This is a genomic window from Acinetobacter sp. ANC 5378 (assembly GCF_013004315.1).
GTDB lineage: Bacteria > Pseudomonadota > Gammaproteobacteria > Pseudomonadales > Moraxellaceae > Acinetobacter.
In genome coordinates this window covers 1-57,671 of the sequence record NZ_JABERK010000047.1, presented here as the reverse complement: position 1 = coordinate 57,671, position 57,671 = coordinate 1, and the positions used below count along the sequence as shown (strand labels likewise).

Genomic DNA, 57,671 nt, shown 5'->3' with positions numbered 1-57,671 from the left:
GTGAAGTTGGTCTACTTGACATGCAAGCCGTGGCTGAACTGGAAGATGCCTATTTATTCCTGCGCCGTGTTGAACACGCTATCCAAGCCTTGCATGATCAACAAACCCAGTCCTTGCCGAGTGAGCCTGATTTACGTCAGCGTATGATTGAAACTTTAGGCTTTGCTGATTGGGATACTTTCATCGCATTTCTAAATCAAAAACGCGCAAAAGTCATTTTTCAGTTTGAACACCTGATTAAAGAAAAAGAACCCGATCCTTTAATCGAGAGTTTTAGCTTGCTTGAAAAACAACTGAATGATGTTTTGGATGACAATGCAAAAAATCTGATCCATGAATTCTGGTATGGACATGCGCTAAAGAAATTACCAGCTAAAGCAGTGCAGCGTTTAAAAACCTTTTGGCCACATCTGATTGAAGCCATTTTGCAGTCGGATAAACCACAAGTGGCACTCTTGCGTTTAATGCCCTTGGTTGAATCGGTGATGCGTCGGACGGTGTATCTGGTGATGTTGATTGAAAGCAAAGGGGCGCTACAGCGCTTGGTTAAAATGTCTACCGTAAGCCCGTGGATTTGTGAGGAACTCACCCATTATCCAGTGTTGTTGGATGAATTTTTATCGATGGATTTTGAATTGCCGAAACGTCAGGATTTGGAAGATTCTTTACGTCAGCAACTACTTCGCATCGAGATTGATCAAGTAGAAGACCAAATGCGGGTTCTACGCTTATTCAAAAAATCCAATGTTTTGGCAGTGGCAGCCAGTGATGTTTTAGCTGAAAGTCCACTCATGAAAGTATCCGATGCACTGACGGATATCGCAGAAGTTTCGGTCAATGCCACTTTACAGTTGGCGTATCAAATAACGGCGAAAAAACACGGCTATCCGCTAGATGCAGAGGGTCAGCGTTGTTCACTCGATCACATGGCATTTGTCGTGGCAGGCTATGGAAAGCTGGGGGGAATCGAGATGGGTTATGGCTCGGATCTGGATCTAGTGTTTATTCATTATATGAGTGAACAGGGCGATACTGATGGTCAGAAGCCGATTAGTGGGTTCGAATTTGCCATGCGGGTTGCTCAAAAGTTGATGTCATTGATGACCACGCAAACGTTGGATGGTCGGGTCTATGAAATTGATACCCGTTTGCGTCCATCGGGTGAGGCGGGTTTATTGGTGACCAGTCTAAAAGCCTTTGAGCAGTATCAGCTGAAAAGTGCCTGGGTGTGGGAACATCAGGCTTTGGTTCGTGCACGATCTATTGCTGGTGAAAAAAGTTTACGTGAAAAATTTGAAGCATTACGGTGCCTTATTTTGACTCAACCACGAGATGAAGCCAAAGTTCGGGAAGAAGTTTTGAAGATGCGTCAAAAAATGAAAGACCATTTAGGCTCATCGAAAGAACAGCAAAAAGATGGAATTTTTCATTTAAAACAGGACGCAGGTGGTATCGTTGATATCGAATTTATGGCACAGTATGCGGTGTTAGCCTGGAGTGGGTCGAATCCCGATCTCGCCCATTACTCCGACAATGTACGAATCCTTGAAGATGCCGCAAAAGCAGGTTGCTTATCCAGCGACGATGCGACAGCATTGATTCAAGCTTATCTCAGTGAACGAGCCGAGAGCCACCGTTTAGCCCTTGCGAATCAATCCATGCAAGTGAATGCTGCGGACTGGCACGATACCCGCGTGATCGTTTGCAAGTTATGGCAAAGATTAATTGATCCAACTGCAAATATTTGCATTGGATAAAGATGACTGTGTATAAAAATTTGGAGAGTGCGCCATGAACTTGGCTGATCGTGATGGTTTTATTTGGCAAGATGGACAAATGGTTGATTGGCGTGAGGCAAAAATCCACGTCTTAACACATACCTTACATTACAGTATGGGTGTGTTTGAAGGTGTCCGTGCTTATGAGACTCCTAACGGAACTGCGATTTTCCGTCTTCAGGATCATACAAAACGTTTGCTCAACTCTGCAAAAATTTATCAAATGAAAGTTCCATTTGATCAAAAAACTCTAGAGCAAGCTCAAATTGAGGTCGTACGTGAAAATAAATTAGCGTCTTGCTATTTGCGTCCAATTATCTTTATCGGTTCTGAAAAACTGGGTATTGCTGCAACTGACAATACTATTCATGCGACTGTTGCTGCATGGAGCTGGGGTGCTTACCTTGGTGATGAAGCGATGGCGAAAGGTATTCGTGTTAAAACTTCATCATTTACCCATCATCATCCTAACGTGACGATGTGTAAGGCAAAAGCATCGGGTAACTATACTTTGTCGATTCTTGCACATCAAGAAGTTGCACATTCTGGTTATGATGAAGCAATGTTAATGGACCCACAAGGCTATGTATGTCAGGGTTCAGGTGAAAACGTATTCTTGGTTAAAGATGGCGTGCTTCATACCCCAGATATTGCGGGTGGCGCATTGGACGGTATTACCCGTCAGACCATTATTACCATTGCCAAAGACTTGGGCTATGAAGTGGTTGAACGCCGTATCACCCGTGATGAATTCTACATTGGTGATGAAGCATTCTTTACCGGTACTGCTGCTGAAGTAACCCCAATTCGTGAATATGATGATCGCGAAATTGGTTCAGGTTCACGTGGCCCAATTACCACACAAATTCAAAAAGCATTCTTTGATGCAGTTCAGGGTAAAGACCCTAAATATGCACATTGGTTGACTTACGTAAAATAAATTGATCGGTTAAGATGAAGAGGCGAAACGAAAGTTTCGCCTTTTTTGTATTTAATAGATATTTTGCAGGTGTTTAATGACATTTGAGTCAGCTATGCGTAGATTTAAACTGCGCATGAAAAAAAGAGTATATAAACTCGATAAAAATCGCTGGCTTTTGAAAAATCAGCCAGATTTACAATATTTTGAAGACAAATTATTGTATTCCATGCCGGAAACTTTGCAGCAGGTAGCACAAGGTAAATCACTGGCGCGTTTTGGTGATGGTGAAATCATCTTAATGGATGGTGATGATATTGATTTCCAGAAAAGTGATCCTGCACTCGCAATGGAACTGGAAAATATTTTAAAAAACCAAGATGAAAAATTGTTGGTGTGTTTGCCGACTATGCTGACAGCTTGCGACGATTATGAAGTCAATTGGTGGCTAAAATTTTGGTATGTACGCTGGAAAGACTTAAAACACAAACTGAGCCTTGAGCATGCGTATGGGCATTCTATGGTGACACGTCCAGATTTTTTCATCATGTATCCAGAACAAGCAGTGCAGGCATGGAAATCAATCTGGCAGAACCGTAAAGCTGTTTTAATTACAGGTGAGGGTTCTAAACTAAATCTAGAACACATGCTATTTGATAATGTTTCAGCGCGCCAAATAATTTATTCGAAAGCGACGAATGCTTATGCTGAGGTAGACCGGATTATTACAGAGGTGCGAAATACTGCTGAGCAAAACAGTTTGATTTTGATTGCTTTAGGCCCTACTGGAACGGTTTTAGCTAAACGTTTTTCCGATATTGGTTATCAAGCATTGGATATTGGTCACATTACTAGTTCATATGATGCGGCTTTTCAGCAACAATCTGTTTGATTAATAGTCAGTTGAATTCGTACCTATGAGAATTTGTCCCTATGCATATTATTTATATTAGTGATGGTAAAGCAGGACACCGTTCGCAAGCAGTCGGTTTATATAAGGCCATGCAGCGCACAAGTAATATTGAAGTGACTTTCCAAGAAATCTCCATTCAGCAATTGCCAATTTTCACACTCTTAAAAGGTATTTTGAGTCATCAATTGGCCTTGTTTGAAAAAAAGCCAGATTATATTTTTGGCGTAGGAAGTCATACACAGTTACGTGTTTTATTGTTGGAGAAAGTTTTTCCATTCGCCAAGACCTTGATTTTGATGAAGCCAAATTTTCCATTTACTTGGTTTGATCATGTCATTATTCCGGAGCATGATGGTGTGCCAGAACAAGGCAATGTGATTTTGACCCAAGGGGCCTTGAATCCGATTGTCAATGAAGGACGGCATCAATTTAACCGAATGCTAATCGCCCTTGGAGGTTCTTCAAAACGTCATCAGTGGAATGAAGAAAAAGTTTTAGATTCAATTCAGCAAATAGTTGATCTTCACCCTAAAGCTGAGATTATTCTGACCACTTCACGACGTACACCGAAAGAATTTTTAGATCATTTGAATGAAAAATCATTTGCATCAAGGCTAAAAATATTTCCGGTTGAAAAGACACCGCAAGGCTGGATTTTTGAAGAAATGCAGAAGGCAGAAGCCGTTTGGGTAACTGAAGATAGTGTTTCGATGATTTTTGAGGCATTAACAGCGGGATGTCGGGTGGGTATCATTGAAATAGACCGTTTGAAATCTGATAGAATTACCCAGCTGTTAGATCAGCTTTTAACCCATGCATTATTGGGTGAAAATAAAGTTAAATTGTTAAATCTACAATTGGATGAAGCGACTCGAGTCGCTCATATTTTATTGAAAACATAGAGTTGTTTTTTCATGAAAATTTTACATATTGCGAATTTTGGCTTTAATAAACAGGGCGCACATTTTTACTGTACAGACCGCAAAATTTCAGCAGGCTTAATTGAAAATGGTCATTTTGTTTATGATTTCAGTTTTCGCGATATGGCGCGCATGGGGACGGTGTTCAAAACCAAAAAACTTGGTGCCAGCTGGGCCAATAAAGAAATTCTAAAAATTGTGGATAATATTGAGCCGGATCTGGTTTTGGTGGGGCATAGTGACCTGATGAGTCCAAATGTGCTCAAAGAAATCAAGCAGCGTTATCCCCAAACCAAAATAGCTTTCTGGTACGTTGACCCTTTATATCTGGAGCAGAAACTCGGCTTTGTTCGTGAATTTTCACCCTATCTGGATGCCATTTTCTGCACCACGGGCGGCGAGTATCTGAAAAAACTCAAGCAGCCGCATTTAAAAGTGGCCTATATGCCGAATGTGGGACACCGAAATGTCGAGCAGTTAAAACAGTTTGAATCAAATAATATTGATAAAGAATTTATTTTCTGTGGCGTGGTGTATAAAGAGCCGGAGCGTGAAAAATTCCTCAAAGATTTGGCTGATACCTTAAAGAATAATCACATCCAATATCAGTATTATGGCTGTTTTGAACAACCCGGCGTGTATGGTAAAGGCTATTATAAAGTCTTGTCTGAATCGCGTATGGGACTGAATTATTCGCGTAAAAATGATGTCACGCTATATAGCTCTGACCGGATTGTGCAGCTTACAGGCAATGGCTTATTAACATTTAGTCCACGCATTCCGGGATTTGAAAAACTCTATACTGATCAGGAAGTGGTTTATTTTGATGACCAGTTTGATTTGGCGGAAAAAATTAAGTTTTACGCAGAGCATCCTGCTGAGGCCAAACGTATGGCAGAGGCGGGTTGGCAAAAAACACGCAATAGTTTTAATGCTCAACGAATTACCCAGTTTATGCTTGAAGTAACTTTTGATCAGCCTTTGTCTGAAGCTTATGAATGGTCACATGAGGTATATGCATAATGTGGTTATTGTATGTAGTGCTGGGTTTAGTCATCTTTGCGGCAGTGTTGTATCTGCTAGGAAATTATACTTTTTGGCTGCCATTTCGTAGCGCTAACCTGCCAAGAATAGTCATGCTGCACCAGGTGACGCCACATGCAGAAGCTTCAGGCATGAATATGCCACCGGCTAAGTTTGAGCAACTGCTGCAGTATTTAGTCAAAAAGCAATCTACCTTTTGTTTTGTCTCGGAACTGGAGCAGTTTCAAGGGCAAAAAAATATCGTGGCATTATCCTTTGATGATGGTTTTTTAGATAATTATCAATATGCCTATCCCTTGCTAAAAAAATACCAGGCTAAGGCGACCATTTTCCTGGCAACACAAATCGAAGGCATTGAAAAACTCAGCCCTGAACAGATTCGTGAAATGTCGGACTCGGGCGTGATTGAGTTTGGTGCGCATACACAGCACCATGTCAATTTGCTAAAACTGTCCGATGAGCAAGCTTTTGCAGAAATGCAGGCCTCTAAACAGGATGTTGAAGCACTAGTCGGACGCTGTTCAAGTTTTGCTTATCCCTTTGGCCGTTTTAATGAAAAGCATCAGCATATGGCCAAAGAAATCGGCTTTAAAAATGCCGTATCTACCCGCAAAAAAATCGAAGCCTATACCGCAGAAAATCAGTTTAATATTCCTCGCGTTAGCACCCACGGGGCAATGAATGCCTTACAAATGCGCATTGCCTTAGCCAAAGGACGTTATAAATTATGAGTATTCCATGTAGTGTTTATATCGTCACTTTAAATTGTGGTGCATGGCTGGAAGACACTTTAAACAGTGTGCGTGATTTTGCTGAAGTGATTATTCTGGATTCTGGCAGCATCGATAACACTTATGCGATTGCCCAGTCATTTCCAAACACGCGCATTTCGCATCAAAACTGGCAAGGTTATGCAGCACAAAAAAGTCTGGCTCTGGCACAGTGTCAACATGATTGGGTGCTGAACCTGGATGGCGATGAAGTATTGTCTCCCGAATTAAAAAATGAAATTGCACAGACTATTCAAACCAACCAAATTGATGCCTTAATCACGCCAATTAATGATGTCTTCTTGGGCGTGCCGAACAGTAAGCACACGAAAAAGCATGCTAAAGTGCGCTTTTTTCGAAAAAGCAAAGGCCAATACGATCTGGAAAATAAGGTTCATGAAAATGTGATTGTGAATGGACAAAGTATCCGTGCTGAAGGCGATATTTATCATTACGGCGAATCCAGTATCTTTGTCAAAATGGAAAAAAACAACCAGTATTCCAATTTGAAAGCCGCTGAAAAATTTCAAAAAGGCAAAAAGCCAAGCCTATTAAAATTGAGTTTGGTCATGCCTGTGACCTTCTTGAAATCCTACTTTATCCGCCGTAGTTGCTTGAATGGCTGGCGTGGTTTTGTGAACAGCATGATCAATGCATTTTATGCTTTTTTGAAAGAAGCCAAGCTGTTTGAACAATATCAAAATGCGTCCAAGAATAAACAGGACAAGACATGAAGATTGTTCAGGTTCTGGCGACCAGTGGTGGTATTGGTGGCCTAGAACAGCATACGTTTAATCTGGTCAATGAAATGTCATTGCAGCATGAGGTGCATATGATTGCGCATCCGTGTTATGCAGAAAAGTTTAATGAACACGTGCATTTTTATCCTGTAGATTTTGCCCGTAGTCGCTGGAATATCTTTTTATTGTGGCAACTGAAATCACACATCCAGCAGATTCAGCCTGATATTGTACATGCTCAAGCAGGTAAGGCAGCTGAACTGGTTTCCCGGATTCGACCATTTTTAGCCCATGTCAAAGTGGTGACGACTGTTCACGGTACGAAAAAGAATAAATCTGCTTATCTGGTTGGAGATGCTGTTATTGCCGTAAGTCAGGCATTAACACAAGGGATTCCTGAGTCTAAAGCACATGTTGTTTATAACGGCGTATATGCGCAGCCCAGCCTGACAGATGCACAAAAGCAGGTTTTGAAAGTAGAAATTGATAAGCAATTTCCTGCTTTGGAGGCAGGGAAAAAAAATGTGATGTGCATTGGCCGTTTAGAGCCCGTCAAAAATATTGCATTATTGATTCAAGCTATGCAGGGTATTGATGCCAATCTTTGGATTGTGGGTGATGGTTCATTGCGTCCAGCACTTGAACAGCAAGTCACTGAACTCAAAATGCAAAACCAGATTGCATTTTTAGGATTTCGAACAGATGCACGTGATCTGGTGCAGTTAGCCGATGTAGTCGTGCTTTCATCCGACCGGGAAGGTTTTCCATTGGTGATGGTGGAGGCGTTGCAGGCCGACAAAGTCATGGCTGCAACGAAGGTCAATGGGGTGGTTGAATGGTTGCCTGAAGCCTATTTGGCTGAGATTGGCGATGTACAAGGATTACAGCATGCCATTCAAAATGCGTTAAATGTACCTGCCCAACAGGATTTTCAACCCTTATTTGCTAAAGCCAAAGCAGAATTAACGGTGGCTGCAATGACCCGGCAAACGCTCAAGATTTATGAACGTTTGCTCAAGGTTTAATTATTGTTTAGCGGATAGACGAATTGCATCCAGTACTACAAAATTATTTTCGGCATTAATGGTGTGGCAGCCATCATCTTCACTATTCCAGTCCGGCAATACCACTTCTAAAAGCTGCTCTTGATAAACTGTTGGGCTAAGTTGAATAATTTCTTTTAGCTCAATATTGCCGCCATAGCGTTTGAGTGAATCTTGGCTTGGCCGAACCAGTTTGTCGTTGTAAATAAAAGGTTTGCCTGCCATACGAAACTGTTGCTGACCTTTACATACCGGGTTTTTCGGATGTTCTTGCCAGTTTGGATTAAGAATATCCTCAGTAAAGAACAGGTCCAAACGGTCACCAAACTTTTTACAGTTTCGACGTGTCGAGGTAAACAGATACCACATGCCTTCATGGTAAAAAGGTGTGCTATCGACGGCTTCAATACCTTCTAAAATATTGGAATGTTTTTCCCATTTTAGTGGAAATTCAACACATTTCCAAAGTTCAACGGTTTTATTGGCACTGGTTTCAGGAACCATATACCAGTCATTTTCGATCTTAAACACGCATGGATAAGACAGGTGATAATCCAGTTTTAAAATGGTCTGGGGTTCTGTATATGACCCGTCTTTAAATACTTCTAAAACTGAGAGAAAACCAATGGGATGAATATCATCGACTTCTTCAAAGAAAATGAAATGACAATCATTTTCCTGTACATAAAAGCAGTCTGCAAAGGTGAATTTTCTAGGGGAATGAATTTCAAATAAATCATGTAATTGCTCTTGGCTTTTTAAGGGCTGATCAAGCCAGCCAAAACGCATATACCAGTGGGAATCAAATTTTTTGGCATGCTGGTTTTGTTGAAATTTATACCATTTTTTTAATATTGTGCGCATCATCAAAGCAAGGAGTATATAAGACTATCTATCCAATTCTACATTAGATATCATTCAATGAGTGTGAAAAGGTATGCTGTAATGAAAATTTTTGTCATAAGTATTGAAGATGAAAAATCCCCCCGGTTAAAGAAATTCTTAGCTCAAGCTTTTTTTGAAAAAGGTCAATTGGACGTGACTAAAATTGGGATTAAAGGGGGCGACCTTTCTGCAAAAGAATATTTTGAATTAGGTGTTAAGGGCCGATCTAAACCACTTTCACCTAGTATGGTGGGCTGTACCCTTTCACATTTAGCCGCATTAAGAGAATTTTTAACCACGGATGAGCAATATGCTTTAGTCATGGAAGATGATGCAATTCTTCCAGATGATTTAACGATTGAAAAATTATCAGCAGAATTAACTTCGCTTAAGTTACCTAGAAATACCTTGTTCAGTATAGGAGGTATTCGTATGAAAGAATGTCAAAAAGTTCGCGGAGATATTTTAGATCAAGAGTTTTTGTCTCAGAAAATTTTAAAGGTATCACCAGATTTTTATCAGCGAATCTGTTATGCAGTTGCCTATATTGTCGATCGGGAAATTGCGCAGACATTAATTGATTATCATCGTCCTTTGCGAGCAGCAGATGACTGGCGATATTTAACTGATTTCAATGAAGCAGCCTCGATTTTAATGACAGCAATTGTTGATCATCCAATAATTGCTGCAGGGGAGCAGAACTCACAGCTTAGTTCAATTGAACAGGAAAGAGTTGAAAGTTCAGATGTACCTATGAGCCGTTTTGGTACAGCTTTACGATATAATATTGCGAAGTTTTTGTACAAAAAATATCCAAAATGAAAAATATTTTTTATCAAGGAGACAATTTTGAAGAAAAATTAGCACTGTTAAAAAAATATAAAAATGCTTTAGTAAATATGGAAGCTAAAGTAATAAGGTTTTTTATATTTAAAAATCTATAAGAGAATCTTTTTTAAATTTTTGTTTAAGTAAATAAGGAGAAATAAGTGCTCGATCTGATCCTATAAGCTTGATAAGCTTTGGCATAATATCTGGTCTTTGCATTAATATAAGTGATTCAATAAAGTAGGTATGAGATTTAGCACCTATATTCTGATAAAGAAAAGCATTTTTATCACAATTGATTAATGAAATACTTGCTTTAGTTTCTCTTAGAACTTTTTGACATGCAACATATGCGATTAAGTATTCAAGTATTCCTATTTTCTGAAAATAGTCAGGATAGTTGGGGATAGTGTTTTTTATTTCCAAGATATAATTTTTTGCTCCTAAATTTAATGCATAAATTAATTCATCTAACCATTTTTTGAAGAAAATATTTCCTTTTTCTGAGGCCAAAAGCCAGTTTTCAATGACTGGATATTCGCGTACAGTAATATTTTCTGCTCTATAATATCCAAATGCAGATGTTTTATTTTTATTACAAATATAAATAATCCAATTTAAATTAGAATAAGTGATGATACTACCATCTAACCATATACCACCATAATGATACAATAGATAGAATCTTATTAAGTCTGAATTTTGCTGAGGAGTGAGATTTTTAAATTCAGTAAAATTCAGATCACAAAAAGATGCAATATTTTGTGAATTTAAGATATTAATCTGATAGGTTGGATTTAATTTTTTTATTTGGTCAAAACATTTTTGAACAATAGGGGGTATTTCTGAGTCCCAATACATCCATATTATTTTAGGTATATTAGTTTCATGTGAATCATTTAGTGGATTTAAAATGATAGGGTCGGCAAAATTGTCTGGATTTAAGTTTTTGAATCTAATATCTTTATAATATCGAAAATTTAATGCCAATAATCGGAATATTTTTTTTGTAGACTTTCTTAAACCCATTCTAGAACCTTTTTGAATCTATATGACATGAAGTTTTTAAGATTAAATATTTTCAAAAACTTAAAAATATTTATTTCTTTTAATTTTAAAATTTCTTTATAAATAAAATATTTAATACCTATCCGGATTACCTTTCAAAACCATATAAATCAAGCCGACAAAAATAAGTAAGGCTCCACCTAAACTACTTACACAAAAATAAAGAATGCGTTCATTGGTATCCATGTTAAATAAGCCATTGGCCAAAATGTAACGCATGAAAAGCCATTGTGCGATAGAGAACACAATCAACATGATGCCACGATTACGAACAGCAGGACGCATAGCCATAGCTTGCTTAACTCAATAATGGAAAAATAGGGCTATTATGCCATTAGCAACCATCAATCTCAATTCATTCCATTTGAGTGTTCTGCTGACCTAATTCAAGATGTGAAGGTAAATACACGCTTAAACGCTATAAGGGTTAACGTTTCCGTAACAATTTCTAAAACGTTTATAAGACCAAATATACTGCTCCGGCATTTTTGTAATCATGAGCTCCATTTCCTGATTTAAGCATTCCACACTTTTTTGCAGATCTTTTGATAAAATCTCAGTGGATAGGGGAACACATTGAACAGCAAAACTGGAGGTATCAGGATTTCTTATACAGCTTAAACCAATTACATTGCACTGAGTTTTATATGCCAATTTAGAAACAATGGTGGCGGATAAGGTATTTTGCTGAAAAAAATGAGCATAAATTCCTCCCGAAGGTTTAGGTAAATGATCGGGAAGAATGACGGTAAGGCCACCTTGCTTTAAGTGTTTGAAGATAGCACGTACACCAGTTTCATCGGCTGGCACCAATACTGCATTGGTCTTTTGACGCGATTCTAAAATATAGCGGTTAATGCCTTTTATCTTATTCGGCTTATACATAATCATTGGCTGAGTATGAGTGCAGAGCCAGGCATTCAAGAGTTCCCAGTTACCAAAATGAGGAACCACCACAATCACACCTTTTTTATTTGCTAGCGCCTCAGTTAAGACATCTTCACCATTGATATTTTTCAGTAAGTTTAAGCTATAACTGGGCGACATACCCCAGCATTTAATGCATTCTACATAGCTTAAGCATTGGCTTCGAATACTGTCATGGAGCAGTTTTGATCTTTGTGCCGCTGTCAATTCTGGATAAGCAAGCTTTAAATTAATACAAGTTATGCGTTTAAAGGATGAATTTCTTATACACAGTAACCATGCTACAAAGCAGGCCAGATTTTGCAAAATGGGTAAAGGTAGCAAGGCTAAAACTTTTAGAATGAAATACATGATTTGTTAGAATAGACTCTTAAGATATGAGGCTGGATTAGAATTTTGGCAAGAGTCTAAAAATCTAAGATAGAACTGATCAAAAAAGAAGAGAGTCTTAACAACAAAATATAAGTAATTAAATCAATTTAATATTGTACACATGGATTCAATTGTTAAACAGGATAGCATATAGCGTTTAAGAAACTATTATCAAAAATCATCAAAATTTTAATCATTGTTTATTCTATTTTTGAAGCAATAAAAAACCCTGCATAAAGCAGGGTTTTTTATTGCTCGCTAAAGAAGAATTAAGCTTCTGCTTTAGTTTCAGCTTTAGGTTTTTCGCGTAAACGAATACCCAAATCACGTAATTGATTGCCTTCAACTGGTGCAGGTGCTTGAGTTAATGGACATTCAGCAGTCTTGGTTTTCGGGAATGCAATCACGTCACGGATTGAAGATGAACCAGTCATCAACATTACAAGACGGTCAAGACCGAATGCCAAACCACCGTGTGGAGGCGCACCAAATTTCAAGGCATTTAACAAGAAGCTGAATTTCTCTTCTGCTTCTTCTTCACCAATGCCTAAAGCTTCAAAGATGGCTTTTTGCATTTCAAGGTTGAAGATACGAAGTGAACCACCACCAATTTCAGTACCGTTCAATACCATATCGTAAGCAACAGAAAGCGCAGCACCTGGATTGTTCTTCACTTCTTCAACGCTTGATTTAGGCAGCGTGAATGGGTGGTGAACAGAAGTCCATTTACCATCATCAGTTTCTTCGAACATAGGGAAGTCAACAACCCAAAGTGGAGCCCACTCGCAAGTCGCCAATTTCATGTCGTGACCGACTTTGATACGTAAAGCACCCATTGCATCATTTACAACTTTGGCTTTGTCCGCACCAAAGAATACGATATCGCCATTTTCAGCACCAACGCGTTTCAACAAATCAAGCACGATTGGCTCGATGAACTTCACGATTGGAGATTGAAGACCTTCGATACCTTTTTCAAGTTCGTTGACTTTGATATAAGCCAAACCTTTCGCGCCATAAATACCCACGAATTTCGTGTATTCATCAATTTGGCTACGTGGCAATGAACCTGCACCCGGTACGCGAAGCGCAACGATACGGCCTTTAGGATCTTTAGCAGGACCTGCGAATACTTTGAACTCAACGTCTTGCATCATGTCTGCAACGTCAACCAGTTTCAAAGGAATACGCATATCCGGTTTGTCAGATGCATAGTCACGCATTGCATCGGCATAAGTCATACGCGGGAATTTGTCGAATTCAACGTTCAGAAGTTCTTTGAACATCTTGATCGTTAATGTTTCCATCAAATCCATAATGTCATCGTCACTCATGAACGATGTTTCAACGTCGATCTGGGTGAATTCAGGCTGACGATCCGCACGTAAGTCTTCATCACGGAAACATTTTGCGATTTGGTAATAACGATCGATACCGCCCACCATCAACAACTGTTTGAACAGCTGTGGAGATTGTGGAAGCGCATAGAAGCTACCGTTAGAAACACGGCTTGGCACTAAATAGTCACGCGCGCCTTCTGGGGTTGCACGAGTCAAAATCGGTGTTTCAACGTCCAAGAAACCATTGTCTTCGAAGTAGTTACGAATAAGGTTAGTCAATTTAGAACGGAAACGTAAACGATCTAGCATCTCTGGACGACGGATGTCCAGGAAACGATATTTCAAACGAATTTCTTCAGAAATATTGGTGTTTTCGTCGTTCAATGGGAAGGGAGGTGTTTCAGAAGCAGCAAGAACTTCGATGTCTTTGGCTAGAACTTCGATTTGACCGCTCACCATGTTGGCATTTTCTGTGCCTTCATAACGACGACGTACACGACCTGTAATTTTTAATACGAATTCAGAACGTGCTTTGTCAGCAGTTGAGAAAGCTTCTGGAGTATCTGGGTCAATAACGACTTGAACAAGACCGTCACGGTCGCGCATGTCAAGGAAGATAACACCACCGTGGTCACGGCGACGGTGTACCCAACCGCATAATGTTACGGTTTGGTCAATTTGGGCTTCGGTTAAAGTACCGCAGTAATGAGTTCGCATCATAGCGTAAAAAATCCAACTATATGGGTTAAGGCAAGCGTATACGTAAACAGCGTACCGCCTTTGAATGTTGAATTATGCCTCTTTGGGCATAATTCAACAAGAACTACCAACCCTACCAGGTAAAAAACTCTCTTTTATTTGTATTCTGGTAGAGCAACATTAGATACCTTATTGAAGCTGAGCAGGGTTGTAATTAAGATGAAATATAGTAGACATGCGAACTTGGCAATAAATAGATAGTCTGTTAAGCCACATATCAAAGTATATATAATCAAGGTAATACCAGCTGTACGAACAGTAGAAGAATATTCATCTTTCTTAATGGTAAAATAATATAGAGGTATTAAGAAAATTAATAGTAATCCTGAAAAACCTAATATCCCATGTGCTGCCAATTCATGAATAAATAAATTATGTGCATGAGGGTGTTCAATATGATTTTTATTATATAAAGCAGTTTTCAGATTTGTATATCCAATCCCTAAGATGGGCTCATTTTTAAATTGAGCAATTGATTCAGTCCACATAGAAATTCTTAGGCCAGTACTAGTATGATAATTTGACTGACTCATCAGATTTGTATCTTGTTGAAAATTGTTGATCCGTTCAGAAATATTTGGGTTGACAATAGATCTCTTGCGAAAGTAAAAAATTGTTTATACTAGTCCCATGAAATATGAAAATTTAACTAGATTTAATGATGGGGAATTTAAACGACTTGTTGGCGTTCCTCGTCCATTATTCTTAAAAATGGTATCAGTGTTACAACACGCTGAACTTGCCAAGAAAAAACCTGGAAGACCTCATTCGTTGTGTTTAGAGGATCAATTGTTGTTAACTTTAAATTACTTACGCTGCTATAGAACTCAAATTGAGTTATCCGCCGACTATAACCTAGCTGAAAGTAATGTGAATCGTACGATTCAGAAAGTTGAAAATGCTCTGATTCAATCACGGATTTTCGCATTGCCTAAAAGGAATCAAAAGTTTAGTGAGGAGGATTATGTAATCGTTGATGTCACTGAGTCACAGATTGAGCGTCCCAAAAAAACAAAGAAAATTCTATAGCGGTAAAAAGAGGAAACATACGCTAAAAACACAGGTCATTTTTAACCCCAAATTAAAGCAAATTGTAAGTATACAGATTGAAGATGGCAGAAAACACGATCTGACGATTGCGCGTAAGTATTTGAAGGAGATGGTCATTTATCCTTGTATCATGGCAGATTTAGCCTATAAAGGATTTCATCAGATTAAGAGTAAGTTACTCATTCCAATCAAGAAACCTAAGAATTTATCATTACCCCAAATAGCAAAACAGATCAACCAAGAAATCAGTCGGCGTAGGATCACAATTGAACATATCAACGGCAAACTTAAACATTTTCGGATATTAACAGAACGCTATAGAAATAGACGGAAACGCTTTGGTCTAAGAATGAATTTAATTGCTGGAATGGTGAATTGGATGCTCTTAAATTAACTTTCGCAAGAGATCTAATAACTATAAGAAATGATATCTGTGTCAAAAAACTTAAAGGAGAAATTCTGATGGAAGAAAAATTCATTCAAAGTAATACATAAAAAAGGAAAGGTGATAAATAAATATTTCTTTATATCAATATCTATTTTTTTATAGAAAATTAATGTAAGAATAGATAAATAAAAAATAGTTTCAGGAAAAAAACTATTACTTCCCCCATGTTTAACTAAATTAAATAAGAATAAGCTATAAATAAAGATTAAAGTAAATAATAAGAATTTTGAAAAATTAAATCCGGAAAGGGAAAAGTGTTTCATAGAAGTAAAAACGTGGAGTTTGGCTTAGATAATTATTATATCGTTAATTGAATAAAAATGTTGATAGATTTTAGTGAAATGTTATATTATAACATTATTCAGAAATCGCAGCTTTGAGCCAGTTCCATGTCTTTTCATAAGAATTTAATTACACTCTCTATTTTTGCAGTCATTGCACCCGCTGTCTTTGCAGAAGAGCAGCGCACAAACCAACAATTAGAAACCATCAAATTACAGGCACATCCCTTAGTGCAGTCTGCTGCAGATTTTGCAGTTGCCGATCAGGTCATTGATCATAAAAAGCTTGCACAAGGTGGAGTGACGATTGGTGACGCTTTGGCGGGTGAACTGGGAGTATCTTCAAATCAGTATGGTTCTAGTTCAAGCCGTCCAGTAATTCGTGGGCAAGATGGGCCACGCGTTAAAATTTTACAACAGGCTTCTGAAACGGCCGATGTCTCAACACTTTCACCAGACCATGCGGTAACGGTTGATCCTATTTTAGCCAAGCAAGTTGAGATTATTCGCGGACCATCTACTTTACTCTATAGCGCAGGCACAGTCGGTGGATTGGTGAATGTTACCGATAATAAGATTCCCACCCAAATGCCTGAAAAAGGTTATGAAGGGCAAGTGGGTTTACGCTACAACTCTGGCAGTGATGAGAAATTAGCCAGTGCGGGGGCAACGGTTGCTTTAACTGATCATGTTGCATTAAGGGTTGAAGGTTCAAAACGTGATGCTAATAGCTATATTGCACCTGATTATTTTCATGATGGTGAAAAAGAGCGTCGTGTAGACAACACCTTTGCCGAAGGTGAAACGGTGAATGTCGGTTTATCCTGGATTCATGACCGTGGTTTTAGCGGTATTTCATATAGTAACCGTCAAGATCAATATGGTTTACCCGGACATAGCCATGAATATGAAGATTGTCATCCGCATGACAATGAACTTTTTTGTGGCGACCATACAGGTCATGTGCTAGACCATGATGGACATGATCATGATGAAGAACATGATCACGCTGCTGGACCTTGGGTCGATCTGAAGACAGAACGTTATGATTTCCGTACCGAACTCAACGATCCTTTTTCAGGTTTTCAAAAGCTTCGTGCCCATGCCAGTTATACCGACTATAAGCATGATGAAATTGAAGAAAATTCAGTCATGACCAATTTTAAAAGTCAGGGTTATGATGCACGCTTAGAACTGGTGCACAATCCTATTGCGAATTGGGAAGGAGTGATCGGCGGTCAATATAATCAGCAAAAGCTGAATATTACTGGCGAAGAGTCTTTATTGGATCCGACCAAAACTCAAAAGTGGAGTCTGTTTGCTTTAGAGCATAAACAGTTTAATGATGTTCACGTTGAACTGGGTGCACGTTTAGATCAGCAAAAAATTCAGATTGATTCAGATAAAAAAGATTTTGATGATTATGGCTTCTCTTATTCAGGTGCCGTGAACTGGGAATTTGCACCGAGCTATAAATTGTCTTTGGTCGGCTCTCATCAAGAACGCCTGCCTTTGGCGCAAGAACTGTATGCCAATGGCAAGCATTTTGCGACCAATACTTTCGAACGTGGCAATGAAAATTTAAGCGCAGAAAAATCCAATAATCTGGAGCTTGGTTTGCATTATGAGCAAGACAAGTTTGATTACCATGTGCATGTTTATCACAACTGGTTTGATAACTACATTTATGCGGCGACTACAGATAAATTTGAAAATTTCCGCCTGGTGGATTACACCCAAGATAAAGCCAAGTTTTATGGAACAGAAGCACAAGCATCTTATGCTTTAACCGATGCCTATAAATTGAGTGTATTTGGTGATTATGTCCGTGGCAAAATTGACAGTGAAAATGCACCACGTGTTCCAGCAGGTCGTCTCGGTACCAAAGTGGATGCAAATTTTGATGATCACTGGTCTGGTTTAGCCGAGTATTACCATGTGTTCAATCAGGACAAGATCACAAGTTATGACCAGGAAACCGATGGCTACAATATGCTGAATCTCGGTGTTTCTTATGCAGGTCAATATGCTAAAAATAACGATTATCGCGTGTATTTCAAAGCCAATAACTTGCTCGATCAGCAAGTCTATTCACATGCTTCATTCTTGTCGAATATTCCGCAAGTTGGACGTAACTTTAGCGTCGGTTTAGAATTTGGTTTCTAGGCAAAAGTTAGCGTAGATAAAATCATTCAAACAGGATTCACAGAAATCCTCTTGAAAAATAAAGCAATAAAACCTAGTCTGATGCCATTGGACTAGGTTTTTTGTTATGCGTATTTTTCAACGAATTCATCAGAAATTGAATTGGTCACGCCGTCGTTATGTCAGCGTGATGATCGGTTTGTTGGCTTTGGGATATCTCTCATCTGCAATTTATCACACCTATAAACCCTTGCCAGAGGGCTTGGATTTTACGGGTAAGTTGCGCCATGCCGAGGTGAAATTTTTAGCAGATCAAACCTATATTGATGCAAGTGGTAAACAACAACAAAATCAGGTCATTTTTAATGAAATGTTAAAAATGATTGATGAAGCGCAAACCACCATTGTGCTGGATATGTTTTTATTCAATAAAGAGGTCGGTGAATCAACGCTTGCGCATCGCACACTGGCGCAACAGTTAACTGATGTCTTAATTTCAAAACGTGGTATACAGCCAAATATTGAAATTAAAGTGATTACTGACCCGATTAATTCTGTTTATGGTGGTGTTGCACCAGAACATTATCGTCAGTTACGTGCAGCCGGTATTGATGTGATTGAAACGGATTTAAGACCGTTACGTGCATCCAATCCATTGTGGTCGGGCTTTTGGTATATCTGTTGTCAGGATGCGGGCAATAATCCTGAAAAAGGCTGGCTCGCCAATCCATTTGGTCCTGAAAAAATCACCTTGCGGAGTTATTTCAATTTATTCAATTTTAGAGCCAATCATCGCAAAACCGTGGTTGTAGATACAGCACAGGGCTGGAAAGCCTTGGTCACTTCTGCAAATCCGCATGATGGCAGTTCACGTCATTCCAACGTGGCTTTGGTGGTTTCAGGCAATACTGCAATTGATGTGTTAAAGACTGAGCAGGCGGTAGGGAGAATGTCCAAAGGTGACATTCCGATGGTGATTGTCGGTGAGTTTGAAGGCGAAAAATCATTGCCGCAAGTTCAAGTACTGACTGAAAAAGCGATTTTTGATGAAACGATCAAACTGATTGAAACAGCCAAGTCACAAGAGCGGATTGATCTGGCGATGTTCTATCTGTCTGAACGTCATATTGTGAAAGCTTTAATAGCAGCTCATGAACGTGGGGTAAAAATTCGTGTCTTACTCGATCCTAATAAAGATGCTTTTGGTCGCCAAAAAAATGGTATTCCCAACCGCCAAGTGGCCTCTGAATTGAATGATGCGGGTGTACCTGTGCGCTGGTGTAATACCCAAGGGGAGCAGTGTCATAGCAAGATGATTGTGAAACGTAATCCACAAAATTCAGAATTGATTTTAGGTTCTGCGAATTTCACCGCCCGTAATATTAAAAATTATAATTTGGAAACCAATTTACGTGTCGTGGGTGCATCTCAAGCGCAAGTCTTTAGTGATGCCAATCAATATTTTGATACCGCCTGGTCCAATCTGGATGGCAAAAATATGAGTGTCGATTACAGTCAATATGCAGATGAGTCGAAACTCAAATATGGCATTTACCGCTTTATGGAGTGGAGTGGGTTGTCTACCTTCTAATGCTCCTCCCTTTTTTAAAGGGAGGTTGGGAGGGATTCATCTCTCCCTATCGGAGCAGTGCTTCTCATCTCTTTGCGAGTTATGGATAAATAAAAAGAGCGCATAAGCGCTCTTTTTATATCAATATTCTATAAAGGATTCGGTGGAATTAATGCATCCAAATCAGCATCTTTCATTTTATCGAGTTCTTTTAAATCAGTTTTAATTTTCCACTGACTTTCGTCTTCAACCGGTTGTGGTAAACGCGCTTCTAACCAGTCACACACCACATCTGGTGGAAAGTCAGGATGATTACATTGAATCACCCACGCCAAAAATTCTTTTGCTTCACCATTCATATAAGGTGGTGGCGAAACAGGTAAGAACTGGGTTGGAAGACGTTCATTCTTTGAAATGTAATTCAGCACATGACCCAATTCCTGAACGGTTTGCCATGCAAGCGGGTGATCGATATTGATCTGAAATTTAAACCACCATGCATGTTGACCATCTGAACCATACGCATCAATCAATGCTTCTTGTACGCTCGGCACTTTGCAAAAGAATTGATGTAGGCGGTCAAAACTTAAATCAGCCACTCTATTTGATCCAGTAACAAAAAAGAATATCTTAGCATAAACATATTCAGCGCCTAGATGCACGAAAGCATGAAGTCACAGCAAAATTTAATTTACAAAACGTTGCATTTGCTGTTTTTTTATCCATTTTTTATCCTAAACTAGGGATTAAAATCAGTTTATAAACTATATGATGTGATCAACATCGTTCGGAGGCTCTGATGAAAGTAGCAATCGTTTATGCTCTTGCTGGCATGGTGCTCTTGGGGGCTTCTGCGACTACGCAAGCGGAAAATAAGTGGTCCAATTATCGCGGTGTGGATACCAGCAAGTATCAGCATCGGTCTAATTATCCCCAAAATAGCTATCCAAAAAATAACTATCCACAGCAGTATCCTGGCTATTCACAACCACAACGTTATCCACAGCAGAGTTATCCACGAAATAGCTATCCATATAATCACTATCCGCAAAATCACCCCAATAACCCACATTATCCATCACGTCCACCCCATGGTGGATATCCACCGATACAAAATGGCATTAGCATTCAATATAGTGCGCCAACGACCATCACTCATAATTCTCAAAGCTATAGCTGGGTAAATGGCGATCCGAATACGGCACGGATTGAAAGTTCAAACCATACCTTAATTACGGATTGGCAACGTTTAGGTTTACCTGCACCGCCGAAAGGGATGTACTGGATTTATGACCATGGGCGCTATGTGTTGGTGCCGAATCGATAAGAATCCCCCTGAATCCCCCTTTTTAAAGGGGGACTTTTTATAAGGAGCTTCTAAGCCAACTCATCATCTTGCGGACGTGGAGTTTTACCTTCGGGTAATGACTTTTCACTATGTTTGTCACGAATGACAGATGGATAAGTCCAAGACGCATAACGCACCACCAAGATTGCAAAAGCCAGAATCAGAATCGAACCGGTAATAATCACCAAGTCCATATCGGCTTTATGGTCGTGCTGGATATCCGAAATGAGGAGGCGAGTGAGTGCTGTAATCGCGATATAAATCAGAAAGCGTACTGGCATGTGATTGGTCTTGAAATAAATACCGACCATGGCGCCCAGTTCAAGATAGATAAATAACAGCAGAATATCGTCAATGGTGGCGAATTGCTTCACTGTAAGTATGTGAAATACGGTATGACCTGCAGACCAGATCACCATACAGCCAATAATAAATAGCGCAATATAATGAAAACTTTCTACAGCGATATTTCCAAAACGGTCGAGGAGGGTTTCAATTTTTTCAACTTTGGCATCAGGTTTTGGCATGTTTTTCCTCCTTTATATTAGATGAGTATTTGTATGAAACTGGTATTAAACAGCATGCAATTTTCATGCACATTAAAAGGCAATAAAATGAATGTTATAAATAATTCAATGGGCTGTATTTTTTTTATACGGAATTGATATATTGTATGAAGGGTTATTTCATTGATCAGGGAAAAGAAAATGTTAGAAACAATTCAAACAAAAATTAATAGTTTACAAAATGGTAAAAAACTCATTTTAGGTTCGGGTGTTAAGGGAGATGAAATGCAGAAGCTGATTGCCTTATGTGAAAATTTGCAATCCGAGGGCGTGATTAAAATTGTGAAAATTCATCAAGACGCACAAAGCAGCAAAAAAATCTCAGATTCCATTATGGTTGAAAAAATCTAATTCATTTTAGATATAAAAAAACGCCTGATAATGCAGGCGTTTTTTTATATCTGATTTAAATTAAGATTGATTAGTAAAGTAATCTTCACTGAAGTTCATAATTACTTCTGGACCTGCTTTTACTTTGGTAATGCGGAGTGCAAGTTCAGGCAAAATGCGTTGTACGAAGTATTGAGCAAGTGCTACCTTGTTTTGATAGAATTCGCCATCTTTTGCTTTCGCTGCATTGGCAATTTTTGCGAACATATACGAGAAGCTTAAAAGACCTACGACATGTAGGTAATCTACAGCAGCAGAGTTCGAGAATTCAACATTCTCACGGGCAGCTTCAATCACGTATTGCGTCACTGATTCAACTTCAGTTGCTGCATCTAAGGTGGCATCTTTAATGAAGTTCAGGTCAGCATCTAGGCTGTTAGCGAAGTCACGAATCTCCTGGATATATTCAGCAATGAATTCACCCTTACATTTAATGGTTTTACGACCAATTAAATCTTGAGACTGAACGCCGTTGGTACCTTCGTAAATTTGTGCAATACGTAAGTCACGTACGCATTGTTCCATACCCCATTCACGAATAAAACCATGCCCGCCAAACACCATTTGCGCATCAATCACTGCATCAAAAGCAGTATCGGTTAAATACGCTTTTGCAATTGGTGTAAGCAGGGCAACACGGTTATTGGCAGCTTCCACTGCTTCAGGATCGGTAGAGAACTTGGTGATATCCAGTTGTTGACCCACATAAACTGCAAAAGCACGCGATGCTTCATTGTTTGCACGGGCATTGAGCAACATGCGACGTACATCACCATGTACCAGAATGCTGTCTGCTGCTTTGGCTGGAGATTGAATACCAGAAGCGCTACGACCTTGAATACGGTCAGTCGCATATTGCGCTGCATTTTGGTAGGCAAATTCAGAGGCACCTAGGCCTTGAATACCCATCGACAGGCGTTCGTAGTTCATCATCACGAACATTGCTGCTAAGCCTTCGTTTTCTTTACCCACAAGGTAACCTTTGGCACCGTCAAAGTTCATTACACAAGTTGCAGAGGCTTTAATCCCCATTTTGTGTTCAATTGAACCCGGACCTGCCGCATTGCGTTCACCAAGTGAACCATCTTCATTGACCATGAATTTAGGCACGATGAACAATGAAATCCCGCGTGAACCTGCAGGTGCATCAGGAGTTTTCGCAAGGACTAGGTGAATGATGTTTTCTGCTAAGTCATGGTCACCGCCAGTAATAAAGATTTTAGTACCAGTGATGTTATAAGTGCCATCTTCGTTACGTTCAGCTTTGGTTTTAATAATGCCTAAATCTGTACCTGCATGGGGTTCAGTCAAGCACATGGTGCCTGACCATTCGCCAGAGTAAATTTTAGGTAAATAGGTTTCTTTTTGCTCTTGAGATGCGTAACTGTTTAACGCCATACCAGCACCCACAGAAAGAAGCGGGTAGAGCAGGAACGATGGATTAGTTGCGAATAGCATTTCATCTGCAAGTACAGTCAGCATTTTTGGCATGCCTTGACCGCCCCATTCTTCGTCTGCACCCAGACCAATCCAACCACCCTCAGCGTATTGTTTGAATGCTTCTTTAAAGCCTGCAGGCGTGGTCACCTTGCCATTTTCAATTTTAGCGCCTTCTTCATCACCGGTACGGTTAATCGGTAAAGTGACGTTTTGTGCAAATTTCGCCATTTCTTCAAGAATGGCTTCAGCCGTTGCAGCATCTACATGGGCAAGATTTTCATTGGCTTGCCAGAATTGCTCTGCATTAAAAACATCATTCAGGATGAATTTCATATCTGCAAGCGGTGCATTATAAATTGGCATAAGGTGTTACCTGTTTATTGTTTGAGTCAGTTCGGTTTTAGTTGAGTCTAAGCGATGAAGAATAGTGTTGTTAGACGACTAAAGATTAATTTTTGCATCTTTTATAAAGAAAAAGGACTGTCAAATCAATGACCGTCCTTCTCCTGTTCATCAAGTTAAAACTTTATGAAAATTAAAATGCGAAGTGTTCAGCATCTAAAGCAAGTAATGGTTCTACACCACCTGCAATCACGTCTACGTGTGAACGTACGCGTGGAAGGATTTTCTTGAAGTAGAAACGTGCTGTGGTTACTTTGGCGTTGTAGAAGTCAACTTCTGTCGTACCTGCAGCAAGTGTTTCTTGAGCGAGAAGCGCCATACGTGCCCATAAGTAAGCAAGGGTGACATAACCAGAGAAGTACAGGTAGTCAACCGCAGCTGCACCGACTTCATCCGGGTTTTGCATCGCACGCATACCAATCTGCATGGTCAAATCACCCCACTCTTTATTAAGCGCAGCAAGTGGTTCAACAAATTCTTTCATTGCAGCATTGTCTTTGTTGGCTTCAACAAATTTGTGGATGATCTTGGTGAAGTCTTTCAACATTGCACCTTGAGTGCCCAAAACTTTACGGCCTAACAAGTCAAGCGCTTGAATTTCAGTGGTACCTTCGTAAAGACACGCAATACGTGTATCACGAACAATCTGTTCCATGCCGTGTTCAGAAATAAAGCCATGACCGCCGAACACTTGAACACCGTGTTTCGCAGATTCAGAACCCGTTTCAGTCAAGAATGCTTTTGCGATCGGAGTAAGAAGAGACAACATGTTGTCCGCAGATTTGCGTTCTTCTTCAGTTGTACCGTGTTCAACCACGTCAGCATATTGAGCCAACAGGTAAACCAGCGCACGACCACTTTCTGCATATGCTTTTTGCGTTAAAAGCATGTTACGCACAGCAGGGTGAACAATAATCGGATCTGCTTCTTTTTCTGGCGCTTTAACACCTGAAAGTGAACGCATCGCTAAACGATCTTTGGCATAGGCAAGTGCACCTTGAAAAGACGCTTCAGAAGCGGCAAGACCTTGTACAGCAGTACCAATACGTGCAGTGTTCATAAATGTGAACATGCAGTTTAGACCACGGTTTTCAGGACCAATCAAGAAGCCTTGAGCTTTATCGAAGTTGATCACGCAAGTTGCGTTACCATGGATCCCCATTTTGTGTTCGATTGAACCACAACGTACTGCATTACGTTCACCCAGTGAACCGTCCGCATTTACATTGAATTTAGGGACGATGAACAACGAGATCCCTTTAGTGCCTTTAGGTGCGCCAGGAAGGCGAGCAAGAACGATATGGACGATGTTATCCGCCATGTCGTGTTCACCAGCAGAGATAAAGATTTTCTCGCCAGAGATTGCAAAGCTGCCATCAGCATTCGGTTCAGCTTTGGTACGGATGATACCCAAGTCAGAACCTGCATGAGATTCAGTCAAGCACATGGTACCTGTCCATTCACCTGAAACAAGTTTAGGCAGGTAAGTGTCTTTTTGTTCTTGAGAACCGTGGTGTTCCAAAGTACGCACCGCACCATGAGAAAGACCAGGGTACATGCCCCAAGACCAGTTTGCAGTACCGACCATTTCAGAAATGGTAATACCTAAAGAATTTGGTAAAGCTTGACCGCCATATTGTTCATCAGCAGATAACGATGGGAAGCCAAGTTCGATATATTTTTTGTATGCTTCTTTAAAACCGGTAGGCGTTGTTACAACACCGTCATTCCAAGTACAACCTTCACGGTCGCCCACTTGGTTAAGAGGAGAAAGTTCATTTTCACAGAAGTCAGCAGCCGCTTCTAAATATTGATCAACCAACTCACGGCTTACGGTTTCTTGAAATGCAGGAAGTTTTGCATAATGTTGTTCAGCATTTAATAGTTCATGTAGAACGAATTGCATCTCACGTAAGGGCGCTTTGTATTGTGGCATATCGTTTTCCTCAATACTGGTTTAACCAGCTTATAATCCTAATAAACATTGAAACGTGCCTTCTATGACACGTATTTCTATGGCTTAATCGTGCAACATCTTCCTACTTGGTACAAGCGTTTGCATGCGTTTTCTTGGTGACTGTAAAGTCAAAGATTTCTAGCTTGAAATTGCTAAGTATATTGAGTGTAAATGCTTTTATGATTTATTTAGTGGCATAAATAGTCAAATCGCCAATTTTTTAATCAGCAATAAAAAAGGCGCAGAGTTGCGCCTTTTTAACTTTGGTTAAATTTTTACGATGCAGGTTTTGCTGCTACAGGCGCCATCGGGGCTTTAGGTTGGAAGCGAACTTCACATTTACCATTCATGCTCTGGGTGCCGACTTTGACCTGTACCGCAGTACCATTGACTTTGCCTTGACAGGCTTTGAACATGGCTTGCTGATGCGCTTGATGTTGAGCCAAGCGCTGATCATATTGTTTGGTCAGTTCTGCGCGTTTTGCATCAGTCAGGGGTTCATGGTATTGCATCATAGGCATACCTTTCATTTCCCCCTGCATGGTACGATGTTCGCGCCACATTTTCTTCATCTCTGCACGATCAGGAGTGAAGATCATCACGCAAGTCCCATTAATGGTTTTTTCACCCGCCTTGATTTGTACCGCAGAACCAACGGCTTTACTCTCACAGGCTGTTTTCATGCTTCTCATCATTTGCTGGCGTTCGGCTCGGGCTTGCTGGAACTGCTCACGCTGTTCGGGTGTCATGTTGCGCTCATGCTTTTGATGATGATCGTGCATCATGCGAGCGTGGTGGCCGTCTTTGTCTTGAACTGTGTTGGTCGATTGGCAAGCTGTCAAAGCGCCTATGCTGAGAACACTTGCACTCACTAAAGCCATTTTTGTCATGGAATTCATTGTTTTTATCTCCGATGAAAAATAGTATCAATTTATTGAGTTAAGATTAAACAATAATGATGAAGAAACAATGAAGAGTTTTTTCAGACAGTGTTGGTTACAATAATAAATTGAGAAAAAAATATTGAGATTTTGCTTTTGAATATTCGCCGTGTTCCCATCGCCTTACGTCTGTTTTTGACCGTATTACTCACCACTTTAGTGATTACGACTGTCAGCCTAGGTGTATTGCATTGGACCATGCAAAAGAACTTCGCCAGATATGTGGCAGATGTTGAAATGCAGAAGCTGGATCATGTCATCAGCAATTTGGCGGGGGTGTATACGGTTTATCATGATTGGGGGAATGCCATTCAGGCTCAAATCCTGCAAATTGAAGGCACTGCAGCTCCCGACGATTATGACAGGTTGTCACGCTGGTGGTTACGTCGTCAATATGATATTGCCTTGCAGCAGCGTTATTTTCAGGAAAATAGCTTACTTAGTGTCTCCCCCAGTTTGAACCCGGCAGAACAAGGCAAACCGGTGGTTGATGCAGAAGAACTTCGCTTGATGGAACAGAACTTACCTTCTGAATATCAGCCTTTTGAAGGACTTAAATTTCCTTTAAGTGCCAATCAAAATATATTTCGTACGGATAAAAAAGCGGATGGTGCGCAAGCAGATTCAACCCAAAATCAAGGCAAAAAAAAGCAGTTTATTTCCATGCCTGACCGCTTGGGCTTAAGTTCACGACTTTCACTATATGATGCCAACAAACAGTTTGTGGTCGGTGAGCCATCCGACATTCCAGTGTCGTATCGCCCGATTATGGTGAATGATAAAATTGTCGGCTATTTAGGTTTAAAACCGGTACTGGATAAAGATGATGCATTAAGTATTAATTTCTTTAGTAACCAAAAACGCTATTTACTGCTGATTTATGGCTTAACTTTTTTAACCAGTTTAATTGCCGCTTTATTGTTGGCGACCTATTTCAAGAAGCCGATTCAACGCTTGTTAAATGCGACACGTGAACTGACCAAAGGACATTATCAGCATCAGGTGAAAATTAACCGTAACGATGAGTTGGGTGATTTATCCAATGAGATTAATCAATTGGCAGTGATTTTAGATCAACATGAACAATCACGCCGTCAGTGGGTGGCAGATACTTCACATGAATTAAAAACACCATTGGCAGTACTGCAAGCGCAAATTGAAGCGATGCAGGACGGCATTCGTAAACCGACGCCGGAACATTTTGAATCGATGCTTCGTCAAGTCACCAGCTTGAAAAAACTGACTCAGGATTTGGCAGATTTAGCCCAAGCTGAAGCACAGCAGCTAACCTGCTATTTAGCCGATGTAAATCCTTGGGATGTGGTATTACAGGAAGTTGAAAACTTCAAACCCAAGTTTGCCCAAGCGGATTTATCGATTTCAGTGCAAGGCAAAGGTGCGAATTTACAATTAGATATAGATCGTTTTAAACAAATTATGGTCAACTTGCTTGGCAACAGTATTCGCTATACTGAAGCGGGTGGAGAGGTTCGCATTCATACCGAGCAATCGGCTACGCATTGGAGTGTGATTGTTGATGATAGTCCACTCGGATTGAGTGATGAACAATTGGCACGGTTAGGCGAGCGTTTCTATCGTGTTGATGATTCACGAACACGCAGTACCGGTGGTACAGGTTTAGGTTTGGCATTATCTGGTAAAATTGCGCAGGCATTGGGTGGAAAATTGAGTTTTGAACATTCTCCATTAGGTGGTTTGCGTTGCAAACTGACTTTTCCAAAACAGTTAAACAAATAAAGGGATGAGATTCATGAAACATGTCATGCTGGTTGAAGATGAAGTGGAACTTGCACAATTGGTGCGAGACTATCTGGAAGCTGCGGGTTTTGAAGTCAGTATGTTTCATGATGGTCAAGAAGCCTATGACAGCTTTATTCAGCGTAAACCAAGTTTGATGATTTTGGACTTAATGGTTCCACGTATGGATGGTTTAACCATTTGCCGTAAAGTGCGTGAACAGTCTGATTTGCCTATTATTATGGTGACTGCACGTACTGAAGAAATTGACCGTGTCTTGGGTTTAAACATGGGTGCAGATGACTATATTTGTAAGCCTTTTAGCCCGAAAGAACTGGTGGCGCGTGTACAAGCAGTTTTACGTCGCTTGGACCGTCATGCAGAACCTGAACAGAACAGCTTGTTCCGTATGGATAAAGCACAGCAACGGATTTGGTATCAACAAAAAACCTTGAATTTGACGCCAACTGAATTCCGTTTATTAGAGTTGTTCCTGGAGCATGTGGGGCAAGTCTATTCACGTGCGCAATTACTGGATCATATTAACCCTGACAGTTTTGATGTGGCGGACCGTGTGATAGACAGCCATATTAAAAACCTGCGCCGTAAGATTTCGGATGCTGCTGAAACCGGCAACCGTCATGAGTGGATTCAGGCGGTGTATGGTGTCGGTTACCGTTTTGAATATCCTGAAGATTAAGCTTTATATTCTTAATCAAAAAAACTCCCAATTGGGAGTTTTTTATTGCAGAGTTAAAAGTTTAAGAAGAACAACTCACCATCACTTCAGGTACATCACTTGGTAATGGGGCTAAATCTTCAACTTGTTCTAAATCTGGCTGTTTGGTAAATGGTTGGCTGAGCAGTTTAAACAGCCGATCCACTTCGGAAAAATTATCCTGCTCAGCCAGCTCAATCGCTTTCTGAGCCATGTGATTACGTAAAATATACTGCGGATTGGCTTTGGTCATTTCAGCATCCAATTCATCGTTATCCTGATGTGCCCGAATATTTTCATATTGAGTCAAGAAACTTTCAAACTGGCGACGGTCCAGACAGTCATCTTTAATTACTTCAAACTGTTTGTTCTGAAGTCGAATAAAGCTTTGGGTATGGTCCAGTTGCTCGGTTTGCAGAATTCTTAAGAAAGCCATGCCGCAATCAAAACTGTCTTTATGGAAACTTGGCAAGCCCATTTTCTGGTTTAAACCATGTTTGTAGTGCTCTAAGAATGTTGGCTCATAGTGCTCTAAACATGCTACCAAATCCTGTTTCCATTGCTCTTTATCATAGTCTGTAGGGCAGAGTGGAACTAGGTTGTTTAACCATTGCCACAAATTCCAGTGCCCAATACTTGGCTGCTGCTGATAGGTATAACGACCCTGATAATCCGAGTGGTTGTTGAGCCAGTTCGGACGGAAGCGTTCCATAAAGCCATAAGGACCAAAGTCGAGGGTTGAACCGGTAATATTCAGGTTGTCGGTATTCATCACCCCGTGGGCAAAACCGACCAGCTGCCATTTGGCAATCATCACTGCGGTGCGCTGAATCACCTTTGTGGCAAAAGCCAAAACAGGCTGTTCAGCATCCAGACATTCGGGATAATGCCATTCAATGCACTTTTGGGTAAATTCAGTTAGTAATTCAGGTTGATATTGATTGATCCATTCAAAATGACCCAAGCGAATATGGCAGTCTGAAGTGCGCAGCATCATTGCGCCCGGTTCCATTTTTTCGCGTTGTATGCCTTGGGTCGAAGAAGTAAAACCAACAGCATTACTTGAGGCAATGCCCAAAGCATTCAGTGCATGACCTGCTAAATATTCACGAATCACGGAACGTAATACCGCACGACCATCACCCATACGAGAGTAGGGCGTTAAACCAGCGCCTTTTAAATGCAGGTCGATGGTTTGATTATTTTGATCCAGGATTTGTGCAATCAGTAAGCCACGACCATCACCGAGTTGTCCTGCCCATTGTCCAAACTGATGTCCTGCATAGACCATCGCTAGCGGTTCAAACTGGTCAAAGGTTTTTTGTCCACTACAGATTTCAACCCATTGAGCTTTGTCTTGTTCTGACCACTGTAACTCATTGGACAGTGCTTCATTAAAATGACCTGCTTTGGCGCCTTTTAAGGGAACTGGCATTTGATGATGATAAAGCTTGCGATTGAGCGAAGGATAACGAGGATTAAATTGCATAGGACAATCTAAAAATGGGAGGAGATGCGCTCACTATAACAAATTTGAACGACCAAAATTGATAAAGCCCCAATAATGGGGCTTTATCAATAGAATCTGGTTTTATTCAGAAACCGGATTCTTTTTGATACTACGCATTAAAATTTTCAAGCTATTGCGATGATGCGCAAGACGCTGTTCAACCAGTTGGAAATCCACTTTAAGTTTGCTGTCCATTTGATGGATTTTTTCAGCAACAGAAGCTTTTTTCGCTTGAATCTCTTGTTCTTTCAGTGTGGCCCAATCATTTAAAGTTTGGGTAAATGCTTCATATTCTTGAGCAATACGCAGTTTAGCTGCCGCCATATCTTCATTGACATTATGACCATAAACCGCCAAATCCTGTTCGGCATATTTAAAGCGCATTGCCAATTCTGCTTTTTTAATATTAAAGCTTGGAATACGACGTAAATTTTTAGCCAAACCTACTTTTGAACATGACCAGATCAGCCATTTAGTAGGATCGTACTGCCACCATTTCACGCCATTACGGTAATCGTATTGGAAAATGTGGTGGTAGTTGTGATAACCCTCACCCCAAGTGGCAATGGCTAAAACAAAATTGTCACGAGCGGTATTTTCGTCGGTATAAGGACGTTTTCCCCACATATGACAAAGTGAGTTAATGAAGAAGGTGACATGATGGCTCAAGATCAGACGGAGTAAACCACCCAATAACAATACGCCCCACATATCGCCAACTGCCCAACCCACAGTAGTGAGAATCACGGTATGTACGGCAATCACCAAGGGAATGTAATATTTGTCTTGGAACATCACCACTTTGTCATTTAACAAATCTGGTGCATTTTTATAATTCGCTTCTGCTGCCGGATAGTTACGAAGCATCCATCCAATATGCGCATACCAAAAGCCATTATTAATTGAATATGGGTCTTGTTCGACATCATCGACATGGCGGTGATGGGTACGGTGACCTGAAGCCCAGAACAAAATACTATTTTGAACGGCAAAAGTACCCATAAGCATTAAAATAATTTTTAATGGTAAAGTTGCTTCGTAAGCACGATGTGCCCATAAGCGGTGATAACCCGCAGTAATCCCTAAACTACTCACACCGAGTAGTACAAATAAGCTGATCCATGCGCCTAAGCTAAAATCATGATGATAAGCATATAAAGGGATAGCGATTACAGCCACAATCGGTAAAAAAACCAACGCGAATACTGCAATCCAGTTAATTGGGGCTTTGGGTAGGGGAGCATTCATCTCCAACAGCACTCCTAGAACCTTTTAAAAGGTAAAGGTAAGGTATAAATGAATTCTTAATTCAATACGGTTTATAAGGATTAAGACTTTCTCAATATTAGCATGAGCAAATAAAGCTGCACTAGCATTATTCTACAGATGTATTGTACTAAACAGTAACAGAATACCGGGTGGACGTGATTGATTTTATCGAAGGTCGAGGCAGCTTCCGGCAACAGCAACGATGTAGATCATTTTTGAGTGAATAAATAGCAGATTTAGTCACAGAAATGGGGTCGAAAAATTTATTTTAAAGTTGTTCGAGCATCATTTTCGGGAAATCGGTAATCAATCCATCTATCCCCAAACTTTGCAGATGCTTGGCGCGTTCAACATTATTGACCGTCCAGACACTGATTTGTAAATGGGCTTGTTGGGTGGCTTGAATCATCTCATCAGTTGCCAGTTGATTCATCCAGCCAATTTGGCAACAACCGAGTTCTATAGCTTGTTCAATCGCTTTATGTTTGATGTCATCTTCAACCAGTAAGCCGCGTTTAAATATCGAGTATTGCTGTTTTAAAGCCTGATGGATTTTTAAATCGAAACTAGTGATCACGGCAGTTTGTTCAAAACCGTGTAATTGTTTTTGTAATTCTAAAACCAGTTTTTCAGCTTCAGCCATTGTTGCAACAGCTTTAACTTCAACTTCAATATGCTCAAAGTCCTGCATTATTTTAAGGGATTGTTGCAGGGTAGGGGTAACTTCAAAGTTTTTCCATTCCATCCAGATATGCGCCTGATTATAAGCTTCAAGCTGGTGACTGTTTAGGTCATAGAGTGCTTGATCTGTACCGGTGGTTCTTAAGAAGTTGTCATCGTGCATGATGATCAGTTCATTATCTTTAAGCTGACGAACATCAAATTCGACTGCACGGATGCCCAAGTCATGAATGTATTGAAAGCCGCCTAGGGTATTTTCCGGGGCTTCACCACGTGCACCGCGATGTCCGATGATTCTCATGTGTATCTCTAAGACAATTTATGAAAGTTATTTTACTTCAAATTTTAAATATGGATTTATCAATTTATTTAAGGAATATTGTCACTACAGCGTCTTTTCATTTGAATTATATCTTGAAAATTAACTTTCGGTTCGACCTACTTTTGTTTCGGCAAAAGTAGGCAAAACCATTGTCATCTGCAAAACTCGTCAAAAACCGTAATTTTTTTAAGTTTTTCGCAAAAACATTAGACTTTGAATATAGTCCTGCCTCGAACAGTTGCAGATGACGTGGTCGAGTATCAAATAGCAGATTTAAATTTTAATTTTTTCAAATCGTCTCATTAATATTTTTTTGCCACAGTACTTCAGATCCGCCTTCAGCACGCTGCAAAGTACGCGATGCAACAAATAACCAGTCAGAAAGACGGTTTAAGAGTTGCAATGACGTTGCCTGAATATTTTGATCACGAGTATGTACCGTCATCAGGCTGCGCTCAGCACGGCGGCATACTGAACGTGCTTGATGTGCATAACTGCAAGCTAAAGTTCCGGCCGGTAAAATGAAGTCTTTCAGCATTGGCAAAACTTCATTCATCCGGTCGATTTCATTTTCCAGAAATTCAACTGAAACCGGTAAGACCATGTTGTAGTTAGGAATGCAGACTTCACCGCCAAGGTCGAATAACCAATGTTGAATCAGGCTTAAAGATTTATCCCAAGGGGCTTTATCCTCAATGCTACTGACTGCAATTTGTGAACGTAAAATACCGATACAAGAATTCAGCTCATCGACATCCCCTAAAGCGGCAATGCGCAAATCATCTTTGGCAACACGAGAACCGTCTCCCAGTCCGGTTGTACCAGAGTCGCCTGTGCGGGTATAGATTTTACTTAAACGGTGGCCCATATTTTTTCCTTGGATTTTCCTAAAACTAAATGCAATAAAAAAGGATAATGTCTAAGGACATTATCCTTAAGTTTTAAGCAGAGTACATTAGTATTTGAATGTTACACCTGCGGAAGCTAGACGACCGCTGTTTACATACCAACCATCACCAAAGTTATCTGCGATTTTGTAATCAACATCTCCGATATTTTGGATATTACTAAATACCTTAATATTAGGATTAATGTTCCAGTACATATTTAAATCAACAGTAGCATAGCCAGGAGCCTTAACTTTATTTGCATTGTCAGCATAAATATCTGAGCGTGTAATTAAAGACGCGCTCACCCCATAAGAGGCATTTTCTATACCCGTAGATAAAGTAAAGGTTTGTTTTGGTCGGTATGCAATATTATTGTTGGTTTTTTTGTTTTTTGAATCTGCATAAGCATATTCTGTAGTGAAAAATAAGTCTTGATTTTTCCATTTGAAACCAAGCTCACCGCCATTTACCTCAGATTTGTCTAAGTTGGTAAAGCTACTCTTATTTTGACCAAGATAGTCAGTAACAATGAGGTTTTTGATATTAGTATGGTATGTAGATAAATAAGCCGTTAGATGATTATTTATTTTTTGATCCAAACCAATTTCATAAGAAATACTTTTTTCTGGTTTTAAGTCAGGATTACCATAAGTAGGATAAGAGCCTTCAACAAAATAATAGAGTTCTGTCAAAGAGGGCGTTTTAAATGCAGAACCGATATTTGCATAAATACTTGTTGTTGGTAAAACTTGGTAGCGAATAGCACCTTGCCCAACTGTATGAGTTCCAAACAACTCATTATCTTCAGTACGAATACCAACTTGTGTATTTAATTTTTCAGATTTATGTTGGTGTTGTAAATAATAACCAACAGAATCGATATTTTGTTTGGTGTTTTTTATAGAGTTACTTTTAAAGTCAGATTTAAGATAAGTGCTACCTAACAAAATGTTTTGCTGTGGTGTCAATGACCATCTTAGGTTTAAATCACCTTCATTATTTTCTGTATCAAAGTGATCAGGTTCACTATCTTTAACATTTTGATTATCTACAAAGTTTGAAAACCGTGCTGAAAGTGTCAAATCATCATGAAGATCATATTCAATATTTGAGTTGATTAAACGATTTTCAAAAAAACGTTTAGCATGGTTTTGGCGTGTTTTCCAATCATAGAATTGGTTACCTCCTTCATTTTCACTAATTGAAATATTTGCTTTTAATGCATCTTTATTGTCATATCCAACTTTTGCACTATATCCTTTTTGATTATAACTCGCTTTTTGGTTTTTGTTCTGATGGTCGAGGATTCTTGTTCCATCTGTTTCTAAGCGTTGACCTCTAATTTGGGCATAAAAATTATCTTGTACTAAATCAGCACCTGCAATAGTTTTATATGTTTTGTTTTCTGCATAAATACCAGTAATAAATCCAGAATTTTTTGATGGGGTAGTTGTTATCATTTGTACAACACCACCAATGGCATCAGTACCATATTGTACCGATGCAGGACCTTTTAGGATCTCAATTTGTTTGATATCTGAAGTATCAATAAAAGTTGGGAAAAGAGCACTAAAGTGGTTTTGACTATTTAAACGAGCACCATCTTTAAGAACAAGAGTATGGTTGGATTTTGTACCACGAATTGAAATATCGGTTGTTTGTCCCAAACCACCATATTGTTTCATAAAAATACTAGGGTCTTTTTGTACTTCATCTGACAAATTGAAAATAGGGTTGCGCTCAATACTATTTTGATCAATAACAGAAATACGCGCAGGCACATCCTTAATTTTTTCTTCAGTACGAGAAGCAGTAACCACTAAGGTTTCTAAAGTAGCATTTACAGTAGCTTCGGAAGTCTGTTGTGCATAAGCTGTGGTAGAAAAACCCATTGCAATAGCAATTGCGCCCACTAGAGCAGTAGGTTGAAAAAGTGTAGACATGTTTTACGCTCCATACATTCACCCCCCGTGAATGATTGAGTTTAAGGGTGCAACAAGCAGGTATCCGGACTTAAATGTGCATGCATTTAGATGCTACATATCCACCTTCCCACATTAACATGCAGTGGTGTAAATCAGCTGATTTATAAAGATATGCTTTTCATTTTACCGTTGCGGGGGCAGTGTCGGATTTGCACCAACTTCCCTAAAGCCTGAGCTTAGACTCGTTACAATTGCGCGCAGTATAAGGTTTGTGTATGCATTAGACAATCTATGTCAATATTATTCCGGATGAACTTTACTCAAGCTTTTAAAATTGCATTACAATGATTCGCCCCTATATTTATAGACTGACTATGAATCGGGCAAAGATTAAGCCAAAAAATTAGAGCGAAGTGTATGCGAACCCGTGCCAAAATTTGCGGAATCACACGAATAGAAGATATACATTCTGCTGTGAATGCAGGGGCAGATGCGATTGGATTTGTATTCTATGCACCCAGTCCAAGAAGTGTGACCAAAGAGCAAGCGAAAGAACTGATTCAGCATGTACCTGCCTATGTACAAATCGTGGGTTTATTCGTGAATGCAACAGCTGATGAAGTTGCTCAAGTGCTTGATGTTGTACCCTTGGATATGCTGCAATTTCATGGGGATGAAACACCTGAACAATGTCAGCAGATTTCGAATCAGGTCGGTCGCCGCTGGTACAAAGCCATACAGGTGAAACCGGGTTTAGACATTCAAGCTGAAATTCAAAAATATCAGGATGCAGGCGCAAGTGCTGTTCTGTTAGATGCTTGGCATCCTGATTTAAAAGGTGGCACCGGGCATAGCTTTGACTGGACCACTTTTCCAAAATTAAATATTCCGCTTATCTTGGCAGGGGGCTTAAACCCTGACAATATTGAGCAGGCAATTCTCACCACACAAGCCTATGCTGTGGATGTGAGCGGCGGCGTCGAGTCCGCAAAAGGTATAAAAGACCAACAACTCATCGAACGCTTTATGCAAGGAGTCCTACGTGGATCAGCAAAATAATGTGATTGACTATACCCAATTCCCTGATGCAAAAGGGCATTTCGGTATCCATGGCGGGCGTTTTGTGTCAGAAACTCTGATGGCGGCTTTACAAGACTTGGAAAAGCTTTATTCCCGCATGAAAAATGACGAACAGTTTCTGGCAGAATTCGACCGTGATCTTGCCTACTATGTAGGTCGTCCTAGTCCTTTATATTATGCTGAACGATGGTCTAAAGAGTTGGGTGGTGCGCAAATTTACTTAAAACGCGAAGACTTGAACCATACCGGCTCACATAAAATCAACAACACCATTGGTCAGGCACTGCTGGCTAAACTTTCCGGTAAAAAACGTATTATTGCGGAAACTGGTGCCGGTCAGCACGGCGTTGCAACGGCGACGATTGCTGCACGTTTAGGTCTGGAATGTGTAGTGTATATGGGTGCTGAAGACGTGAAACGTCAGGCCATGAACGTGTACCGTATGCGTTTGCTTGGTGCCAAAGTGGTTCCGGTAGAAAGTGGCTCGAAAACCCTGAAAGATGCATTAAATGAAGCAATGCGTGACTGGGTGACTAATGTAGACAGCACTTACTATATTATCGGTACAGTGGCTGGTCCTCACCCGTATCCGATGCTGGTTCGTGACTTCCAGTCTGTAATTGGTCGTGAAGCACGCCGTCAGATTCTGGAACAGGCCGGCCGTTTGCCGGATGCATTAGTGGCTTGTGTCGGTGGTGGCTCGAATGCGATCGGTTTATTCTATCCATTCTTGAACGATCAAGACGTGAAAATGTATGGTGTAGAAGCAGCAGGTCTGGGTATTGAAACGGGCAAGCACTCTGCACCTTTAAATGCCGGTCATGTTGGTGTATTGCATGGTAACCGTACTTACTTGATGTCAGATGAGCAAGGTCAGATCATTGAAACGCATTCAATTTCGGCGGGTCTGGATTATCCAGGTGTTGGTCCTGAGCACAGTTTCCTGAAAGATATGCATCGTGTTGAATATGTGCCGATCAATGATCAGGAAGCGCTTCAAGGTTTCCGTGATTTAACCCAGATTGAAGGGATTATTCCTGCGCTGGAAAGTTCACATGCGATGGCTTACGTGACTAAACTTGCACCAACGATGTCTAAAGATCAAATTATTATTGCGACTGTTTCAGGTCGTGGTGATAAAGATTTAATGACTGTTGCGCGTATTGATGGCGTGGAAATGGTTGAGATGTAATGCACCGTCCAAGTCCTCTCCTTTTAGGAGTGGGTTTGGGAGAGGTTATTAAGGAAAAATCGTGTTGAAGCAATTCAGCACGATTTTTTTGAAATAGAAGTTTATCCAAAACGTGAATAAGTGAAGGCGACATGGATGTCGCCCGTTAAGCAGCATTACAGGGATGTAATGTCTGCTTAACAAGATGGTTTTGTTACTTTTGCCAAAACAAAAGTAAGATATTTCCTACCAATGAAAACTCTAGTCAAATCTATTTTATTGGTCATGTAACATTATCTACATTTTGATGGAGTCTTGCTGCTTATAACTCAAATGTAAGGAGCTCGTAATGTTACTTTGGATAAGCCCAAAGTAACCAAAGGCATTGTCATTCGCAAAACTCGTCTTATACTTTCATGTGATTAATATAGTTGCAAAAACAATTCTATCGAATTGTGGTCTGCCTCGAACAATTGCGAATGACGTTTCCATGAATCGCATGTTAGCTGTAAAAAATGTGTCAAAAGAAAGGAAATAAAATGCCCAGCCTATTTATCGTCATGCTCGGTGGTCGTCATGCACGTGCCAATACAGAAGTTCATGATGTTGTACTGGCAGTCGGTGATTCTCTTGAAGAAGTCTATCCGCAACTTAAAAATGCATGGTTTGGTGAGCAAAAAGGCTTGCACATCGATGCTTGGGCACAAATGAATGGCGTGGAATTTGAGGGTCAAAAATATCGAATTGAATTCAGTAACGCACAGCCGAATTCATCCGAACAAAAACTGTTTTTAATTAATCTGGGTGGTTATGATGCTCGTGAGTTTGGTGAATTGCATCGTTACATTTTAGTGGTGGCACAAAATGCTAGGGCTGCCAAACAACATGCTAAGGCTTACTTTGCCAAGCATTGGCAAAAGCAACATACCGACCGTGTGTTAGATGTAGATGATTGTATTGCGATCGATCAAGTCCATGGTCGTTATGTGCAATTGGTGGAAGGTGAGTTCAGCGGTAACCGCTGGGAAAATACCTATTTAATGTTATCTGAGCGCTAATTCATATCTATTTGATTAATAAATTATATTTATTGGATATTAAGCTTTCTTAAATATTATACATTTTTGTATATTTTAGATAAAAGATGCTTTTGATACTTTCAAGTTCTATTTATATGGGCATAATAAGGTTAAGAATTTATGATCTCTTGGCTAGATGGAATTTGATAAATGGATTTGATTCAATCAAATGGACAACCGCATTATGGACGTTTTAGTACTCTCCCAAAGACCATCGATTTAAATAAATACCAATATAAGACTCCTTATGGGGAGATTTTAACAGGTTGGCGTAAGCGATTAAAATATAAAAAATTTAAATTTTGCTGCATTCAACATGAACATTACACCATTGGTCTGGCTATTGCTGATATTGCATGGGCAGGGCATGGTTTTTTTTATATCTATAATCATCAACGTTCTGAAGTTTTAGAATGGAATGCAATTAACTTTTTGTCACGGCATACCGTTGTTGATGAGCAACCGCTTTATAACCAAAGTTTTTTCTCCAAGTCACCTTTTCAAATTGATATTCAACATGCTAATGGCGTGCGCTATATTCATGTGACTAAACATGGTGAAATTAAGCTGAGTGCTCGTATTTTCTGTGCAGGTACAGATCCACTGAGTATGTGTAGCCCGACGGGGATTAATGGTTGGACCTACACCCAAAAGCTCACGACTTTGGGCTGTGAAGGTTTCTTTGTTAATAAGCAGGGTGCAACCATAAAGTTTCATGAAAAAACTTTTGCCTCATTAGATGATACTTGTGGTTTTTTACGTCCTGAAACAGCTTGGTTTTGGTTGTCGTGTAATTTTTGGGATACGCAGAATAATCGTATCGGATTGAATTTGGCTTCAGGTGTGAATGAAAGTTTTGGCAATGAAAACTGCTTGTGGATTAATGGGGTTTTGTATCCGTTAAGCGATATTCTATTTCAGCATCAGGGGGAAGATCATTGGACCATCCGTTCACTGGATGAAAAGTTAAATTTGGATGTGAAGACGGGTTGGCGACGCTATGAAAACCTGAATTTAAGACTGGTCGGCAGTCAGTTCAGTCAATGGCAAGCCAAAATTAGTGGAACCATTCAGCAAGGCGATCAGGAAATTATTTTGTTAAATGAATATGGCTTGTTAGAACAGCATTATGCCAAGTGGTAATACATTACAAAATAGTAAAAACCTAGTCCGTATTTATATCGACTAGGTAAGTGATAAATACAATAAATATTATGAGTCTTTAGCCGTCTGCCAAAAAGCTTCTCCAGCTTGGATGGGATCAGCTGTTTCTTTCAGGGTTTTTACCCAGACATCATATTGGGCAATCACAGGGTGTTGGCTAGGATGAAAGTCTTTGTTAAACCAGTCGAGATATTGCTTGCTCATTTTGGTTAACGTGCCTTTACGTCCAAAGAACCACGGTAAACCGCGAATGTTCATTTGCAGACGTTGCAGTGGGGTAAAGCCATCATACTTTAACATCACATTGGCACGATAAATGGTAAAGCCAAAGATGAGCAATGTCGTCCATAGCAATGTAAATTTTCGCGTAGACTCAGGCACATTTCCAACCTGTTTCATCACGTCAAACGCCACATCACGATGTTCCATTTCTTCAATTGCATGCCAGGCAAATAGCGCGCGGACATAAGGATGTCCATCTCGCAAGGTGTCTTTATTCGCATAAAAGGTTTCTGCCATCAGGGCAGTCAAGTGTTCGGCCGCAGCTGTCATGGCAATATTGTATTGAGGGGAACGCTTTTCCAGTTCGAATTTAAAAATTTTATTTAAACGCTGAATAAATTGATCCACCGGCATGCCTTGCTGTTTCATAACCTGATTCATTTTGTCATGCGCTATACCGTGCTGCGCTTCCTGACGAATAAAATCAGCCACACGCCGTTTTAAGTCTGGATCGGTGATCTGGTCGCGGAACAAACGTACCGACTGAATAAAGTAGCGTTCACCATCCGGAAAGGTCAGGCTAAGTGCATCAAACATGCGGGTAATAAACGGATCGCCACCAAACCAAAAACGAGGCACTTCATTCAGTTTAAAATCAAGGTTACTGCGAACCACAGGTTGGACTTGAGATTGGGCAATAGCATTCATTTTGTTTTACTTCAATCGCCTTGGATCATTGCAGTATGTCGGACTTTTTCAGTTTTGTTTTGACAGTACTGGCCATTTTTTATACATTTTACGACAGAATTAAAATTTAAAATGTCAAAAAACAAGGATGCATTGTGCAAGAACTGCAGATCCCCAATGGTTATTTTCAACTGTGGCAAATGTTTTTGTCAGATCGGGGTCTGGATGGATTGCAACTTGATTTTCTGCAAGATTACCGTGTGCAATTACGGCATGTCTTAAACCTGCCGATCGATACTCAATCACCGTATACATTTTTCTTAGAGGTTATTCAGCGTACCCAGCAACATCTCAATTGCCCGCAGATGATTTTTGAAATGGCACGTTATATACGGCCAGAGCATTTTGGTGTGTTGGGTTACATGGCCTCACGTAGTAATAGTGTGGCCGAAGCTTTAGAGAATATTATTCGCTTTAGCCGGTTGGTGATTGATGGCGCAGCAGTCATTCCTATGCAAATGCTGCATCAGGATAAAGAGATTTATCTCTCCTGGCCGCTGCATGATGAGCGATATGCGATGATTAATGAGCTGACTTCAGCCTGTATGGCACATTTGGCCAAGCAAATTTTTCCAGCCTCGTTGCAATTGCTGAGTATGCAGTTTGCACATGCACCGCAGATGGCACGTTTTCATTATGAGAAGTTTTTTGGTTGTGAAGTCAGCTTTGGTCATGCCCAATATTCTTTTGTGATTAGTTCGGACAGTCTGGATTTAAAATCGGAACTGGCTGATCCTTCCTTAATGCAACTTTTACTGCGCCAGGCAGAAGATGCGATTGCTTGCAAGCCCAGTTATGAAAGTTTAGATCAGCACATTCACATGAGGGTGGCTGAATATTTGCGCGTGCAAAATAGTGTGCCCAAAATTGAGCAGATTGCGAATGAATTGCATGTATCTGCACGGACACTGCAGCGGCAATTGAATGACCTGAATTCATCTTTTAAAAAGATTGTTGAGATGGAACGCATGAAACGTTGTGATCAATTGTTGCAGCAAGACATGCAATTGACCGATATTGCCACGCAATTGCGCTATTCGGATCAATCTGCTTTGGCTCGTGCTTATAAGGCCTATAGCGGTCAAACCTTGTTACACCGAAAACAACAGCTGAAAGATCCCCGTGAGTCATAAAAAAAGCGACCTATTGAGGTCGCTTTTGAAATGTAAATGGATTTAAGCTGGTTTAAATCGAGGGAAGCGAAATGCAATTGCCAATATCGCCACAATTGCCAATATCCAGCAATAGTAAATGTTACCGATCAGCTCTACCGGTGACATTTTCGCAATAGAGCAGGCGAGAAGTAATTGAGCACCGTAGGGAATCACGCCCTGAATCACGCAGGAAAAAATATCCAGCAATGCTGCAGCACGTTTAGGATCTACACCATATTCTTTGGCCACTTCACGTGCCATATCCCCCGATAATATAATCGCAACGGTATTATTGGCGACGAACAGATTGGCGAATACCACCAGAAAACTTATACCCAACTCACCCGCACGTTGTCGTCCAACTTTAAATAAACGGGTAATGCTGTAAATACGTTGAATGAGCCATTGTAGTCCGCCTTCTTTTTGCATAATGGCCGATAAGCCACCCAAGAACATCGAAAGCAGTGCCACCTCAAACATGCCTACAAAACCATCATAGATAGAAGTATTTAACTTCAAGACACCAAAATCCGGGCTGACCATGATGCCAATCAGACCTGAAAGCACCACCCCCAGGGTTAAAACGGCCAGTACATGCAAACGTGAAAAAGCCAGAAAGAACACGGCCACATAAGGCAAAATCAGCCACAAGTCGTAATCTTTGTATTCAATGGCTTGTGAATCATGGCTAACAAATGCATAAATCAGAATAGTGAGTACGGCGGCAGGAACTGCAATCCAGACATTGACTTTGAACTTGTCGCGTAGCTGAACCTTTTGACTGCTGGTGGCTGCAATGGTGGTATCCGAAATCATCGACAGGTTATCACCAAACATGGCACCGCCCACCACTGCGCCAATGGCGTATACGGCTTCAATATTGGTGGCTTGCGAGAAACCAAAGGCAATCGGCGCACACGCGGCAATGGTTCCCATCGAGGTTCCCATCGCGGTGGCAATGAATGCCGAGATAATAAACAGCATGGGCAGCACAAAGGAGGGCGGGATAATCGACAGCCCCAATTGCACCGTTGCATCGACACTGCCGATGCTACTTGTGGCACTGGCAAATGCCCCTGCAAGCATAAACACCATAAACATCAGAATTAAATTGGGATGACTGGCACCTTTTAAAAACTCATCAATGGCGGTATTCAATTTTCCACGGTAAATCAGCACGGCAAGAATGATGGCAGGCAGAGCTGCCACAGGCGCTTTAACCTGATAAAAAGCAAACTCGGTACCAATGATGGAATGATAGATACCACTGCCTAAAAAAATGGCTAAAAACACAATAAGAGGTAGCAATGCCAGCGCGCGAGCGTGCACTTCACCTTGGGATTCGGGAGTCATATAAAATAGAAAAAATGAAAATCGTGCGTAGTATAGTGCAGGTTTTGCTATTTCATAAAACTTTAAATGTAAAAGCTAAGCTAATTATTTTTATCAATTTTTTACTAATAAAAATAAGTTTATCTTAATACTGGTTATTTTTTTAAATAGCAAAATTAGGCATCTTTGATCATTGAGAAAAAATCGTAAATATCAGTAAATGGTGTTCTCGGATTGTTCTGAAAAAATGAGATTGTCAGTCTAATGTAGCGTGAAATGTTTGGACTCTATTCAATGGGTAAAAAATAGCGTTACAATGCGTTGTCTTGTATTTCTACAAAGCCAACTCCTCAGTTTTTAAATAATTCAAGGAAAGCATAGTCTTATGTCACGTTTAGCCACTCGTTTTGGACAGCTTAAATCTCAGCAGCGTAAAGCGCTAGTTTCTTATGTAATGGCTGGTGACCCTCATCCAGAAGTAACAGTTCCATTGTTACATCAAATGGTTGAGGCAGGGGTAGATGTGATTGAACTTGGTCTTCCATTTTCAGACCCTATGGCAGATGGTCCAGTGATTGCCCTTGCAGCAGAACGTGCATTGGCAGGTGGAACCAATACCCTAGATGCTTTGAACATGGTGAAAGAGTTCCGTCAGAAAGACACGGAAACACCAGTGGTTTTGATGGGGTATTTAAACCCGGTCGAAGTGATTGGTTATGAAAAGTTTGTGTCTTATGCCAATGAATGCGGTGTAGATGGTGTACTTTTGGTTGATTTACCACCTGAAGAAGCAAAAGATTTAGATGACGTGTTGAAAAAATTCGACATGGATCAAATTTTCTTGCTTGCGCCAACATCTACGGATGAACGTATTCAGCATGTGGCGAACCAAGCCAGTGGCTTTATCTACTATGTGTCCTTGAAAGGGGTAACCGGTGCGGCAACTTTAGATGTATCTGAAGCGGCAGCCCGTATCCAGAAAATTAAAGCTGTGACTGACGTTCCTGTAGGTGTCGGTTTTGGTATTAGCGATGCTGCCTCTGCAAAAGCCATGGGTGTAGCGGCTGATGCGGTCATTGTGGGCAGTGCTTTTGTCAAACAATTTGCGAACTTAGCGCCAGAACAAGCTGTTTTTGAAACGGTTAATAAAGTCAAGGAGCTTCGAGCCGCGCTCGATGAGTTAGTATGAATCAAGAAGTGAAAATAGGCAAAATTCTAAGCCCAGCGACGCCGTGGACGGAACGTCATGTTCCGGGTATTCACACCCCAGATGAGCAAACAGCACTCAAAGCAACCTTTACAGAGCCAACCATTGAGTGTCCTGAATGTCACGCACTGGTTACTCGTACCGCGATGTCATTTAACGCTTATGTTTGTCCTCAGTGCGACGAACATTTGCGTATGAAAGCACGCGATCGCTTAAACTGGTTCTTCGATCAGGTTCAAAATGAACTGGGTCAGGAATTTGTGGCCAAAGATCCGCTGAAATTTGTAGATAGCAAAGCCTATCCGGCCCGTATGTCTGAAGCGCAAAAGAAAACCGGTGAAACAGAAGCATTGGTTGTGATGCAGGGTTTACTGAAAGATATTCCTTTAATCGCATGTGCATTTGAATTCGACTTTATGGGCGGTTCAATGGGTACTGTAGTCGGTGACCGTTTCGTGCAAGCTGCTGAGCATGCCATTAAAGACAAACAACCTTTAATCTGTTTTGCTGCTTCTGGTGGCGCACGTATGCAGGAAGGCATGTTGTCGCTTATGCAAATGGCACGTACTTCAGCCGCGATTCAACGTATGAAAGATGCAGGTTTACCGTATTTGGTGGTATTAACCCATCCAGTTTACGGTGGCGTAACCGCTTCACTTGCCATGTTAGGTGATGTGCATATTGCTGAACCTAAAGCCATGATCGGTTTTGCGGGTAAACGTGTAATCGAGCAAACCGTACGTGAAAAACTGGAAGAACCGTTCCAACGTGCAGAATATTTGCTTGATCATGGTGTAGTCGATCAAATTGTTCATCGTCACGCATTACGTGATACAGTCTATCGTATTGTCGCGAAACTGATGAACTTGCCTTGAACACAGCACCACTTGCAACAGACTCTTTAAACACATGGCTCGATTATTGGAGCCATGTTCACGTTACGGGGATTGATTTAGGTCTGGAACGCGTCATTCCAGTGGCTGAAAAGCTGGGTGTGACCCGTCCACAGGCAAAAGTTCTGACCGTAGCGGGAACCAATGGTAAAGGTTCAACCACCACCACTTTGGCTGCTGTTTTAAATGCGCAGGGCTATAAAGTCGGATTGTATCAATCACCACATATTTACCGTTTTAATGAGCGGGTGAAATTGTCGGGGATTGAAGTGGATGACCAGACCTTGGTGGATGCATTTGTTGCAGTGGATCAAGCCCGTCGAGCGTGTGATTTAAGCCTTTCTTTCTTTGAAGCCACCACACTTGCCGCTTTTGTTATTTTCAAAGCCAAACAATGTGATGTCTGGGTACTTGAAGTTGGACTGGGCGGTCGCCTCGATGTGGTGAATGTGATTGAGCCGGATGTCGCCGTTATTACCAATATTGGTTTAGATCATACCGACTGGCTGGGCGACACGATTGAAAAAATTGCCTTTGAAAAAGCCGGAATTATTCGTCCGGATATTCCGGTAATTTTTGGTGGTATGCAACAACTTCCTCAAGCCATTCAAAATAAAGTCGATGAATGCAATGCAACATTGTATGTGGCTGATCGTGATTACTTCTATCAATATATGGATGATGGTCAAGCCTGGATGTTTGCATCTTCAGGGACGACTTTAAAATTACCGACAGGTGCTCTGGCACTGGAAAATATTTCCACAGCAGTCGCAGCAATTTTAGTCAGTGGTTTAACCGTGACTCAACAAGCAATCGCTCAAGGCATTCAACAGGCACGTCTGCAAGGTCGCTTTGAAATTCGCCAAATTCAGGGCAAAACCGTGATCTTTGATGCTGGACATAATCCCCATGGCGTAGATTTTTTGTTAAATCAGTTGCGAAAATTTTTAGAATACAATAAACAGTACACAGAAGTGGTCAGTGTTTTTTCCATGTTAGCGGATAAAGATATCAATTCTGTCGCAGACTTGTTGAAAGATACTGTTTTAAAATGGAAAATTGCACCATTAACGGTTCCGCGAGCAGCTCTGCTTGAACAGCTCGATGCAGCGTTACACGGTGAAACAGTACAACACTTCGACAGTGTTCAATTGGCTTTTAAATCAGCGCTAAATGAAACAAAGAATAATCAGCTGATCTTGGTATGTGGTTCATTTCATACCTTAGAAGCGGTATGGGAGTATTTGGAAGAATGTCAATGAATAGCAAACAACGCTGGATGGGTGGCGTTGTTTTATTAGGTGGTGGTGTTTTGTTGACAGCATTGCTCCTGAAAGGCAAAGAAGAAATATATCAAAATGAACTTAAAAACCCCGAGCTTGCAGCTCAAGTCACGCAGAAAAAGCCGGCTCCAGAAAGTGAAATGGTTCAGCTGCAGGCTTTAACAGTCGATGTTGAAACAGAAAAGCGTTTACTGGAAGAGCAACGTCGTGCGCGTGAAAAAGCGGTTGCAGAACAAGAAGCCCGTGCCGCTGAATTTTTAGTGATGCAACAACAGGCTGAAGCCGAGGCTGCACGTAAAGCTGCTGAAGAGTATGCGGCATTAAATGCCCATCGTACCGGTGCACAGCAAAGCTCGGATAATATTCCTCCTGAACTGGTGGAAGATGAAAAGGTTAAACAAAAGCGTTTAGCTGAAGAAAAGCTGCTTGCGCAAAAAAAGTTGGATCAGCAGAAAGCTCAACAACAGCGAACTGATGCTGATAAAAAAATAGTTGAAGATAAACGTAAAGCCGAAGCTGATAAAAAATTAGCGGATATGAAAGCGGCTGAAAAGAAAGCAGCAGAGAAAAAAGCAGCTGATGAAAAATCCAAACATGAGGCTGAAGTAAAACGTAAGGCAGCTGAAAAGCAAGCAGCAGAGAAGAAAGCCGAGGCTGACAAGAAAGCTCAAGCAGAAAAGAAAAAAGCAGAAGAAAAACGTGAGGCAGATGCCAAGAAAAAGGCAGAGGCTGAAAAAGCACGTGATCTGTTGGAAAATGGCGACAAACAATGGATGGTACAAGTGGCCTTGGCAGCAAATGAAGCCAACGCAGATGCTGTTGCTTCCAAGTTGCGTGCTAAAGGCTATAAAGTCACCAAAAGTCCAACATCGAAAGGTGTTCGAATTATGGTCGGGCCATCTAAAAATCGTGATGCAGCAGATGCGGCACGTAAGAAAATCAACACTGATGCAAGCCTGAACATGAAATCGGCTTGGGTGATTGAATGGGTACCACTCGATAAGCGCTAAATTGAGCGGAAGCCAAAACTAAAATGGATTCGACAGTTGCTGTTGAATCCATTTTATATTTTCGGGGCTAAATATTTTTTCAATATGAATCCAGACCGGATGAAATCCATAGCCGCCATGTTTCATTTCATCCAGTGCATCTTCAATTTTCCAGTGCTCAAAAATAATTCGGTACATGGCAATGCTTGCACCGGTTCGGTCTGAACCGTGATAACAATGAATCAGTATCTTTTGATTAAGTGCTTTGGCTTGCTGAATCTGTTGCATCACGTGCAATAAATCTTCACGCGACATTGCCCAAGTGTGAATGGGGATATGAACCAATTTAAAATCTGTGGATGGCAGGACAGCCAGATCCTTATTTCGTGACCTTAGATTAATCACCACATTAATATCATGTGCTTTTAATTGTGGAATCAGTTCAGCCGTAGGCTGCTCACTACGAAATACATACTCACTAATTTGATAAAAATTATCTCTTTGATTAAGTACTGTTCCCCAGTGTTGAGGACGCTGTTCCGATGAAAGTGTGGGTGATGTGATACATCCCACCAAACTTGAGCTACTCAATAAAAGGGCAAGAACTGTTCTTTTAATCATGCTTGATAACGTTCCAGTTCGGTTGGATCATGCGCACAGATGATTTCAATATTTTTTTCCGTTTGTGCGAGCTGTTGAATTTTGTGCAAGTTGTCTACACGCATTGAATTATTTTCGGCAAAGAAGCGTTCCAGTTTATCCAAAGTTCGGAGTTTGTTTTTAGGGTCAAGCTGCAGATGTGAATAGTAAGCATCGCCACAGAAGAATATCCAACCTTCTTTTTTTTTGATGGCAATCCCGCAATGCCCCTTGCTATGACCTAATAAGGGAATCATTAAAATTTCATCTTGAAATAAGCGGAAGCCTTGTACTTGATGGAGGTTAAACCAAGCTTCACCTTGCTCGGGTTCGATGAAATTCCAGTAACGATGTTGCTTGAATTGTTGGGTTTTATAGCGTGCTTTATTTTTCAGTGAGAAAAAACTTTGCGTTGCATTATATTCACTGGAGAGCACATGTACGGTGGCATGTGGAAAATCTGAAATACCACCAGCATGATCAAAATCCAGATGTGAAACCAGGATATGCCTGACATCTTGCGGGTTAAAGCCTAGGCGCTGGATTTGTGCAATGGCGGTCAGTTCTAAATTGTTTTCTATCCGACCCAGTCGTGAAACCAGGTTACCTAAGCGAGCTTTGGTGTGTAGATAATCCTGTATGCCTAAACCGGTATCTACCAGTACCAAGCCTTGATCGGTTTCAAGTAGTAGGCAATGACAAACCACTTTGGCATGCAAGCCTTTTTGCCCAAACAGAGGGCCGCAAACAGGACACATGGTGCCGCAGTGCAAATGATGGATATTATAAATCACAATATTTATTCTTAAGATGATTAGGCGTATTTATAAACTGCCTGTGAAATAAACACCAACTTGATTTTGTAATTCAATTGTTTACCAGAATAAAAAAGCCTGTCATCAGACAGGCTTTCAGCAAATCAGGATTTGGCTCGTCATTTTAGTCCTGATTTTCAGCATTGTTGTTCATGTTGTGTGCGGAGCGAGCATCACTCGCTTATTTCCTGACACTTGAAACATAGCTTCTTATCTTGTGTTCAGAGCAAATGTTGTTTGCTTATTTTAAACTACGCGCTTTGCTTGTCTTGCGCTGCAACTAAAGCAGTGCTTTAGTTTTAACTCGAAGTATAGCTTCTCGTCTTGCGTTCGGGCAAGGCATGCCTTGCTGATCCTCACTCAGGCTGTGGCGTTAAGCGTAAATAAGGTTTTACTGCAGTATAACCTTTAGGGAAACGTTTTTTGATTTCGTCCTCATCTTGAAGAGAAGGCACGATCACCACGTCTTCACCCTGTTGCCAGTTGGCAGGCGTAGCAACTTTATGCTTGTCCGTCAATTGTAGCGAATCGACGACACGTAAAATTTCATGAAAATTACGTCCTGTTGAAGCCGGGTAGGTAATAATCAAGCGAACTTTTTTGTTTGGATCAATAATCACCAAAGAACGAACAGTCAGGGTTTCACTGGCATTGGGGTGAATAAAGTCATAAAGAGTAGAAACTTTACGATCCTGATCGGCAATGATCGGGAAATTGACCGTAGTATGTTGTGTTTCATTAATGTCGTTAATCCAGCCATGATGCGATTCGACATCATCGACCGACAGGGCAATGGCTTTAACCCCGCGCTTATCAAATTCATCTTTCAGCTTTGCGGTATAGCCAAGTTCAGTCGTGCATACCGGAGTGTAATCAGCAGGATGGGAAAATAAAATCCCCCAGCTGTCACCTAGATAATCGTAGAAATTAATTTTGCCTTCACTTGAGTCCTGCTCAAAATTCGGTGCAGTATCGCCTAAACGTAATGTCATTTTTATAGCCTCATATGCTTTGTTATGTATGTTGATGCGATCTAATATGACGCATTTTTTTTTGCAAGGAAAATAGCGTTTTTGTATTTCTTTATGAATAAATAGAATATACGGTTCTGGTTTGATTTGTAAAATCTGTATAAATCACGGATTTTATGACTATATTGGCTGTTTAAAATTTGTTACATTGTTTTCCCTTAGCTGTCACGTGCTAGAACGAGTGATCAGAATTTTTTTATTGGTTTTGTGCAAAAGCCTTGTACTTCAAATTTCTAGCACCATAATAACGACTGAGAAAAAATTTATTCATTCGACAAGCAAGATTTAGAGAGTCTATTCATGTTGGCAAGTCTGATCGGAGGCATCTTCGGTACCAAAAATGAGCGCGAACTCAAACGCATGCGTAAAATCGTAGATAAGATTAATGCGCTCGAGCCGACGATATCTGCACTAAGCGATGCAGACTTATCTGCAAAAACTGAAGAATTCAAACAACGATATAACAAGGGCGACAGCCTGGATAAATTATTGCCTGAAGCATTTGCGGTTTGTCGTGAAGCGGCAAAACGAATCATGGGGATGCGTCATTACGATGTACAGCTGATTGGTGGTATTACGCTTCACGAAGGTAAAATTGCAGAAATGCGTACTGGTGAAGGTAAAACCCTGATGGGTACTTTGGCTTGTTATTTAAATGCGATTAGTGGTCAAGGTGTGCATGTCATCACCGTGAATGACTATTTGGCACAACGTGATGCTGAACTCAACCGTCCATTATTTGAATTCTTGGGTTTAAGCATTGGCATTATTTACTCAATGCAAAATCCGACTGAAAAAGCAGAAGCCTATCGTGCCGATATTACTTACGGTACCAATAACGAATTCGGTTTTGACTATCTTCGTGACAACATGGTGTTCTCGCTGGCTGAGAAAAAACAGCGTGGCTTGACTTATGCCATTATCGATGAGGTCGATTCGATCTTAATTGATGAAGCGCGTACACCATTGATTATTTCGGGTCAAAGCGATGACTCTTCACAATTGTATGCTGCAATCAATAGCATTCCACCAAAACTGACTCCGCAAAAAGAAGAAAAAGTAGCCGATGGTGGTCACTTCTGGATTGATGAAAAACAACGCTCTGTCGAAATGACCGAAGTCGGTTATGAAATGGTTGAACAAGAACTGATAGACATGGGGTTATTGGCTGAAGGCGAGAGCTTGTATTCATCGGCTAACTTGAACCTGGTTCATCATGTTACGGCTGCCATTCGTGCGCATTATCTTTATCAACGTAATGTTCAGTACATCATTCATGATGGCGAAGTGATTATTGTTGATGAAAATACCGGTCGTACCATGCCGGGTCGCCGTTGGTCAGAAGGTTTGCACCAAGCAGTTGAAGCAAAAGAAGGTCTGGAAATCCAACCTGAAAACCAAACCCTTGCAACAACCACTTTCCAGAACTATTTCCGTTTATACAAAAAGCTTTCAGGTATGACAGGTACTGCCGATACTGAAGCGGCGGAAATGAAAGAAATTTATGGTCTGGATGTGGTGCTTATTCCAACCCATCGTCCCATGATTCGTAATGACCAAAACGATTTAATCTATTTAAATCGTAATGGTAAATACAACGCAATTATTCAGGAAATTCAAAATATTCATGAAGCAGGTGTTGCACCGATTCTTATTGGTACAGCAACCATTGAAGCTTCAGAAATTCTTTCGGATAAACTGAAAGAAGCCGGTATTGCCCATGAAGTCTTGAATGCAAAACAACATGAGCGCGAAGCTGACATTATTGCGCAAGCAGGTTCACCGAATGCGGTGACCATTGCCACCAATATGGCCGGTCGTGGTACCGATATTTTGCTCGGTGGTAACTGGAAAGCCAAGCTTGCCAAAATTGAAAACTATACCGCTGAAGATGAAGCACGCTTAAAAGCCGAATGGGAACAAAACCATGAAATGGTATTGGCTTCTGGCGGCTTACATATTATTGGTTCAGAACGTCACGAATCGCGTCGTATCGATAACCAGTTACGTGGCCGTGCCGGTCGTCAAGGTGACCCGGGTGTTTCACGTTTCTACTTGTCGCTTGAAGATGACTTGATGCGTATTTTCGCGGGTGATCGTGTTGTAGCCATGATGCGTGCAATGGGCTTGCAAGAAGATGAAGCCATTGAGCACAAAATGGTGTCACGTTCCATCGAAAATGCACAACGTAAAGTTGAAGCACGTAACTTTGACATTCGTAAGAACCTGTTGAAATACGATGATGTGAATAATGAACAACGTAAGATCATTTATTCGCAACGTGATGAAGTGCTTGCTGAAAGTACTTTACAAGATTACATCGAAGAAATGCATCATGAAGTAATTAAAGGTGTGATTGCAAATTATATTCCACCTGAATCGATTCATGATCAATGGGATATTGAGGGTCTAGAACGTGCATTACGTGATGATCTGGGCATCGATTTACCGGTGAATCAATGGTTGGAACAAGACCGTCGTTTAGATGAAGAAGCTTTGGTGGAACGTATTTCTGATGAAATCGTGAACCGCTATCGTGATCGTCGTGCGCAAATGGGTGATGAATCTGCAGCAATGCTGGAACGTCACTTCATGTTGAGCGCTTTGGACCGTCATTGGAAAGAACATTTGGCGGCTATGGATTACTTGCGTCAAGGCATTCACTTGCGTGGTTATGCACAAAAGAATCCAGAGCAAGAGTATAAGAAAGAAGCATTTAACTTATTCGTCAATATGCTTGCGGTGATTAAGTCGGATGTGATTACTGACCTTTCACGTGTGCATGTGCCTACAGCTGAAGAATTAGCTGAAATGGAAGCACAGAAACAAGCGCAAGCTGAAGCGATGCATTTAAATCTTTCTCATGCTGAAGTGGATGGTTTAACCGCTGATGTGACTGCAGATCTAGATGCACAATATACTCCAGTGGATGAACAAATCATTATTCCACCTGCAAACCGTAATGCGCCTTGTCCATGTGGTTCAGGTCTAAAATACAAACAATGTCACGGTAAAATTTAATTTTACCCAGACTGCAAAGCCACTTTAAATATTCCTCTTGTTCATTGAGAGGTGTTATCTAAAGTGGCTTTTTTAATTCCATCTAAATATATTATTTAGTTTTTCAAGATGTGAATACGTTTGCAGAGAACCCAATTAAGTGGTATTTAGTTGCATATCGAACACTGATGAAAAGCGGAAAGACAATGAAAAAAGTATTACAACTATTGATGATTGCAGCTTTAGCTATTCCTACTTTGACTTTTGCAAATCAAACAACAACCGTAGACAAAGTACAAGCTGCGCGTGGTGCAACCACAGCTCCAGCAGTTGCTCAAGACGGTAACATTACAGTCGCAAGCCCACGCACTGGTATTCGTTATACTTTTGCTAATCCGAATCAACGCCCGGTGGTATTGAAAACTACAGCGGTGACTGCAGCCAATGCAGCTAATGTGAATCGTATCGTGGCTTCAAATCCTGCTTTATCTACAGCGAGTCAAGAAAAAGCCAAACAGGCATTATTGTCAGAAGCTTCCCAATTAGCGTCAAACTAACGCTATGTTGTTTTTTTAAACCAGTCTGCAGACTGGTTTTTTTGTGCCTGGAAACATCCATCCAATAAAAAATAAATCAAACCAAGTGTTCTGCTCGATTTTTTAGTCAATTTCTACTAAGCTGTCTTTTTATCACGAACTTATTTGGAAGTTTAAAAATGGCGGTGGGCGACGTAACAATGCCACAGATGCATGTGGTTAAAGGTGTAAAAATTGGTTCAGCTGAAGCCTATGTGCGCTATCAGAACCGACGTGACCTGGTCATTTTTGAATTTGCTGAAGGCTCAAATGCTGCTGGTGTATTTACTCAAAATGCATTTTGTGCGGCACCTGTGCATGTCTGTAAAGCGCATCTTCAAGTCAGTAATCCACGCTATTTAGTGATTAATACCGGCAATGCCAATGCAGGTACCGGAAAAATCGGAATGGCAAATGCACAAGCGACTTGCGCGAAACTGGCTGAACTTGCTGGTGTGTCAGATAACGAAATTTTACCCTTTTCAACCGGGGTGATTGGTGAGCAATTACCGATTGAACGCTTGATGGCGGGTTTGCAACCTGCACTTGATTCATTACGCGATGATGCCTGGTTAGATGCAGCGACGGGCATTATGACCACAGATACGTTACCTAAAGGCGCATCTGAACAATTTGAGTTAGATGGTGTGACTTACACCATGACTGGTATTTCAAAAGGCGCAGGCATGATTCGTCCGAATATGGCGACTATGCTCAGCTATGTTGCAACAGATGCTCCGATCAGCCGTGAATTGGTACAGCAATTATTAAAAACAACGGTAAATGTTTCATTCAACCGTATTACGGTAGATGGCGATACTTCAACCAATGACTCATGTATTTTTGTGGCGACCGGTCAGGCCGGTGGTGCAGAAATTACATCGACTGATGATGCACGTTATGCTGCGGTTTTAGAGGTTTTAACCCGCGTGATGAAACGTCTAGCACAACTGATTGTGCGTGATGGCGAGGGTGCTACCAAATTCATTACTGTTACTGTTGAAGGAGGTGCAGATACCCAAGAATGTTGCGATATTGCTTATAGTATTGCCCATTCACCACTGGTTAAAACTGCATTTTTTGCATCCGATCCAAACTGGGGGCGTATCCTTGCAGCGATTGGTTATGCAGGTGTTAAAAATTTAGACGTTGAAAAAATCCAGGTTTGGTTAGATGATGTACAGATCTGCAAAGATGGTGGTGCGGCAGCGGACTATACGGAGGAAGCTGGCGCGCGCGTGATGTCTCAAGCTGAAATGACGATTCGTGTTGATTTAGGACGAGGTCAGGCAAAAGACACGGTCTATACCTGTGATCTGTCTTATGACTATGTCAAGATCAATGCAGATTACCGTTCTTAAGTTTAGTTGAATGAAAAAAGCCTCCGTAGTGAGGCTTTTTTATAATGTAAAGTTTTTAATGACTGGTCAAAAAAGCAAGATGCCATTCTGATCAGTAAATTGAGTGTGCTGCTTGTAGTCTAACAAGCACCAAGGATAGAGAAGACGTTTATGAACGATGCGACCAATTTAATTGCCAATGAGGCTAAATCGATTGTGCAGGCGCATTTAGATCGTTTAGGTGAGCCTAAAGATATTCATTTGAGTGATGAGGTTAAACAGGAAAAGTTTGCGCAAATTCTGGCAGAACTCAAAAAACGCGACGCTGTCCTTGTCGCTCATTACTATTGCGATCCCGAAGTTCAAGAGATAGCGGAGCTGTCTGGTGGTTGTGTTTCAGATTCGTTAGAAATGGCTCGTTTTGGCCGTGACCATCCAGCTTCAACCTTGGTGGTGGCGGGTGTGAAATTCATGGGAGAAACAGCGAAAATTCTTTCTCCTGAAAAAACAGTGTTGATGCCAACCTTAGAAGCGACTTGTTCTTTGGATTTGGGTTGTCCTGTTGATGAGTTTACTGCGTTCTGTGATGCACATCCTGGTCATACCGTTGTGGTGTATGCCAATACTTCTGCGGCAGTCAAAGCCAGAGCTGATTGGGTGGTAACATCGAGTTGTGCAGTTGAAATTATTGAACATCTAGATAGTTTGGGTGAAAAGATTATTTGGGCACCAGATCAGCATCTTGGTCGTTACATCCAAAAGAAAACTGGTGCTGACATGTTGCTTTGGGATGGTGCCTGTATTGTGCATGAAGAATTTCGTGCACGTGGTATTGCCAACATGAAAGCACTCTATCCAGATGCGGCTGTTTTGGTACATCCAGAGTCACCCGAATCGGTGGTAGACATTGCAGATGCAGTAGGAAGTACCTCGCAACTGATTAAAGCAGCACAAACACTGCCAAATGAACGTTTGATTGTGGCAACCGACCGTGGCATTTTCTATAAAATGCAACAAGCCGTGCCAAACAAGATTTTGATTGAAGCACCAACAGCAGGTGAGGGGGCAACTTGTCGCTCTTGTGCACATTGTCCTTGGATGGCAATGAATGAATTGGATGGAATTTTAGCGGTTTTGCAAAAGGGTGATCAAGAAATATACGTCGATCCAGCCCTTGCGGAACGGGCTAAATTACCTCTTGATCGCATGTTGAACTTCAGTGCCAATTTAAAACGCTAATAATTGTATATAAATTAGCTAAAATGCTTGATAAATATACATTTGAAGCGTTTTTTTAATTTTTTTTGAATATAGGTGTTGACGTTATTCGACGTCACGCCTAGAATGCACACCGTACCGCACGAACTGCAGTATGAAGCTAAGATGAATCGGAGCATGGCGCAGCTTGGTAGCGCACCTGGTTTGGGACCAGGGGGTCGTAGGTTCGAATCCTACTGCTCCGACCAATTCTTCAAGGCAAAGGTTTCATGGTATTTGATATCATAGGTCATGCGCCTGTAGCTCAGTAGGATAGAGCATCCGCCTTCTAAGCGGATGGTCACAGGTTCGAATCCTGTCAGGCGCACCATTTATGGTTGCTTGATATTTAGAATCTGAAAATGTTGTAACGGTGGATGTAGCTCAGTTGGTAGAGCCCCGGATTGTGATTCCGGTTGTCGTGGGTTCGAGCCCCATCATTCACCCCAATTCGGAGCATGGCGCAGCTTGGTAGCGCACCTGGTTTGGGACCAGGGGGTCGTAGGTTCGAATCCTACTGCTCCGACCATCTTTCTAAAAGATGATATAAATAATCCGCTTAAATGCGGTTTTTTTATGTCTAAAATTTAATAATAACATTCAACATTCAACATTCAACATTCAACATTCAACATTCAACATTCAACATTCAACATTAGACCTCTTGCGAAAGTAAAAACCACCTCAATCTAAGTTTCATGAGATATCAGAACTTAAACCGTTTTTCAGATTCTGAATTTAAACGCTTGGTTGGCGTACCTCGACCAGTTTTTACC

General features: G+C 40.8%; 50 protein-coding genes, 4 tRNA genes and 1 riboswitch (1 of these 55 running past the window's edge). Of the genes, 33 read left to right on the top strand and 21 right to left on the bottom strand.

Features of this window, described 5'->3' with window-relative positions; all coding sequences use genetic code 11:
• The 8 genes from glnE to HLH16_RS10485 form a co-directional block, all read left to right on the top strand.
• On the top strand, positions 1–1,757 hold the 3' portion of the coding sequence (gene glnE / locus HLH16_RS10520; RefSeq protein WP_171529285.1) for a bifunctional [glutamate--ammonia ligase]-adenylyl-L-tyrosine phosphorylase/[glutamate--ammonia-ligase] adenylyltransferase. It extends 988 nt beyond the left edge of the window; the window shows 1,757 of its 2,745 coding nt (coding positions 989–2,745); the start codon falls outside the window, past its left edge; the stop codon is at positions 1,755–1,757.
• A 34-nt stretch (positions 1,758–1,791) separates the two neighbouring features.
• On the top strand, positions 1,792–2,718 hold the full coding sequence (locus HLH16_RS10515) for a branched-chain amino acid transaminase (RefSeq protein WP_171529284.1): 927 nt from the start codon (positions 1,792–1,794) through the stop codon (positions 2,716–2,718).
• 94 nt (positions 2,719–2,812) lie between these two features.
• A complete protein-coding gene (locus HLH16_RS10510) occupies positions 2,813–3,589 on the top strand; it encodes a GT-D fold domain-containing glycosyltransferase (protein ID WP_171529283.1) in 777 nt (258 codons plus the stop codon).
• Positions 3,590–3,630: 41 nt separating this feature from the next.
• Positions 3,631–4,512 carry an ELM1/GtrOC1 family putative glycosyltransferase gene (locus HLH16_RS10505; protein WP_171529282.1) on the top strand — a complete coding sequence of 294 codons (882 nt, stop codon included), beginning with the start codon at positions 3,631–3,633 and terminating at the stop codon, positions 4,510–4,512.
• A gap of 12 nt (positions 4,513–4,524) precedes the next feature.
• A complete protein-coding gene (locus HLH16_RS10500; protein WP_171529281.1) occupies positions 4,525–5,553 on the top strand; it encodes a glycosyltransferase family protein in 1,029 nt (342 codons plus the stop codon).
• Entirely contained in the window at positions 5,550–6,305 is a 756-nt protein-coding gene (locus HLH16_RS10495; RefSeq protein WP_350643904.1) for a polysaccharide deacetylase family protein, read from the top strand. Before HLH16_RS10500 ends, HLH16_RS10495 begins: the two co-directional genes overlap by 4 nt.
• Positions 6,299–7,078 carry a glycosyltransferase family 2 protein gene (locus HLH16_RS10490; RefSeq protein ID WP_171529291.1) on the top strand — a complete coding sequence of 260 codons (780 nt, stop codon included), beginning with the start codon at positions 6,299–6,301 and terminating at the stop codon, positions 7,076–7,078. The genes HLH16_RS10495 and HLH16_RS10490 overlap by 7 nt, the downstream gene beginning before the upstream one ends.
• Positions 7,075–8,109, top strand: coding sequence for a glycosyltransferase (locus HLH16_RS10485; RefSeq protein WP_171529280.1), 1,035 nt, complete (start codon positions 7,075–7,077; stop codon positions 8,107–8,109). Before HLH16_RS10490 ends, HLH16_RS10485 begins: the two co-directional genes overlap by 4 nt.
• On the opposite strand, the gene HLH16_RS10480 is transcribed toward HLH16_RS10485, so the two are convergent.
• Positions 8,110–8,994, bottom strand: coding sequence for a glucosamine inositolphosphorylceramide transferase family protein (locus HLH16_RS10480; protein ID WP_502707647.1), 885 nt, complete (start codon positions 8,992–8,994; stop codon positions 8,110–8,112).
• Between the two features lie 78 nt (positions 8,995–9,072).
• Between HLH16_RS10480 and HLH16_RS10475 the strand changes: the two genes are divergently transcribed.
• Positions 9,073–9,834: a glycosyltransferase family 25 protein gene (locus HLH16_RS10475; RefSeq protein WP_171529278.1), complete on the top strand. Its 762-nt coding sequence runs from the start codon at positions 9,073–9,075 to the stop codon at positions 9,832–9,834.
• A gap of 108 nt (positions 9,835–9,942) precedes the next feature.
• Here the strand turns inward: HLH16_RS10475 and HLH16_RS10470 are convergent, their stop codons facing one another.
• From HLH16_RS10470 to HLH16_RS10450, 5 genes are all read right to left on the bottom strand, one after another.
• Positions 9,943–10,869: a glycosyltransferase family 32 protein gene (locus HLH16_RS10470; protein WP_171529277.1), complete on the bottom strand. Its 927-nt coding sequence runs from the start codon at positions 10,867–10,869 to the stop codon at positions 9,943–9,945.
• 111 nt (positions 10,870–10,980) lie between these two features.
• Positions 10,981–11,199: a hypothetical protein gene (locus tag HLH16_RS10465; RefSeq protein ID WP_171529276.1), complete on the bottom strand. Its 219-nt coding sequence runs from the start codon at positions 11,197–11,199 to the stop codon at positions 10,981–10,983.
• Positions 11,200–11,319: 120 nt separating this feature from the next.
• The gene (locus HLH16_RS10460) at positions 11,320–12,186 is read right to left on the bottom strand and encodes a lysophospholipid acyltransferase family protein (protein ID WP_171529275.1); all 867 of its coding nucleotides are present in this window, start codon (positions 12,184–12,186) and stop codon (positions 11,320–11,322) included.
• Positions 12,187–12,476: 290 nt separating this feature from the next.
• Positions 12,477–14,267, bottom strand: a complete 1,791-nt coding sequence (gene aspS, locus HLH16_RS10455; RefSeq protein ID WP_171529274.1) for an aspartate--tRNA ligase — start codon at positions 14,265–14,267, stop codon at positions 12,477–12,479.
• A gap of 134 nt (positions 14,268–14,401) precedes the next feature.
• Positions 14,402–14,869 (bottom strand): O-antigen ligase family protein, encoded by a 468-nt coding sequence (locus tag HLH16_RS10450; RefSeq protein ID WP_350643901.1) that lies wholly within the window; start codon positions 14,867–14,869, stop codon positions 14,402–14,404.
• A gap of 67 nt (positions 14,870–14,936) precedes the next feature.
• On the opposite strand from HLH16_RS10450, the gene HLH16_RS10445 reads away from it, so the two are divergent.
• From HLH16_RS10445 to HLH16_RS10435, 3 genes are all read left to right on the top strand, one after another.
• A protein-coding gene (locus HLH16_RS10445; protein WP_141667072.1) for an IS5 family transposase occupies positions 14,937–15,750 on the top strand; the annotation gives its coding sequence in 2 pieces (ribosomal slippage) (positions 14,937–15,323 and positions 15,325–15,750; 813 coding nt in all).
• Positions 15,751–16,193: 443 nt separating this feature from the next.
• A complete protein-coding gene (gene znuD / locus HLH16_RS10440; RefSeq protein WP_171529272.1) occupies positions 16,194–18,251 on the top strand; it encodes a zinc piracy TonB-dependent receptor ZnuD in 2,058 nt (685 codons plus the stop codon).
• Positions 18,252–18,357: 106 nt separating this feature from the next.
• Positions 18,358–19,821 (top strand): phospholipase D family protein, encoded by a 1,464-nt coding sequence (locus HLH16_RS10435; RefSeq protein WP_171529271.1) that lies wholly within the window; start codon positions 18,358–18,360, stop codon positions 19,819–19,821.
• A gap of 128 nt (positions 19,822–19,949) precedes the next feature.
• On the opposite strand, the gene HLH16_RS10430 is transcribed toward HLH16_RS10435, so the two are convergent.
• Positions 19,950–20,399 carry a hypothetical protein gene (locus tag HLH16_RS10430; protein ID WP_171529270.1) on the bottom strand — a complete coding sequence of 150 codons (450 nt, stop codon included), beginning with the start codon at positions 20,397–20,399 and terminating at the stop codon, positions 19,950–19,952.
• Between the two features lie 200 nt (positions 20,400–20,599).
• Between HLH16_RS10430 and HLH16_RS10425 the strand changes: the two genes are divergently transcribed.
• A complete protein-coding gene (locus tag HLH16_RS10425) occupies positions 20,600–21,127 on the top strand; it encodes an RcnB family protein (RefSeq protein ID WP_171529269.1) in 528 nt (175 codons plus the stop codon).
• Positions 21,128–21,177: 50 nt separating this feature from the next.
• Here the strand turns inward: HLH16_RS10425 and HLH16_RS10420 are convergent, their stop codons facing one another.
• Positions 21,178–21,675: a phosphate-starvation-inducible protein PsiE gene (locus HLH16_RS10420; protein ID WP_067722900.1), complete on the bottom strand. Its 498-nt coding sequence runs from the start codon at positions 21,673–21,675 to the stop codon at positions 21,178–21,180.
• A 180-nt stretch (positions 21,676–21,855) separates the two neighbouring features.
• Between HLH16_RS10420 and HLH16_RS10415 the strand changes: the two genes are divergently transcribed.
• Positions 21,856–22,065, top strand: coding sequence for a hypothetical protein (locus tag HLH16_RS10415; RefSeq protein WP_171529268.1), 210 nt, complete (start codon positions 21,856–21,858; stop codon positions 22,063–22,065).
• A 60-nt stretch (positions 22,066–22,125) separates the two neighbouring features.
• Here HLH16_RS10415 and HLH16_RS10410 read toward each other — a convergent pair whose 3' ends face one another.
• The 3 genes from HLH16_RS10410 to HLH16_RS10400 form a co-directional block, all read right to left on the bottom strand.
• Positions 22,126–23,907, bottom strand: coding sequence for an acyl-CoA dehydrogenase C-terminal domain-containing protein (locus tag HLH16_RS10410; RefSeq protein WP_171529267.1), 1,782 nt, complete (start codon positions 23,905–23,907; stop codon positions 22,126–22,128).
• A 172-nt stretch (positions 23,908–24,079) separates the two neighbouring features.
• Entirely contained in the window at positions 24,080–25,882 is a 1,803-nt protein-coding gene (locus tag HLH16_RS10405; protein WP_171529266.1) for an acyl-CoA dehydrogenase C-terminal domain-containing protein, read from the bottom strand.
• A gap of 296 nt (positions 25,883–26,178) precedes the next feature.
• Positions 26,179–26,802, bottom strand: a complete 624-nt coding sequence (locus HLH16_RS10400; RefSeq protein ID WP_171529265.1) for a hypothetical protein — start codon at positions 26,800–26,802, stop codon at positions 26,179–26,181.
• 138 nt (positions 26,803–26,940) lie between these two features.
• Here HLH16_RS10400 and baeS point away from each other — a divergent pair, with 138 nt between their 5' ends.
• The gene (gene baeS / locus HLH16_RS10395; RefSeq protein WP_171529264.1) at positions 26,941–28,602 is read left to right on the top strand and encodes a sensor histidine kinase efflux regulator BaeS; all 1,662 of its coding nucleotides are present in this window, start codon (positions 26,941–26,943) and stop codon (positions 28,600–28,602) included.
• A 13-nt stretch (positions 28,603–28,615) separates the two neighbouring features.
• Positions 28,616–29,302, top strand: coding sequence for a response regulator (locus tag HLH16_RS10390; RefSeq protein WP_081406183.1), 687 nt, complete (start codon positions 28,616–28,618; stop codon positions 29,300–29,302).
• 61 nt (positions 29,303–29,363) lie between these two features.
• On the opposite strand, the gene HLH16_RS10385 is transcribed toward HLH16_RS10390, so the two are convergent.
• The 5 genes from HLH16_RS10385 to HLH16_RS10365 all read right to left on the bottom strand — a co-directional run bounded on the left by HLH16_RS10385 (position 29,364) and on the right by HLH16_RS10365 (position 35,935).
• A complete protein-coding gene (locus HLH16_RS10385; RefSeq protein ID WP_171529263.1) occupies positions 29,364–30,809 on the bottom strand; it encodes a protein adenylyltransferase SelO in 1,446 nt (481 codons plus the stop codon).
• A gap of 102 nt (positions 30,810–30,911) precedes the next feature.
• Complete coding sequence (locus tag HLH16_RS10380; RefSeq protein ID WP_171529262.1) at positions 30,912–32,078, bottom strand: acyl-CoA desaturase; 1,167 nt, start codon at positions 32,076–32,078, stop codon at positions 30,912–30,914.
• A 289-nt stretch (positions 32,079–32,367) separates the two neighbouring features.
• Positions 32,368–33,081, bottom strand: coding sequence for a glycerophosphodiester phosphodiesterase (locus tag HLH16_RS10375; protein WP_171529261.1), 714 nt, complete (start codon positions 33,079–33,081; stop codon positions 32,368–32,370).
• 310 nt (positions 33,082–33,391) lie between these two features.
• The gene (locus HLH16_RS10370; RefSeq protein WP_131288571.1) at positions 33,392–33,970 is read right to left on the bottom strand and encodes a cob(I)yrinic acid a,c-diamide adenosyltransferase; all 579 of its coding nucleotides are present in this window, start codon (positions 33,968–33,970) and stop codon (positions 33,392–33,394) included.
• Between the two features lie 87 nt (positions 33,971–34,057).
• Positions 34,058–35,935 carry a TonB-dependent receptor plug domain-containing protein gene (locus HLH16_RS10365; RefSeq protein ID WP_171529260.1) on the bottom strand — a complete coding sequence of 626 codons (1,878 nt, stop codon included), beginning with the start codon at positions 35,933–35,935 and terminating at the stop codon, positions 34,058–34,060.
• 38 nt (positions 35,936–35,973) lie between these two features.
• Positions 35,974–36,178: riboswitch (cobalamin riboswitch) on the bottom strand.
• Positions 36,179–36,334: 156 nt separating this feature from the next.
• Between HLH16_RS10365 and HLH16_RS10360 the strand changes: the two genes are divergently transcribed.
• The 4 genes from HLH16_RS10360 (at position 36,335) to HLH16_RS10345 (ending at position 40,390) form a co-directional block, all read left to right on the top strand.
• Positions 36,335–36,976: a phosphoribosylanthranilate isomerase gene (locus HLH16_RS10360; protein ID WP_171529259.1), complete on the top strand. Its 642-nt coding sequence runs from the start codon at positions 36,335–36,337 to the stop codon at positions 36,974–36,976.
• Positions 36,960–38,189, top strand: coding sequence for a tryptophan synthase subunit beta (gene trpB, locus HLH16_RS10355; RefSeq protein WP_171529258.1), 1,230 nt, complete (start codon positions 36,960–36,962; stop codon positions 38,187–38,189). Before HLH16_RS10360 ends, trpB begins: the two co-directional genes overlap by 17 nt.
• A 518-nt stretch (positions 38,190–38,707) precedes the next feature.
• Positions 38,708–39,226, top strand: a complete 519-nt coding sequence (locus HLH16_RS10350; RefSeq protein ID WP_171529257.1) for a DUF1543 domain-containing protein — start codon at positions 38,708–38,710, stop codon at positions 39,224–39,226.
• Between the two features lie 171 nt (positions 39,227–39,397).
• Positions 39,398–40,390 (top strand): DUF2804 domain-containing protein, encoded by a 993-nt coding sequence (locus HLH16_RS10345; RefSeq protein WP_171529256.1) that lies wholly within the window; start codon positions 39,398–39,400, stop codon positions 40,388–40,390.
• A 69-nt stretch (positions 40,391–40,459) separates the two neighbouring features.
• On the opposite strand, the gene HLH16_RS10340 is transcribed toward HLH16_RS10345, so the two are convergent.
• Positions 40,460–41,341 carry a metal-dependent hydrolase gene (locus HLH16_RS10340; RefSeq protein ID WP_171529255.1) on the bottom strand — a complete coding sequence of 294 codons (882 nt, stop codon included), beginning with the start codon at positions 41,339–41,341 and terminating at the stop codon, positions 40,460–40,462.
• Positions 41,342–41,475: 134 nt separating this feature from the next.
• Between HLH16_RS10340 and HLH16_RS10335 the strand changes: the two genes are divergently transcribed.
• On the top strand, positions 41,476–42,513 hold the full coding sequence (locus HLH16_RS10335) for an AraC family transcriptional regulator (protein WP_171529254.1): 1,038 nt from the start codon (positions 41,476–41,478) through the stop codon (positions 42,511–42,513).
• A gap of 42 nt (positions 42,514–42,555) precedes the next feature.
• On the opposite strand, the gene HLH16_RS10330 is transcribed toward HLH16_RS10335, so the two are convergent.
• The gene (locus tag HLH16_RS10330; protein ID WP_171529253.1) at positions 42,556–43,887 is read right to left on the bottom strand and encodes a Na+/H+ antiporter NhaC family protein; all 1,332 of its coding nucleotides are present in this window, start codon (positions 43,885–43,887) and stop codon (positions 42,556–42,558) included.
• Positions 43,888–44,251: 364 nt separating this feature from the next.
• Here HLH16_RS10330 and trpA point away from each other — a divergent pair, with 364 nt between their 5' ends.
• The 4 genes from trpA to HLH16_RS10310 are packed head-to-tail and all read left to right on the top strand — an operon-like array spanning position 44,252 to position 48,259.
• Positions 44,252–45,055 (top strand): tryptophan synthase subunit alpha, encoded by an 804-nt coding sequence (gene trpA, locus HLH16_RS10325; protein WP_171529252.1) that lies wholly within the window; start codon positions 44,252–44,254, stop codon positions 45,053–45,055.
• Positions 45,052–45,948, top strand: coding sequence for an acetyl-CoA carboxylase, carboxyltransferase subunit beta (accD, locus tag HLH16_RS10320; RefSeq protein ID WP_171529251.1), 897 nt, complete (start codon positions 45,052–45,054; stop codon positions 45,946–45,948). The genes trpA and accD overlap by 4 nt, the downstream gene beginning before the upstream one ends.
• Positions 45,945–47,228: a bifunctional tetrahydrofolate synthase/dihydrofolate synthase gene (gene folC / locus HLH16_RS10315; protein WP_171529250.1), complete on the top strand. Its 1,284-nt coding sequence runs from the start codon at positions 45,945–45,947 to the stop codon at positions 47,226–47,228. The genes accD and folC overlap by 4 nt, the downstream gene beginning before the upstream one ends.
• Entirely contained in the window at positions 47,219–48,259 is a 1,041-nt protein-coding gene (locus HLH16_RS10310; protein WP_171529249.1) for an SPOR domain-containing protein, read from the top strand. The genes folC and HLH16_RS10310 overlap by 10 nt, the downstream gene beginning before the upstream one ends.
• Before the next feature lie 18 nt (positions 48,260–48,277).
• Here the strand turns inward: HLH16_RS10310 and HLH16_RS10305 are convergent, their stop codons facing one another.
• The 3 genes from HLH16_RS10305 to HLH16_RS10295 form a co-directional block, all read right to left on the bottom strand.
• Positions 48,278–48,856 (bottom strand): dual specificity protein phosphatase family protein, encoded by a 579-nt coding sequence (locus HLH16_RS10305; RefSeq protein ID WP_171529290.1) that lies wholly within the window; start codon positions 48,854–48,856, stop codon positions 48,278–48,280.
• Positions 48,856–49,671: an MBL fold metallo-hydrolase gene (locus HLH16_RS10300; RefSeq protein WP_171529248.1), complete on the bottom strand. Its 816-nt coding sequence runs from the start codon at positions 49,669–49,671 to the stop codon at positions 48,856–48,858. The genes HLH16_RS10305 and HLH16_RS10300 overlap by 1 nt, the downstream gene beginning before the upstream one ends.
• A gap of 377 nt (positions 49,672–50,048) precedes the next feature.
• Positions 50,049–50,684, bottom strand: a complete 636-nt coding sequence (locus tag HLH16_RS10295; RefSeq protein ID WP_171529247.1) for a peroxiredoxin — start codon at positions 50,682–50,684, stop codon at positions 50,049–50,051.
• Positions 50,685–51,023: 339 nt separating this feature from the next.
• Here HLH16_RS10295 and secA point away from each other — a divergent pair, with 339 nt between their 5' ends.
• The 8 genes from secA to HLH16_RS10255 all read left to right on the top strand — a co-directional run bounded on the left by secA (position 51,024) and on the right by HLH16_RS10255 (position 57,424).
• Positions 51,024–53,744 carry a preprotein translocase subunit SecA gene (gene secA / locus HLH16_RS10290; RefSeq protein WP_171529246.1) on the top strand — a complete coding sequence of 907 codons (2,721 nt, stop codon included), beginning with the start codon at positions 51,024–51,026 and terminating at the stop codon, positions 53,742–53,744.
• 185 nt (positions 53,745–53,929) lie between these two features.
• A complete protein-coding gene (locus HLH16_RS10285; RefSeq protein WP_171529245.1) occupies positions 53,930–54,280 on the top strand; it encodes a hypothetical protein in 351 nt (116 codons plus the stop codon).
• Between the two features lie 158 nt (positions 54,281–54,438).
• Positions 54,439–55,659, top strand: coding sequence for a bifunctional glutamate N-acetyltransferase/amino-acid acetyltransferase ArgJ (gene argJ, locus HLH16_RS10280; RefSeq protein WP_171529244.1), 1,221 nt, complete (start codon positions 54,439–54,441; stop codon positions 55,657–55,659).
• 150 nt (positions 55,660–55,809) lie between these two features.
• Positions 55,810–56,877 carry a quinolinate synthase NadA gene (gene nadA / locus HLH16_RS10275; RefSeq protein WP_171529243.1) on the top strand — a complete coding sequence of 356 codons (1,068 nt, stop codon included), beginning with the start codon at positions 55,810–55,812 and terminating at the stop codon, positions 56,875–56,877.
• 150 nt (positions 56,878–57,027) lie between these two features.
• Positions 57,028–57,104 (top strand) — tRNA-Pro (locus HLH16_RS10270).
• A 45-nt stretch (positions 57,105–57,149) separates the two neighbouring features.
• Positions 57,150–57,226, top strand: a tRNA-Arg gene (locus HLH16_RS10265).
• Positions 57,227–57,268: 42 nt separating this feature from the next.
• Positions 57,269–57,344 (top strand) — tRNA-His (locus HLH16_RS10260).
• A gap of 3 nt (positions 57,345–57,347) precedes the next feature.
• Positions 57,348–57,424, top strand: a tRNA-Pro gene (locus HLH16_RS10255).
• Positions 57,425–57,671: the final 247 nt, after the last annotated feature.

Bases quoted from the DNA above. Each gene is read 5' to 3' on its own strand.
- HLH16_RS10460 (WP_171529275.1), bottom strand. From the start codon at position 12,186: ATGTATTTCATTCTAAAAGTTTTAGCCTTGCTACCTTTACCCATTTTG.
- HLH16_RS10405 (WP_171529266.1), bottom strand. From the start codon at position 25,882: ATGCCACAATACAAAGCGCCCTTACGTGAGATGCAATTCGTTCTACAT.
- HLH16_RS10485 (WP_171529280.1), top strand. From the start codon at position 7,075: ATGAAGATTGTTCAGGTTCTGGCGACCAGTGGTGGTATTGGTGGCCTA.
- HLH16_RS10330 (WP_171529253.1), bottom strand. From the start codon at position 43,887: ATGACTCCCGAATCCCAAGGTGAAGTGCACGCTCGCGCGCTGGCATTG.
- nadA (WP_171529243.1), top strand. From the start codon at position 55,810: ATGAACGATGCGACCAATTTAATTGCCAATGAGGCTAAATCGATTGTG.
- HLH16_RS10515 (WP_171529284.1), top strand. From the start codon at position 1,792: ATGAACTTGGCTGATCGTGATGGTTTTATTTGGCAAGATGGACAAATG.
- aspS (WP_171529274.1), bottom strand. From the start codon at position 14,267: ATGATGCGAACTCATTACTGCGGTACTTTAACCGAAGCCCAAATTGAC.
- HLH16_RS10285 (WP_171529245.1), top strand. From the start codon at position 53,930: ATGAAAAAAGTATTACAACTATTGATGATTGCAGCTTTAGCTATTCCT.
- HLH16_RS10365 (WP_171529260.1), bottom strand. From the start codon at position 35,935: ATGTCTACACTTTTTCAACCTACTGCTCTAGTGGGCGCAATTGCTATT.
- HLH16_RS10390 (WP_081406183.1), top strand. From the start codon at position 28,616: ATGAAACATGTCATGCTGGTTGAAGATGAAGTGGAACTTGCACAATTG.
- HLH16_RS10360 (WP_171529259.1), top strand. From the start codon at position 36,335: ATGCGAACCCGTGCCAAAATTTGCGGAATCACACGAATAGAAGATATA.
- trpA (WP_171529252.1), top strand. From the start codon at position 44,252: ATGTCACGTTTAGCCACTCGTTTTGGACAGCTTAAATCTCAGCAGCGT.
- HLH16_RS10340 (WP_171529255.1), bottom strand. From the start codon at position 41,341: ATGAATGCTATTGCCCAATCTCAAGTCCAACCTGTGGTTCGCAGTAAC.
- HLH16_RS10480 (WP_502707647.1), bottom strand. From the start codon at position 8,994: ATGATGCGCACAATATTAAAAAAATGGTATAAATTTCAACAAAACCAG.
- HLH16_RS10425 (WP_171529269.1), top strand. From the start codon at position 20,600: ATGAAAGTAGCAATCGTTTATGCTCTTGCTGGCATGGTGCTCTTGGGG.
- HLH16_RS10385 (WP_171529263.1), bottom strand. From the start codon at position 30,809: ATGCAATTTAATCCTCGTTATCCTTCGCTCAATCGCAAGCTTTATCAT.
- HLH16_RS10415 (WP_171529268.1), top strand. From the start codon at position 21,856: ATGTTAGAAACAATTCAAACAAAAATTAATAGTTTACAAAATGGTAAA.
- HLH16_RS10295 (WP_171529247.1), bottom strand. From the start codon at position 50,684: ATGACATTACGTTTAGGCGATACTGCACCGAATTTTGAGCAGGACTCA.
- HLH16_RS10310 (WP_171529249.1), top strand. From the start codon at position 47,219: ATGTCAATGAATAGCAAACAACGCTGGATGGGTGGCGTTGTTTTATTA.
- znuD (WP_171529272.1), top strand. From the start codon at position 16,194: ATGTCTTTTCATAAGAATTTAATTACACTCTCTATTTTTGCAGTCATT.
- argJ (WP_171529244.1), top strand. From the start codon at position 54,439: ATGGCGGTGGGCGACGTAACAATGCCACAGATGCATGTGGTTAAAGGT.
- HLH16_RS10465 (WP_171529276.1), bottom strand. From the start codon at position 11,199: ATGGCTATGCGTCCTGCTGTTCGTAATCGTGGCATCATGTTGATTGTG.
- HLH16_RS10420 (WP_067722900.1), bottom strand. From the start codon at position 21,675: ATGCCAAAACCTGATGCCAAAGTTGAAAAAATTGAAACCCTCCTCGAC.
- HLH16_RS10375 (WP_171529261.1), bottom strand. From the start codon at position 33,081: ATGAGAATCATCGGACATCGCGGTGCACGTGGTGAAGCCCCGGAAAAT.
- HLH16_RS10350 (WP_171529257.1), top strand. From the start codon at position 38,708: ATGCCCAGCCTATTTATCGTCATGCTCGGTGGTCGTCATGCACGTGCC.
- HLH16_RS10475 (WP_171529278.1), top strand. From the start codon at position 9,073: ATGAAAATTTTTGTCATAAGTATTGAAGATGAAAAATCCCCCCGGTTA.
- HLH16_RS10500 (WP_171529281.1), top strand. From the start codon at position 4,525: ATGAAAATTTTACATATTGCGAATTTTGGCTTTAATAAACAGGGCGCA.
- secA (WP_171529246.1), top strand. From the start codon at position 51,024: ATGTTGGCAAGTCTGATCGGAGGCATCTTCGGTACCAAAAATGAGCGC.
- HLH16_RS10505 (WP_171529282.1), top strand. From the start codon at position 3,631: ATGCATATTATTTATATTAGTGATGGTAAAGCAGGACACCGTTCGCAA.
- HLH16_RS10380 (WP_171529262.1), bottom strand. From the start codon at position 32,078: ATGAATGCTCCCCTACCCAAAGCCCCAATTAACTGGATTGCAGTATTC.
- HLH16_RS10435 (WP_171529271.1), top strand. From the start codon at position 18,358: ATGCGTATTTTTCAACGAATTCATCAGAAATTGAATTGGTCACGCCGT.
- accD (WP_171529251.1), top strand. From the start codon at position 45,052: ATGAATCAAGAAGTGAAAATAGGCAAAATTCTAAGCCCAGCGACGCCG.
- HLH16_RS10400 (WP_171529265.1), bottom strand. From the start codon at position 26,802: ATGAATTCCATGACAAAAATGGCTTTAGTGAGTGCAAGTGTTCTCAGC.
- HLH16_RS10410 (WP_171529267.1), bottom strand. From the start codon at position 23,907: ATGCCAATTTATAATGCACCGCTTGCAGATATGAAATTCATCCTGAAT.
- HLH16_RS10470 (WP_171529277.1), bottom strand. From the start codon at position 10,869: ATGGGTTTAAGAAAGTCTACAAAAAAAATATTCCGATTATTGGCATTA.
- HLH16_RS10510 (WP_171529283.1), top strand. From the start codon at position 2,813: ATGCGTAGATTTAAACTGCGCATGAAAAAAAGAGTATATAAACTCGAT.
- HLH16_RS10370 (WP_131288571.1), bottom strand. From the start codon at position 33,970: ATGGGCCACCGTTTAAGTAAAATCTATACCCGCACAGGCGACTCTGGT.
- HLH16_RS10345 (WP_171529256.1), top strand. From the start codon at position 39,398: ATGGATTTGATTCAATCAAATGGACAACCGCATTATGGACGTTTTAGT.